This window comes from Bradyrhizobium sp. Pa8 (genome assembly GCF_052588265.1).
Window position 1 is genome coordinate 1,729,388 of record NZ_CP176767.1, and the last position, 57,671, is coordinate 1,787,058.

Annotated in this window: 42 protein-coding genes, 4 pseudogenes and 2 riboswitches (1 of these 48 cut by a window edge); of the genes and pseudogenes, 25 read left to right on the top strand and 21 right to left on the bottom strand. The window is 58.0% G+C overall.

The features are described from left to right. On the bottom strand, positions 1-1,162 hold the start of the coding sequence (gene metE, locus ACKWRH_RS07890; protein ID WP_445220031.1) for a 5-methyltetrahydropteroyltriglutamate--homocysteine S-methyltransferase. Its footprint begins 1,166 nt before the window's first position; only the first 1,162 of its 2,328 coding nucleotides appear in the window; the start codon lies at positions 1,160-1,162; its stop codon lies beyond the left edge, outside the window. A 104-nt stretch (positions 1,163-1,266) separates the two neighbouring features. Further along, a riboswitch (cobalamin riboswitch) is annotated at positions 1,267-1,491 on the bottom strand. A 142-nt stretch (positions 1,492-1,633) separates the two neighbouring features. Beyond that, positions 1,634-1,810, bottom strand: a complete 177-nt coding sequence (locus ACKWRH_RS07895; protein ID WP_445220032.1) for a hypothetical protein — start codon at positions 1,808-1,810, stop codon at positions 1,634-1,636. A 454-nt stretch (positions 1,811-2,264) separates the two neighbouring features. Here ACKWRH_RS07895 and ACKWRH_RS07900 point away from each other — a divergent pair, with 454 nt between their 5' ends. The 4 genes from ACKWRH_RS07900 (at position 2,265) to ACKWRH_RS07915 (ending at position 7,737) form a co-directional block, all read left to right on the top strand. Next, on the top strand, positions 2,265-3,194 hold the full coding sequence (locus tag ACKWRH_RS07900) for a TauD/TfdA dioxygenase family protein (protein WP_445220033.1): 930 nt from the start codon (positions 2,265-2,267) through the stop codon (positions 3,192-3,194). An 889-nt stretch (positions 3,195-4,083) separates the two neighbouring features. Further along, a complete protein-coding gene (locus ACKWRH_RS07905) occupies positions 4,084-5,832 on the top strand; it encodes a carbohydrate porin (RefSeq protein WP_445220034.1) in 1,749 nt (582 codons plus the stop codon). A 501-nt stretch (positions 5,833-6,333) separates the two neighbouring features. Then, on the top strand, positions 6,334-7,467 hold the full coding sequence (locus ACKWRH_RS07910) for a lyase family protein (RefSeq protein WP_445220035.1): 1,134 nt from the start codon (positions 6,334-6,336) through the stop codon (positions 7,465-7,467). 141 nt (positions 7,468-7,608) lie between these two features. Next, positions 7,609-7,737, top strand: coding sequence for a hypothetical protein (locus tag ACKWRH_RS07915; RefSeq protein WP_445220036.1), 129 nt, complete (start codon positions 7,609-7,611; stop codon positions 7,735-7,737). Between the two features lie 145 nt (positions 7,738-7,882). Here ACKWRH_RS07915 and ACKWRH_RS07920 read toward each other — a convergent pair whose 3' ends face one another. Then, complete coding sequence (locus ACKWRH_RS07920; RefSeq protein WP_445220037.1) at positions 7,883-9,037, bottom strand: ribonucleotide-diphosphate reductase subunit beta; 1,155 nt, start codon at positions 9,035-9,037, stop codon at positions 7,883-7,885. 10 nt (positions 9,038-9,047) lie between these two features. Beyond that, on the bottom strand, positions 9,048-11,951 hold the full coding sequence (locus tag ACKWRH_RS07925) for a ribonucleoside-diphosphate reductase subunit alpha (protein WP_445220038.1): 2,904 nt from the start codon (positions 11,949-11,951) through the stop codon (positions 9,048-9,050). Between the two features lie 120 nt (positions 11,952-12,071). After that, a riboswitch (cobalamin riboswitch) is annotated at positions 12,072-12,289 on the bottom strand. Between the two features lie 968 nt (positions 12,290-13,257). Between ACKWRH_RS07925 and ACKWRH_RS07930 the strand changes: the two genes are divergently transcribed. The 5 genes from ACKWRH_RS07930 (at position 13,258) to ACKWRH_RS07950 (ending at position 15,642) form a co-directional block, all read left to right on the top strand. Continuing rightward, entirely contained in the window at positions 13,258-13,506 is a 249-nt protein-coding gene (locus ACKWRH_RS07930) for a hypothetical protein (protein WP_445220039.1), read from the top strand. Then, positions 13,503-13,700, top strand: coding sequence for a hypothetical protein (locus tag ACKWRH_RS07935; RefSeq protein ID WP_445220040.1), 198 nt, complete (start codon positions 13,503-13,505; stop codon positions 13,698-13,700). Before ACKWRH_RS07930 ends, ACKWRH_RS07935 begins: the two co-directional genes overlap by 4 nt. Further along, positions 13,697-13,900, top strand: coding sequence for a hypothetical protein (locus tag ACKWRH_RS07940; RefSeq protein ID WP_445220041.1), 204 nt, complete (start codon positions 13,697-13,699; stop codon positions 13,898-13,900). The genes ACKWRH_RS07935 and ACKWRH_RS07940 overlap by 4 nt, the downstream gene beginning before the upstream one ends. 606 nt (positions 13,901-14,506) lie before the next feature. Continuing rightward, a complete protein-coding gene (locus ACKWRH_RS07945; protein ID WP_445222349.1) occupies positions 14,507-14,974 on the top strand; it encodes an MbcA/ParS/Xre antitoxin family protein in 468 nt (155 codons plus the stop codon). Then, positions 14,971-15,642 (top strand): RES family NAD+ phosphorylase, encoded by a 672-nt coding sequence (locus tag ACKWRH_RS07950; RefSeq protein WP_445220042.1) that lies wholly within the window; start codon positions 14,971-14,973, stop codon positions 15,640-15,642. Before ACKWRH_RS07945 ends, ACKWRH_RS07950 begins: the two co-directional genes overlap by 4 nt. A gap of 325 nt (positions 15,643-15,967) precedes the next feature. Here ACKWRH_RS07950 and ACKWRH_RS07955 read toward each other — a convergent pair. The 9 genes and pseudogenes from ACKWRH_RS07955 to ACKWRH_RS07995 form a co-directional block, all read right to left on the bottom strand. Then, positions 15,968-16,402 (bottom strand): annotated as a pseudogene (locus tag ACKWRH_RS07955) (S8 family serine peptidase); the annotation flags it as partial. 22 nt (positions 16,403-16,424) lie between these two features. Next, a complete protein-coding gene (locus ACKWRH_RS07960; protein ID WP_445222350.1) occupies positions 16,425-16,745 on the bottom strand; it encodes a S8 family serine peptidase in 321 nt (106 codons plus the stop codon). Between the two features lie 271 nt (positions 16,746-17,016). Beyond that, positions 17,017-18,258, bottom strand: coding sequence for a copper amine oxidase (locus tag ACKWRH_RS07965; RefSeq protein ID WP_445220043.1), 1,242 nt, complete (start codon positions 18,256-18,258; stop codon positions 17,017-17,019). Beyond that, the gene (locus ACKWRH_RS07970; RefSeq protein WP_445220044.1) at positions 18,255-18,965 is read right to left on the bottom strand and encodes a hypothetical protein; all 711 of its coding nucleotides are present in this window, start codon (positions 18,963-18,965) and stop codon (positions 18,255-18,257) included. Before ACKWRH_RS07970 ends, ACKWRH_RS07965 begins: the two co-directional genes overlap by 4 nt. 306 nt (positions 18,966-19,271) lie before the next feature. Beyond that, positions 19,272-20,271 (bottom strand): annotated as a pseudogene (locus ACKWRH_RS07975) (IS481 family transposase). Between the two features lie 249 nt (positions 20,272-20,520). Then, positions 20,521-20,643 (bottom strand): annotated as a pseudogene (locus ACKWRH_RS07980) (transposase domain-containing protein); the annotation flags it as partial. A gap of 688 nt (positions 20,644-21,331) precedes the next feature. Then, positions 21,332-21,725, bottom strand: a pseudogene (locus ACKWRH_RS07985) (type II toxin-antitoxin system HicB family antitoxin). 46 nt (positions 21,726-21,771) lie between these two features. Further along, positions 21,772-21,936 carry a type II toxin-antitoxin system HicA family toxin gene (locus ACKWRH_RS07990; RefSeq protein ID WP_445222351.1) on the bottom strand — a complete coding sequence of 55 codons (165 nt, stop codon included), beginning with the start codon at positions 21,934-21,936 and terminating at the stop codon, positions 21,772-21,774. 1,407 nt (positions 21,937-23,343) lie between these two features. Next, on the bottom strand, positions 23,344-23,637 hold the full coding sequence (locus ACKWRH_RS07995) for a hypothetical protein (RefSeq protein WP_445220045.1): 294 nt from the start codon (positions 23,635-23,637) through the stop codon (positions 23,344-23,346). A gap of 1,061 nt (positions 23,638-24,698) precedes the next feature. Between ACKWRH_RS07995 and ACKWRH_RS08000 the strand changes: the two genes are divergently transcribed. Beyond that, positions 24,699-25,271 carry a hypothetical protein gene (locus tag ACKWRH_RS08000; RefSeq protein WP_445220046.1) on the top strand — a complete coding sequence of 191 codons (573 nt, stop codon included), beginning with the start codon at positions 24,699-24,701 and terminating at the stop codon, positions 25,269-25,271. Between the two features lie 390 nt (positions 25,272-25,661). Here the strand turns inward: ACKWRH_RS08000 and ACKWRH_RS08005 are convergent, their stop codons facing one another. Next, positions 25,662-26,051 (bottom strand): hypothetical protein, encoded by a 390-nt coding sequence (locus ACKWRH_RS08005; RefSeq protein WP_445220047.1) that lies wholly within the window; start codon positions 26,049-26,051, stop codon positions 25,662-25,664. A 497-nt stretch (positions 26,052-26,548) separates the two neighbouring features. Here ACKWRH_RS08005 and ACKWRH_RS08010 point away from each other — a divergent pair, with 497 nt between their 5' ends. The 8 genes from ACKWRH_RS08010 (at position 26,549) to ACKWRH_RS08045 (ending at position 35,276) form a co-directional block, all read left to right on the top strand. Further along, entirely contained in the window at positions 26,549-27,934 is a 1,386-nt protein-coding gene (locus ACKWRH_RS08010; protein ID WP_445220048.1) for an ABC transporter substrate-binding protein, read from the top strand. A 57-nt stretch (positions 27,935-27,991) separates the two neighbouring features. After that, positions 27,992-28,954, top strand: coding sequence for a carbohydrate ABC transporter permease (locus ACKWRH_RS08015; RefSeq protein WP_445220049.1), 963 nt, complete (start codon positions 27,992-27,994; stop codon positions 28,952-28,954). 111 nt (positions 28,955-29,065) lie between these two features. Further along, positions 29,066-29,827 carry a carbohydrate ABC transporter permease gene (locus ACKWRH_RS08020; protein ID WP_445220050.1) on the top strand — a complete coding sequence of 254 codons (762 nt, stop codon included), beginning with the start codon at positions 29,066-29,068 and terminating at the stop codon, positions 29,825-29,827. After that, the gene (locus ACKWRH_RS08025; RefSeq protein WP_445220051.1) at positions 29,824-30,765 is read left to right on the top strand and encodes a ribokinase; all 942 of its coding nucleotides are present in this window, start codon (positions 29,824-29,826) and stop codon (positions 30,763-30,765) included. The genes ACKWRH_RS08020 and ACKWRH_RS08025 overlap by 4 nt, the downstream gene beginning before the upstream one ends. After that, positions 30,762-31,532 carry an SDR family NAD(P)-dependent oxidoreductase gene (locus ACKWRH_RS08030; protein WP_445220052.1) on the top strand — a complete coding sequence of 257 codons (771 nt, stop codon included), beginning with the start codon at positions 30,762-30,764 and terminating at the stop codon, positions 31,530-31,532. The genes ACKWRH_RS08025 and ACKWRH_RS08030 overlap by 4 nt, the downstream gene beginning before the upstream one ends. Next, on the top strand, positions 31,525-32,352 hold the full coding sequence (locus ACKWRH_RS08035) for an HAD-IIA family hydrolase (RefSeq protein WP_445220053.1): 828 nt from the start codon (positions 31,525-31,527) through the stop codon (positions 32,350-32,352). Before ACKWRH_RS08030 ends, ACKWRH_RS08035 begins: the two co-directional genes overlap by 8 nt. After that, entirely contained in the window at positions 32,352-33,464 is a 1,113-nt protein-coding gene (locus tag ACKWRH_RS08040; protein WP_445220054.1) for an ABC transporter ATP-binding protein, read from the top strand. Before ACKWRH_RS08035 ends, ACKWRH_RS08040 begins: the two co-directional genes overlap by 1 nt. 129 nt (positions 33,465-33,593) lie before the next feature. Then, positions 33,594-35,276 (top strand): phosphoenolpyruvate hydrolase family protein, encoded by a 1,683-nt coding sequence (locus ACKWRH_RS08045; protein ID WP_445220055.1) that lies wholly within the window; start codon positions 33,594-33,596, stop codon positions 35,274-35,276. 6 nt (positions 35,277-35,282) lie between these two features. Here ACKWRH_RS08045 and ACKWRH_RS08050 read toward each other — a convergent pair whose 3' ends face one another. The 6 genes from ACKWRH_RS08050 to ACKWRH_RS08075 form a co-directional block, all read right to left on the bottom strand. Next, complete coding sequence (locus ACKWRH_RS08050; RefSeq protein ID WP_445220056.1) at positions 35,283-35,897, bottom strand: hypothetical protein; 615 nt, start codon at positions 35,895-35,897, stop codon at positions 35,283-35,285. A 1,339-nt stretch (positions 35,898-37,236) separates the two neighbouring features. Continuing rightward, positions 37,237-38,142 (bottom strand): NAD(P)-dependent oxidoreductase, encoded by a 906-nt coding sequence (locus ACKWRH_RS08055; RefSeq protein WP_445220057.1) that lies wholly within the window; start codon positions 38,140-38,142, stop codon positions 37,237-37,239. Between the two features lie 4 nt (positions 38,143-38,146). After that, a complete protein-coding gene (locus tag ACKWRH_RS08060; RefSeq protein WP_445220058.1) occupies positions 38,147-38,827 on the bottom strand; it encodes an HAD family hydrolase in 681 nt (226 codons plus the stop codon). A 9-nt stretch (positions 38,828-38,836) separates the two neighbouring features. Further along, positions 38,837-40,423: a hypothetical protein gene (locus ACKWRH_RS08065; RefSeq protein ID WP_445220059.1), complete on the bottom strand. Its 1,587-nt coding sequence runs from the start codon at positions 40,421-40,423 to the stop codon at positions 38,837-38,839. 899 nt (positions 40,424-41,322) lie between these two features. Beyond that, entirely contained in the window at positions 41,323-41,679 is a 357-nt protein-coding gene (speD, locus tag ACKWRH_RS08070) for an adenosylmethionine decarboxylase (RefSeq protein WP_445222352.1), read from the bottom strand. 43 nt (positions 41,680-41,722) lie between these two features. Further along, positions 41,723-42,259 carry a hypothetical protein gene (locus tag ACKWRH_RS08075; RefSeq protein WP_445220060.1) on the bottom strand — a complete coding sequence of 179 codons (537 nt, stop codon included), beginning with the start codon at positions 42,257-42,259 and terminating at the stop codon, positions 41,723-41,725. 611 nt (positions 42,260-42,870) lie between these two features. On the opposite strand from ACKWRH_RS08075, the gene ACKWRH_RS08080 reads away from it, so the two are divergent. Together ACKWRH_RS08080 and ACKWRH_RS08085 are read left to right on the top strand one after the other, a co-directional pair. Continuing rightward, positions 42,871-49,341 (top strand): amino acid adenylation domain-containing protein, encoded by a 6,471-nt coding sequence (locus ACKWRH_RS08080; RefSeq protein WP_445220061.1) that lies wholly within the window; start codon positions 42,871-42,873, stop codon positions 49,339-49,341. Further along, positions 49,313-50,758 (top strand): MATE family efflux transporter, encoded by a 1,446-nt coding sequence (locus tag ACKWRH_RS08085; protein ID WP_445222353.1) that lies wholly within the window; start codon positions 49,313-49,315, stop codon positions 50,756-50,758. Before ACKWRH_RS08080 ends, ACKWRH_RS08085 begins: the two co-directional genes overlap by 29 nt. Here the strand turns inward: ACKWRH_RS08085 and ACKWRH_RS08090 are convergent. Then, positions 50,709-51,080 (bottom strand): ATP-binding protein, encoded by a 372-nt coding sequence (locus tag ACKWRH_RS08090; protein ID WP_445222354.1) that lies wholly within the window; start codon positions 51,078-51,080, stop codon positions 50,709-50,711. The genes ACKWRH_RS08085 and ACKWRH_RS08090 overlap by 50 nt on opposite strands. 52 nt (positions 51,081-51,132) lie before the next feature. Here ACKWRH_RS08090 and ACKWRH_RS08095 point away from each other — a divergent pair, with 52 nt between their 5' ends. The 5 genes from ACKWRH_RS08095 to ACKWRH_RS08115 all read left to right on the top strand — a co-directional run bounded on the left by ACKWRH_RS08095 (position 51,133) and on the right by ACKWRH_RS08115 (position 57,019). After that, complete coding sequence (locus ACKWRH_RS08095) at positions 51,133-51,495, top strand: Mu transposase domain-containing protein (RefSeq protein ID WP_445220062.1); 363 nt, start codon at positions 51,133-51,135, stop codon at positions 51,493-51,495. A 568-nt stretch (positions 51,496-52,063) separates the two neighbouring features. Further along, positions 52,064-53,221 (top strand): Tm-1-like ATP-binding domain-containing protein, encoded by a 1,158-nt coding sequence (locus ACKWRH_RS08100; RefSeq protein ID WP_445220063.1) that lies wholly within the window; start codon positions 52,064-52,066, stop codon positions 53,219-53,221. 5 nt (positions 53,222-53,226) lie between these two features. Continuing rightward, positions 53,227-54,057: a phosphoenolpyruvate hydrolase family protein gene (locus ACKWRH_RS08105; RefSeq protein ID WP_445220064.1), complete on the top strand. Its 831-nt coding sequence runs from the start codon at positions 53,227-53,229 to the stop codon at positions 54,055-54,057. Between the two features lie 32 nt (positions 54,058-54,089). After that, on the top strand, positions 54,090-55,868 hold the full coding sequence (locus ACKWRH_RS08110; RefSeq protein ID WP_445220065.1) for an FAD-dependent oxidoreductase: 1,779 nt from the start codon (positions 54,090-54,092) through the stop codon (positions 55,866-55,868). A gap of 308 nt (positions 55,869-56,176) precedes the next feature. After that, positions 56,177-57,019, top strand: a complete 843-nt coding sequence (locus ACKWRH_RS08115; protein WP_445220066.1) for a pyruvate kinase — start codon at positions 56,177-56,179, stop codon at positions 57,017-57,019. The last annotated feature ends 652 nt before the right edge of the window (positions 57,020-57,671 follow it).

Sequence of the window (57,671 nt, forward strand, 5' to 3'; positions counted from 1 at the left end):
TTTCGTCGCCCGCAAGCGCTTTCGCCAAGGCCGTGAGCTCGCCGATCTTCTGAACCGAGAAGGCAAGCCAGCTCTTTACGTCCGAATCGAGATCGGTCTCGAGCTCAAGGTCGATGGGGACATGCAAGAGCGAGCAAGAGGGCGCGAGCTGCACGCGATCCTTGCCGAATTTTGCAATGACGGGCTTGAACCGCTCCACAAGTGCCGACAGGTTGGAACGCCAAACATTGCGGCCATCGATCACACCGAGCGAAATCACGAGGTCCGCGCGGGCGCCGAATTCAATCTGGCTCAATTGTTGGGGAGCGCGGATAAGATCGACGTGCAGTCCGGCCACAGGCAGCGCCAGAGCGGTCGCCAGATTGTCGCCGATCGCCCCGAAATAAGTGGCAAGCATGACCTTGATGCCAGCTACCTCCTTGACGAGACGCTTATAGGCGCGTTGGAGCGCATTCCGCGTGGTCTCGTCGAGATCAAGCACCAAGCACGGCTCGTCAAGCTGGACCCACTCGGCTCCACGTTTCGCCAGTTCCTTGAGCACCTCGACATAGACCGGCACGAGATTATCGAGCAGCGAAATCGGATCGAACGCCAGATCGGCGCTCTTGCCGAGTTTCAGGAAGCTGACTGGTCCTACCAGAACCGGACGCGTTTGATAGCCAAGGGTTTTCGCCTCCTCATATTCCTCGATCGGCTTTCGGGAGGAGAGCCTGAAGGTCTGACCTTTGTGGAATTCGGGCACCATGTAGTGGTAGTTAGTATCGAACCACTTGGTCATCTCCTGCGCGGCAGAGCCGCGGGCATCATGGGCATGACTGCAACTCGCGTCATCATCCTCGCCTTGCGAGCCGCGCGCCATAGCGAAATAGGTCTTCAGCGAGACCGGACCGCCCTCCCAGCCATACGCCTCAGGAATGGCGCCAACCATGACGCTCGTGTCGAGAACCTGATCATAGAGTGAAAAGTCATTTGACGGGATGACGGTGACGCCAAGCGAATTCTGACGCGCCCAATTGGCGACACGAAGACCGGCCGTAGTTTCAAGAAGCTGCTGGTCGCTGATCTTGCCGACCCAAAAGTCTTCGAGTGCCTGCTTGAGTTCGCGGCGTGGCCCGATACGTGGCATGCCGAGGGTTGCGACAGGAAGGGAGAGAAGAGACATAGCTTTAACCCCATTGTGGTGGGGGCAAAGGCCATGGCGGACGCAGGCAGGAGGGCCACGAAAGCGCCTGCTGCTTGGCGTACCACCGGGACACCCCGCCCGTGGACGATTATGTTGTCGGGGCAGGTCTCCTGGCTCGCGGGTCATCGCCTACATCCGGCCTTCCCGAAGCCTCTGCTTCAGTGACACGTGTGGATGCAGGCTCGCCGCTTACAGTTGCGGGGGCAGCGCCGGCATTACTTCAATCCGAAAGGATCGAGAGCGCACCGGCTTCCCCTCTTAGCTCCAGATCAAGCGAGACCTGGAGAACCTCGACGCCTTCGATTATCTGTAACCGAACGGTTACGTCAACCTCTGAGGATCAGCTTTTCTGCGGCATGCCGGCAGGTACGATGGTCTCAACAATGGAGATCATCGGCCTCTCTGGCTTTGTGCGCTTGCATCAGATCGACGAGCTTGGCCGCAACACCGTCACGTTGCGCCGTAATGCGTTTCATAGGCCATACCATCCGGAGCGCCGGGCGGCGGCCACATGATCATCGCGTAGCCGATTTGTCGGATTTCGACGCTGTGAAGACCGCCACACCGATCGAATAGCTCGACCAAGGATGCAACATCGATCTCGGCCAGCGTCCCCTTGAGGGCCATTGTTGTCGATAGGCCTCGCGCCTTGAATGGAAGTGGAGAGCGCTTGGGACCTTCCATCGCCTGGGGTTACCACTGCGGCTCTTTAGCGCGGCAATTCAATCAGAATCGATCTCACGGACCCTCTCTCATTTCTTTTATCCAACACGGCGCTGAACGGAGCTGCAATTTCTGCATCAATCGCCCAGCGAAGCGTATGCTTTGTGTCGCGATCAACTACCAATGTTAGCAATTGATCGAGCTGATGGATCCGGTCAATCATAGATTAAAGCCCGTCGCGCAGGGTCAGACCTCACCTGTCCGAGATCCCGAAGAACGCACAAGGGGGTGGTTCGTCGCTGTCACCACGGATCTTGACGGATTTGGTTATGCGGTCCGCAACTTGGCGTTCCACAGGTTCTATCGCAGCTGAATAGCTCGGCCTGGGGATCAAACCGCAAATTTGGAGAGTGCCGCTATGAGTGCAACGATCGTGTCGGACAGCGTCATTCCTCGCGCCGACGTCATCAAACGCGCAGCGCGCATCGGCGCAGAAATTAGAAACATCAACCTGTGCGGTGATTTGCCGGACCAGACGATCGCCGCCATCAATGAGCTGCTGCTCGAGCACAAGGTTGTCTTCTTTCGCGACCAGGGTCATCTCGACGACGCCGAGCAGGAGCGCTTTGCTCTTCGTTTCGGAAGTCTGGCGCCTCATCCGATGCTCGGTGCCATTAAGGGGACGGCGTCGATCATCGAGCTTGATTCGGCTCGCGCCGGTAGCCGGGCCGACCTGTGGCACACCGATGGAACCTTCATCGATGCCTACCCCAAGATCGCGGTGCTCCGAGGCATCGTGATGCCAACGTTCGGTGGCGATACGGTCTGGTCAAATACCGTCACGGCCTACCTCGACCTGGCACCGCCGCTGCAACGGCTTGCGGACAAGCTCTGGGCCGTCCACAGCAACGCCTTCGACTATGCAATACTGCCCCGCGCCAGCGAGCTCGACAAGAAGCACTTGGACGAAGTCTTCACGAAAACGATCTATCAGACGGAGCATCCCGTCGTGCGCGTCCATCCCGAGACCGGCGAACGCACGCTGGTGCTCGGCGCCCTGGTGCAACGATTCGTTGGTCTCCCGAAATACGACGGCCAGAAGCTGTTTGATCTGTTTCAGTCTCATATCACCGCGCCCGAAAACACCGTGCGCTGGAGCTGGCAGGAAGGTGATGTAGCGATCTGGGACAATCGCGCCACGCAACATTACGCCGTGAATGATTACGGCGACCAGCATCGCGTCGTTCGTCGCGCCACCGTCGCAGGCGAGGTACCCGTCAGCATCGATGGTCAGAACAGCGTAACGCGCATAAAAGCGACCAAGGAGCCTGTCGCGAAGGTCGCTTAGCGGGTTCACAGGAAGGATTGACCGCAATACGTGCAGTACAGACTCTGCCTTCGTTCGCCCGATCACTTCATGCAGCATTTGGCAGCCTAGTTCGCCGCCTCATTCAATGATGTCATTGAACGCCGTGCTGCCAGCTCTCAAATCACAAGCAGCTTCGATTCCAGAGAGGCTGTACTGGGTTGAGCAGCTGCGTAGCATTGCAAATGAACGAACCGCTAGAGGCGGAGCTAGCTTTTCGTTGCGGCTGCATAGGGGCGCGCGTCTCTCGTTCACGTTTTCTTGCGCCCGACTACTTCCTTCTGGGCTCTGGATCGGCTTGCTTGCCCATGCGCGCACTAGCCTCGGCTCTTGCCGAGCCTCTGCCGAGCCTCTGCCGGGGCTACTGAATCAGCATGTATTCGTCTCGGACAAGTTCGAAACGCCGCCCAGTCCATCGCAATATCCAGCAGATTGCCGCAAGGTGCATTCGATCATCTGCACGAATTCCTACATTCAGCAAGGCTGGCTTGCCGCTTTGAAGGTGTTTCCACTGTACTCGCGTCCTTGCCTTTGAGAAGCGCGCTATCAGCGAAGAAGCTCTGTTCTTCCAGCAGTCAATCCACTCCAAGTCGTCGTGAGCGACGATGTCAAGAGCACGCTTTGCGCGTCTCAGTGTCTGCAAGCCCATGTCCCGAATTAATTCTTGAATAAATCGGTGGTGCGGGATGCCCGGAGAAACAGGCGCCAATTTGAGTATGCGGTCCGTTGGAGTTCGATGACACGAATCGATACGCAACGCCTTGCGCTCGGTCACCTACCAACCTTGGCAATTGATGGAGATGGCGGGCATATGGCAATCGTGGGTCAACGAAAATTGGTGCCTCTCACGTTACGGAAGTCGGGATGCAAGATGGATCTGGCCGACCAACGGGCCGGATGGATCTGCTGTCTCGTCATCTGCAGCAATGAGGTCTCCTCATACTGCGTTCTCTCACGTCAAATGGAAGTCGATAGTGAAGTTTCTTGCGCGTCGTCGATCGCCGCTCGGACTTCAAATGTCTCGGGGCTGCGGGCCCGTCAATTGCTTTGTCTTGCAGTTAGCGCGCTGAAAACGAAGCTTCATGAAGGCGACACGCAGAGATGGTTTGCTGTGGCACTGTCCCTCGCGGCGAGTCCCGTCGGGGGCGCGGCGCCGGCACAAGCTGCCAACGTGCCTAGCCCCAAAAGCGGCACTTCGAGTGAGGTTGCTCAAGGAAGAATTCAAAAGAAGAACCATCCGGCTATTAGATCCAGCTTCTGGTCCCAACGAGTAGCGCGTCCCATCGATGGCTCGGCGCTCGCACAGGCTATGAATTCAATTGCGCCAAAATCCGACAGTGCGGATGCTATTGCAAGGAAAAAAACTCAAAAGAATGTCGATCGGTTTGCAAAGTTCGAGCACCTCCGCGAAAAAGGCATGTGGCTCAATATTCCCGGACCGGCCGATACGATAGATCAGGATCAAGGCGGCGTTAGATCTGCGCTGGCGGACGTCGGGATTGGCTATGTTGGCGGGACGGTGAACGCCTTCGTAGTCAATCAACTGCCAAATGCAGCGAGGAGCACCATCCGCGACCAACTATATTCTGGTCAGAACCCGACATTTAATACGCTGAACTTCATGATCGTGACGTACGATCTCAGTCGCTTTGGGATTCCCGATGGTCAGATCATCGTGGGAGCCCAGCAGCAATATTGGACATGGAAGCCCGGAGGGCCAGATAGATTTGGGATCAATACGATTGCCTACTATCAGACGTTTTTTGGCGGCAAACTCGAACTCAAAATGGGCTATCTCAGAAACATAAATGAATTCGTGGGTACCATAGTCGGAGGGAACGCAGCAGTAAATGTCTTTGGAGCTTCGTCGAATATCCTATACCAAGCAGGCATGAGCAACAACGCCGCGCCGACGCCGGCTCTCAATCTGAAGTACAATTTCGATGATCGCTTCTACAATAGGATGTCAATACAGCGTTCACTCAGTCCAGACGGTCAGTTTGCGCACATTAACGAAAATCCGACCGGGTTAGACTGGGGTACGACCAACGCGGGCGTTCTTTTTCTCGACGAAACTGGCTATAAGAACAAAGCTGCTCCAGGCTTGCCAGAGACGTGGTTGCGGGCAGGTGCCGGTTTCAACAATAGCAGCTTCACCGACTTGCAGCATCCGACGCAGCCGAGAGCCGGCGCAAATAGCATCTATTACGTGGCAGCGGACAGGCAACTCTGGCAGTCTGATGTCCAAGACTCGGCAGCTCGTGGTATCTATGCAGGATTCTCTGCGATGTACGCGCCGCCCGATTTAAACAGAGTGAGTCAGTATTACGAGCTCCGTCTTTACGCCAAGGGGCTGTTTGACAGCCGTCCACGTGATCAGATTGCTATTGTTGCCACCAACACCGCGTGGAGCAACGTTGTAGTGGATGCTGCTGTGGCCAAGGGCCATCTTGTGCATCGCGACAGCACGGCGATTTCGGCAACATACACGGCGCATCTGGCGCCCGGGATATATTCAAGCTTAGGACTGACATACATCAATAACCCGACAAGCATCACCTACACACCCAGAACGGGACATGCGCTGAACTTGTTGGTGTCCACCTCGATATTCTTCTAGGCCTCGGAAAAAACGCGGTTTGGCCAATGTGGATCTTGGAACGCTTTCGGCCATACTAGCAGGTTAAAGGGAACATCGCAGCCAACCCGCGTGACGCCACCGCAGAGAGGCCAAGCTGTGTCGAGACAGGATGGTAAGGTTCTGCATCAGTCTTCGGGTGGTCTTGGTCTCATGCAGTTTGGCATCAGGCGCAATTTGCATCAGACGGCATGCGCCATTTGCCCAGATCTGTTCTATCTCGTTTGATCCTTCTATAGGGTATCAAGATTGGCAATGTGTTGGCAAAGCTCGCGGTATCTTGGATCAGGACATCGGCTCGCGCCGCTAGAAGCCGAAAACGGTGCTCACCAGGGCAGCTCTACGATTTGACCTTGCAACTCGCGGCCGTGCGCAAATTGCGGCTGAAGTTGCTAGAGATGGCGTCTCGCTCATTGTCCGACGCCGGCGACGTTCCGTTGGGGATATCGATGGGCACCCGTAGAAACAGGAAAAAGTTGCTGCATGGGCCAAATGCGAACCGAAGAAGACGTTCTTGGTGAGAGGGAACTGCCCGCGGACGCGCTCTACGGCATCAATACTCTTCGGGCTTTGGAGAATTTTCCAATAACCGGGCGCACGATCGCGACGCTGCCTGAGTTTGTCCCCGCACTGGCGATGATAAAAGAAGCAGCGGCGCTTGCCAACAAAGAGATCGGCGCGCTTTCAGCGCAGAAAGCGGAAGCCATCGTTGAGGCGTCCCAAGAGATCCGCACCGGAAAGCACGATACCCACCTGATTGTCGACCTACTCGAAGGCTCGGGTGGCACATCGTCCAATATGAATCTCAATGAGGTGATCGCAAATTTGGCCGCGCGGCTGACCGGAAAGCCAATCGGCGACTACGCCTTTGTCCATCCAAATGATCACGTCAATCTCGGTCAATCCGCCAATGACGTGATTCCGACGGCCATGAAGCTTGCGGTCTTTCGGGTATCGGAGGGGACTTCGCTCGCCTTGACGCAACTGGCCGCCGCGTTCTCGGAGAAGAAGAAGGAGCATTCGCAAACTCTGCGGCTTGGTCGGACATGTTTGCAGGATGCCGTTCCAATGCTGTTTGGTCAGACATTCGGGGGATACGAGGCGGTCATAGAACGCCATGCCAAGCATGTCGAGGAGTTGCGGCGGCAACTCCTGGTCGTTCCACTTGGCGGAACTGCGGTTGGTACCGGATTAAATTCGAGGCCGGGCTACAAGCAGGCGGTTTTCCGCCACTTGTCAGCGCTGGTAGGCAACGAGATCAAACCAGCAACCGATCCATTCGACGGAATGCAGAACCTAGACGCGTGTGCCCGGTTGTCGGCTGAAATCCGAAATTCTGCAAGTTCGCTCTGGAAGATCGCCAACGACCTCGTTGTGCTCTCGTCAGGTCCCGTCGGCGCTGTCGGAGAAGTTACGTTGCCAGCGATCCAGGCTGGATCTTCGATTATGCCGGGCAAGATAAATCCTGTTGTTCCAATGGCCGTCTGCCAAGCAGCGTTTGCCATCGCCGGGAACGATGCAGCCATAGCAATAGCCTGCCAGCAAGGACTGCTGGAGATCAATTGCTATGGGATGCTGGTCTGCGATCGCCTGATCGATTCCATCACTCTCCTCTAGCGTTCCGCGACGATCTTGCGCGAACGATGTGTGCGCTCGCTTATAGTGAATGAGGAGCGGTGTCGGCAGAATCTGCTTGCGTCGTCTGCGCTAGCAACAGCGCTGGTACCCGAGTTCGGGCACGCAAGTGTCGCCGCGATCGTGCGGACAGCGCTCAATGAACATCGATCGTTTGTCGAGATCGCCATCGATCGTGGATTGCTGGGGCAGGAAGACGCGCACTCACTCATGCGCCGCGCTGCCGTTGTCTCGACGCGCACAGCGGAGTAAGGCAGATCTGCCAAAGGGACAAATCGCGAAGAAGAGGGACCGGATCGAGGAAGTCCGCAACGCTTTTACTTTCGCAGCGGCGCGCATCAAGCGCCGAACGACCTCGCAAACCGTCGCGACGCTCTCGGGGGCGATCGAGCTCCGGTCATTCCCAAGTCAAGGCACCTCCATTCTGGTATTCGATGACGCGGGTCTCGAAGAAGTTCTTCTCCTTCTTCAGGTCCATCGCCTCCGACATCCACGGGAACGGGTTCTCGACTTCGGCGAAGATAGGCGCGAGCCCGATCTGCGCACAGCGGCGGTTGGCGATGAAGTGCATGTACTGCTCGCAGAGCGCCGCATTCAGCCCGAGGAAGCCGCGTGGCATCGTATCGCGTCCGTAGGCGGCCTCCAGCTCGGCTGCGTCGCGGATCATGCCACGAACCTCGTCCTGGAACGCCGCCGTCCACAGATGCGGGTTCTCGATCTTGATCTGGTTGATCACGTCGATGCCGAAGTTGAGATGAATGCTCTCGTCGCGCAGGATGTATTGATACTGCTCGGCGATACCGACCATCTTGTTGCGGCGGCCAAGCGACAGGATTTGCGCGAAGCCGGTGTAGAACCACATCCCCTCGAACACGACATAGAAGGCGACGAGATCGCGCAGGAAGGCGCGGTCGCTATCCGGCGTCCCCGTCTGGAACGACGGATCGTCCAGGTGCTGCGTGTGCTTGAGCGCCCAGGCCGCCTTGTCCGTGATCGACGGCACCTCGCGGTACATGTTGAACAGCTCGCCCTCGTCGAGGCCGAGGCTTTCCACGATATACTGAAAGGTGTGGGTGTGAACCGCCTCCTCGAAGGCCTGCCGAAGGAGGTACTGCCGGCACTCCGGATTGGTGAGGTGACGGTAGATCGCCAGCACGATGTTGTTGGCGACGAGCGATTCAGAGGCTGCGAAGAAGCCGAGATTGCGCTTGATCGCGCGCCGCTCGTCCTCCGTCAGCCCGTCCCGCGACTTCCATAGCGCGATGTCGGCCTGCATCGAAACTTCGGTCGGCATCCAGTGATTGTTGCAGCCTGAGAGATACTTCTCCCAGGCCCATTTGTACTTCAGCGGAAGCAGCTGGTTGACGTCGGCGCGGCAGTTGATCATCCGCTTCTCGTCGACGGAGACGCGGCCGCCGGCGCGATCGATCGCACCTAAGCCGGTCGGGTCGGCCGGCTCGAGCTTGAGTTGGGTCTGCGGACGCAGTGCGGTGGCGAGACTTGAGACGGCAGGAGCGGCCGCTGTGGTTTCGGTATCGGACCAGTCGAGCATCGTCATCTCCTCACTGGCACGCTTCGCATTCGGGATCGTCGATCCGGCAGGCCTTGATGCCGTCGAGGTCCGGCACCGCAGAGGTCGGTATCATGATCGGCGCGTGCGACACCGCCACAGACGCCGACACCGCATTGAGCTTTCCGTCGGTGCCCTTCAACGTCGATTTCTCGACATGCGTGGCGCTGCGCGAGCGCAAATAGTAGGTCGTCTTCAAGCCGCGCCGCCAGGCCAGCCGGTAGAGCGCATCGAGCTTCTTGCCGGAGGGATTGGCGATGTAGAGGTTGAGCGACTGCGACTGGTCGATCCATTTCTGCCGGCGCGCGGCTGCCTCGATCAGCCAGGCGCTGTCGATCTCGAAGGCGGTGGCGTAGAGGTCCTTGAGGTCGTCCGGGACGCGGTCGATCTGACCGACACTGCCGTCGAAATATTTGAGGTCGGAGACCATCACCTCGTCCCACAGCCCCTTAGCCTTGAGGTCGCGGACCAGGAACTCGTTCACGACCGTGAAGTCGCCAGACATGTTCGATTTGACGAACAGGTTCTGATAGTTCGGCTCGATCGACTGCGAGACGCCGCAGATGTTGGAGATCGTCGCGGTCGGCGCGATCGCCATGACGTTCGAGTTGCGCATGCCGCTTGCTGTGACCTTCTTGCGAAGGCGGTCCCAATCGAACGTCGCCGAACGATCGAGATCGAGCCCGCCGCGAGAATCTACGAGAAGCTGGATGGAGTCGATCGGCAGGACGCCCTTCGACCACAGCGAGCCTTCGTAGCTCGGATAACGCCCGCGTTCCGCGGCGAGGTCGGACGACGCTTCGATCGCGTGGAACGAGATCGCTTCCATGCTGACGTCTGCAAAGGCCACGGCTGCATCCGACGCGATCGGGATGCGCTGGACCTGAAGCGCTTCCTGAAAGCCCATCAGCCCGAGGCCGACCGGCCGGTGGCGCATGTTGGACCGGCGCGCTTCGGGGATAGTGTAGAAATTGATGTCGATGACGTTGTCGAGCATCCGCACCGCCGTCGTCACCGTCCGCTTCAGCTTGGCCTGATCGAGGCCGTGAGGCCCGACATGGCTGAGCATGTTGACAGAGCCGAGGTTGCAGACCGCGACCTCGTCGGCCGAAGTGTTCAGCGTGATCTCAGTACAGAGGTTCGACGAGTGGATCACGCCGACGTGGCGCTGCGGCGAGCGCAGATTGCAGGGGTCCTTGAAGGCGATCCAGGGATGGCCGGTCTCGAACAGCATGGTCAGCATGCGGCGCCAGAGATCGGTCGCGCGCACCGTCTTGAAGACGCGCATGGCGCCGGCCTTCGCCCTTGCTTCATAGGCCTCGTAAACTGTCTTGAAGGCCTCGCCGTAGAGATCGTGCAGGTCGGGTGTCTCGTCCGGCGAGAACAGCGTCCACTCGCCGTCACTGTCGACGCGCTGCATGAAGAGGTCCGGCACCCAGTTGGCGGTGTTCATGTCGTGGGTGCGGCGGCGGTCGTCGCCGGTGTTCTTGCGCAGGTCGAGGAATTCCTCGATGTCGACGTGCCAGGTCTCGAGATAGGCGCACACCGCGCCCTTGCGCTTGCCGCCCTGGTTGACGGCAATCGCGGTGTCGTTGGCGACTTTCAGGAACGGGATGATGCCCTGGCTTTCGCCGTTGGTGCCCTTGATGTGCGCGCCGAGGCCGCGAACGGGGGTCCAGTCGTTGCCGAGGCCGCCGGAATATTTGGCGAGCAGCGCGTTGTCCTTGATCGACTTGAAGATGCCGTCGAGATCATCAGATACGGTGGTCAGGAAGCAAGACGACAATTGCGGGCGGAGCGTGCCCGAATTGAACAATGTCGGCGTCGAAGCCATGAAATCGAACGATGACAGCAGATCGTAGAATTCGATTGCTTGGGCTTCGCGGTCAATCTCGCGCACCGCCAGACCCATCGCCACGCGCATGAAGAAGGCTTGCGGCAGCTCGATCCGTTTGCCGCGGACGTGCAGGAAGTAGCGATCGTACAGCGTCTGGAGGCCGAGGAATTGGAAGTTCAGGTCGCGCTCGGGCTTGAGCGCCGCGGCGATCCGACCGAGGTCGAAGCGGGCCAGTTCGGGATCGAGCAGTTCGGCGGCGATGCCGGTCTTCACGTAGGCCGGGAAATAGTCGACGTACCGCGTCGCCATGTCGGCCTGCGAGGCGGATGTCGGCACGCTGTGGACGTAGGACAGCACTTCGCCGCGCAGCTTGTCGAGCAACAGGCGGGCGCTGACATAGGCGTAGTTCGGCTCCTGCTCGACCAGCGTGCGCGCGGCCATGATCGACGCCAGCGCCATCTCGTCCTGGCTGATGCCATCGTAGAGATTGCGGGTGGTCTCGGCGAGTACGGGCGCGGCCGAGACGCTATCGAGGCTGGTGCAGGCTTCGCCGATGATCAGCGCAAGCCGCTCGGTGTCGAGCCCGACGCGCGAACCGTCGGCCAACGTGACATGCAGGGCCGGCGCGGCGGCAGGCGCCGGCAGCGCGGCCGCCTCCTCGGCGCGCTGGCGCGACCGTTCCTCACGATAGAGCACGTAGGCGCGGGCGACCTTGTGGTGCTCGCTCCTCATCAAGGCGAGCTCGACTTGGTCCTGCACGTCCTCGATATGGAAGGTGCGTCCCTCGCCCGCGCGCCGCATCAGCGCCGCGACGACTTCGGCCGTGAGCTGCTCGACGCTTTCATGGACGCGGCGCGAGGCGACGGCGCTCGTGCCTTCCACGGCCAGGAAGGCCTTGGTCATGGCAACCGCGATCTTGGCGGAATCGAACGGCGAGACTTTTCCGTTGCGACGGATGATCTGCATGGCCGGCTCGCTGGAAGCAGCCGCAAGTGACTGTGAACGCAACTGGATGATCGGTGCGGAAGAACCTTCCGCGTCGTGCAGGTTCAGTGACATCAATAGGCCCCGTGATGCGCGTTGTTTCTTGAACGGGGCGTTGAGGAAGGACGCTGCAGAATCGCCGGCAGACAAATGCCGACGGCGCATGCAAGCGACCGCCGGGACACCCCGCCCGTGGACGTTCAGATCGTCACGGCAGGTCTCCTGGCTCGCAGGTCATCGCTTTCTTCCCGTCTTCCCGGCGCGTGAGACACCAGTGACGCTTGTTCGGAAGCAGCTCGCTGCTGACAGTTGCGGGGGCAGCGCCGGAATTCCGCGCTTTCGCGCGGTTCACCGGCTTCCCTCTTAGCCACCAAATCTTGCGATCCGGCGGAACCGTGACACCCATATGTGGTGATATTCCGGGGCGGCTGTCAACGGCTGATTTGCCGGCACCGTTCGCTTGTGGATTGCCTCTGACATCTCCGGATGTAAATTCGGGCATAATTTGCCCGCATGGCGCGTATGTTCTCCCGCAAATCATGGTAAACGCCGCCGCAGTTGATGGCATCCCCTTGTGCTGCCGCGGTTTGAAGCGGCGATCGAGCTCCTGAGCGTTGCAATCTACGTCGAACCGTTCGTTCGTGGCGCCTTGGGACAGGGCGGATCCGGATCGCCCGCGCATCCAGTTGTGTTGCGTTCGCTACTGTGCACGGGCATCTCCCGATCCTAATGACGGTGCGAAGACACTAGTCGATAGACGTGCAAGACCAAAGTCGGGAGAAAGCACCACGCCACGCCGATCTACGAGACGAGCTGGCGCACACGGACCACGAGCTACATGGCGCAAGCGCACGAGGGATCGCAGCGGTCATCGAAGGTCCGGGCCCGTCACATGCGCCAGGGGCCGAGCTCGTGGAGCTCGAGCTCGATCCCGAGCTTCTCGGCTAGGAGCTTGATATCGTCGCCGGCCTCGAACCCGTTCTTGAACACCTCGCGCTCCTCGTTGACTCCGGAAAATCCCACCGGCGCAGAAGCGGAGGCGCTACATCGTCCTGGTCCGACGAGGACAACCGAAGCACGCGGCTGATTCGATCGTTGGAACTTTGAGGTCTGGCAAGCCTAAGGTCTGGGGACGACGACGTATCGGGGGTTCGAAGCCCTCCCTCTCCGCCACTTGATCGAGACCTCGGGAATCCCCGGCAATGTAGGGGCCATTTTCACAAGCCTGATGAAGCTCTGTGTAGCACCCTTGTGGAGCACCCAGCATACACCGTTCCCGCACCCGTCACACAGCCGAATCCTTGCCCCTTTTTCCTTGTGCCCAATCCTTGACCGAGTTTTTCCGTTTGGGACTACCCGTCCAATGCGCCACGGGGCGCGCATGATCAATCCGTTGTTGCTCGGCTTCGCAGACCGGGAGCACCGGACGGAGATCGCGCGGAGCTTGCGCGAAAACCGCATCCTCTTGGAGCGGGCCAATGCTGAAGCGGAGGACGGGCAGGTCGGCGCCGGCAATCATGCGCGGCACCTGATGCGGGAGGTGGCTGCCCTTGAGGCGACGATGGCCGTCCATGACGACGCCCAGCTCGATCTTCCGGCGCTGCTCGCCGAGGCCGAGGCCGCGCCATGAGCCTCGCCACCGACCATGGGCCGGTTCGGCGCTTCCGGTCCGGCAACCGCCTCTCGGGCACGGACATCACCGCGATCGAGGCCGACCTGCGGCAGTGGTCCAAACCGAAGATCACCTGGAGCGCGGTGGTCTCGCGGGTCGAGGCGCTGATCGGGAGGCGGTTCAGCCGCCAGGCGCTAGAGTCCATCCGGTGATTTACCGGGCCTATGTCCAAGCTAAGAAGCGGCTGCGCGACGGCCTCCCTCCGGCCAAGCGCAAGCCGCTAGCGGAGCGGATCACCGCGTTGCAGGACGAGAACCGGAAGCTGCGCCAGGAGAACGAGGCGTTGCTCGAGAAGTTCGTGACCTGGCAGCTCAACGCCCCGAATCCTACGGGCTGCGCTCGGACCAGATGAATGCGCCACTGCCGACGGCGCGGCTGCCCAGCGACTTCAGAGACCGCGAGCTGACGCGGAGGGAGGAGCGGCGCGTCAGGCTCCTCGCCGACCGTGACCGCCGGCAGGCCCGCAAACTCCCCAGCCGATAGATCACCAATTTCGACGACAAAGCCCCGGATGCCGGCCGGTATCTGGGGCTTTGTCGTGCCACGGGGTTTGGTCCGCGTTACCTTACACTTTTGGCAAAAGGGCTGCGGTGAGCACTAGTTGCATAGTGCTCTTCGGTTCTGTCAACTAGCAAGGAAGTGATTGATCCGCTTTGCTTTTTTTGACGCTTTCTGTCGAAGGTGTAAGGTCGGGCTTTGTTAAGCACGGTCTGCGGTCCACGGCCCTGTTTCGCGGTTCCATTTTTTCTCGTGTCGTCGCTGCGGGATTTGGCGCCGCAAGACATGCTCAACGCAGGTACCAAGGTGCGGCACCCCGCGCCGCGAGGAGAAAATCGCAAATGCTGCTTGAATGTTGTCCAGATTTGGATTATGTCCATATCTGACATAGGAGTGGGCCGTGTTAGCCGATCGTAAGCCGCACCCAGCTAAGACGGGAACCGCGCCGCAGCGGCTGGATATTTCGCGCTTTGCGCCGGCCAATCGAAGGCGGCTCAGTCCCCCCGGGCTGCGGACCTTCCTCGCGATCGCGGATCTGTGGAGATTAACCGAAGAGCAACGTCTCCTAGTGCTCGGGTATCCGTCGCGATCCACATATCACAACTGGTGCAAGCAGGCGCGCGAGCATGGCACCTTCACCCTCGACGTGGATGTTCTCTCGCGCATCTCTGCGGTTCTCGGCATCCATCAAGCTCTCGGAATTCTCTTTCCGACGGAGCGGCTCGGCGTTGAGTGGTTGCGGACCGCGCATAACGCTGTCGTCTTCGGCGGGCGACCGCCGCTCGATCTCGTCACCAGCGGATCCCAGGATGGGTTGCTCACGGTGCGCCGTTTCCTCGACGGCGCGCGCGGCGGACTCTACATGCAGCCGAACACGATTGACGAGGCGTTCGCACCGTACGACGACACGGAAATCGTGTTCCGGTGACGGATACTTTCGCGGCCTCGCCGCAGCCCGCCCATCGCCTGATTCCGTCGCAATTTCCTCCCATCGGGCTGTTCGATACCGTCGCGACCGCCGCCGATCTTGCGGCGGTGATGGAACTGGTCGGTTGGACCAATGATCGGCTTGTTGCCGATCGCGTCGACCGGTTGCCGCAGAGCGAGTGGGTTTATGGGGTGCCTAATGCCAGCATCGTTATGGCGGCTTTTCTCCACGTCGCTCCCGGCGGGATGCGATTCAACGGCCCCGAGCTTGGTGCGTGGTACGCGGCCGACGATATCCGGACTGCAACTGCCGAGGTCGGTCACCACCTGCGGCGCGAGACGGTCGCCCGAGATGTCGCCACGATGACCCGGACCTACCGGGCCTATGCCGCTACATTATTGGGCGACTATCTCGACATCAGAGGCCAGCAGGCCACGCGCCCTGACGTTTATGCGAGCGATCGCTATGATGCCTCGCAGAAGCTTGGCGAGGAGGTTCGCGCGTCAGGTGGAGCGGGACTGCTGTACGATAGCCTGCGACGGCGGACCGGCAGTAACGTCGTTGCGCATCGGCCGCGCAACATCACAGACATCGTACAGACAGATCATTTTGAGATTACGGTGCTGGCAACATCGCGCATGATCGACGTTCGCAAACTATCGGTGTGATCGATGATTGATGACGGAGCATTAAAACGAACATAGTACTCACTGAATTTGTAAGGTGTGTAGAAAGCAGCTAGCACAATGCGCAAAAATGCTCTCCCACGGAGGGGAGCGTCAGGGGAGCGGACAGAAGAGCTATCGGAGAGCACTCGTATCTGTACATTTAGACACTGAGCTGTGAACGGGGGGTGTTCTTGGCTCCGCCGTGGGCCGGGGCAATCGTCGCCTCGCCATCAGGTACGACGCTTACGGGTGGTCGTTGCGGTGCCTATTGCGCCATATGTCTTCGGTGATTCTCCAAGCCTTGAGGCTATGCTGCTATTCGCAATCATATTCCGAATGGAAAGACAGCCTTCTCGCAATCTACTAGCCCCGCGCCGTACTCGTCGTCGTTTCCGACTACTCCGAGGTCCTCGGCAGTGCGCTTCAATTGATCTCGAATCTGGCCAGGACTCCACGCCGGATGTTGCTGTTTTAGCAACGCCCCGGCGGCAGCTATATGGGGACAAGCCATACTGGTGCCGCTCATTGCGCCGGTCGAACCTCCTACAGTTGTGGATAGAATCCTTTCGCCGGGGGCCACGAGTTCGACCTGAGTGAGAGGTCCCAAAGTACTGCCAAATGACGACCAGGGAGAACGCACCTTCGTTTGACCTATCGAACCGACCGCTACAAAGCTCGGGCATCTCGCTGGGTTGCCAACCCAGGGTTTTGCGGTCAAAGCTGAGTTGCCTGCTGCCGCAACCAGTAGCGATCCTGCTGCGGTGGCCTGGGCACCCGCAGCCTCAAGAGCGGCGTTCCACGGAGCTCCTACCGAATCTACCGTGCTCGAGGCTTAGGTTGCAGACCTCCATTCCGCGTGCGGCTGCCCAACCGATACCCGCTATAACCCAGCTGGTCGATCCATTTCCATTGCCATCCAACACTTTGACCGCATAGACCTCGGCGTCAGGCGCGGAGCCGGTGGCGCCGAGGAGTTTTCGGCCCGCGATGATGCCGGCGACGTGTGTGCCATGACCATCATCATCATTTGACGTTCCCTGAGTTATGGCTAACCCGCCCGCTGCGCGACCAACCGCTTCGCTCGCTCTGGCATGATTCCAAATTCCTCAATCGCCTGTCGATTGCCTCGGCCGCGCTGTCCGCCGTGACGCGCCCAATGTGCTGGCCCCGCTTGCGGATCTCTATGACCCGCCATCAAGTCGCTACGGTGAAGGGCCGGCGCGAACGGCGTTCGTAACGCTCGATGCGATGCTTGCGGCTCTCTGCACCGGTGGAGTTTCTAATCGCTCGGTCACGCCCCGGCTAGGTTCAAAAAAACCAACAAGTGACAGGTGAGGAACCACCTCCTGCAGTAGCTGCAGGCTCTTTTACGCTTCAACCTGGATCAACTACCAGAGGCACCGGGCATAGCTCAAGGCTAAGCTCCGGGTGGAATGGTCTGTGGTAGAGCGGCGAACAGTCAAAAAGATTATGCGGCACTAGCATGAACCCCGTCCACATGACATGGGCCGTTCCAATCCAACGGTGGCCCCGGCCGTAGATGCCGTCTTCGTCGCGCGGGTGATGATGGAGCGAACCCTTGTACCAAACTACGATGTCCCTATTCATTACTGTCGGCTGACCTGCAACATAAGTAGGTAGGTTCTTAGCCGCGAATTGCGTAGGGTTGTATGGCGTTACCCAGAATTCGTTCCGCGTAAACGCCTCGAAATGCCGCGTAAGCCCTCCTCCCGTCACGAGCGGTACAAGCTGGTACGAAGAGAGATGGCCCTGCTCATTGCTGAACGCGGGGTTGCTAATCTCGACGGAGTCGTGAGTACGCGGTGACCAAGGGAAGCCTTCCGCCACCGTGATGGGGATCGCTGTGTCGTTCGCGGTGCCGGCGGGGTTAAATGGACTTTCGATATGCTGCAGCCGCGCTGCGTTGTTAGTGACGCCGTTGAGATCGATGTCGATTCGCCATATCGCATTGTGCGCATGGGGCGTAAGCTCTGCTCCCGGTAAATTCTGCCCGGTCGCTCCCATCCGTGCGGTGATGACGCCATCATCGCGGAAGGTGTATTCCTGAATGTAGCGGTAGTTTGCGGCGTTGATTGCGCCCCACAGCACGAGCTCCTCCCCGCGTCGCACTCCACCAAAGTCCTTCCACATTAGGCCGCGGTCGCGCACTTCCTTGCAAACGTGCGGGCTGATTGGCGCGCCGCCAACAGCGGCAGGGCAGTCCGCGGCACTGACGTCGGTGAGTCTGAAATTGAAGCCGCTCAAATCATAGTACCGCGGGCTCCCAGGATGATACGGCACGAAATACTCAGACACCCGCATATCCCAAAGAACACGGATGAAGGGACCAGTCGCTGACTTACGGAAATAGACCGGACCAATCACGAGGCCGTTCGGATTGGCGATGCTGTTGTTGCCTGCGACCTCACGCCAACAGATCCACCACGTCGTCTGCACTGGCCCAGCTGTCGGGAAGTTCTGAGTGATCGCATTGGGGCAGAATGCGGCGAAGATCGGTGGCACAGTCGGAACCGGTTGTGCGCTCCCTGTACCGATCGAGACCACTAACGAAGCAGCAGCGAGGACCAAGAGTCGCAAACGAAGTATGTTGATCATCGATGCTGCCCTCCGTCACCACCATGTATCTCGACCGTGCGTCTGGTTAGATTGACGTGCACGCGGAACGGGAGATAACCGTCCTCCGTTCGAAAGATGAGATCAACGCAGCGATCGGTACTGCAGACATCGCGCGGGTCTGCGCTGCGTACAGGAAGTGCTTGCGCAGCGAATGGAACGCGCGCTTCGCTTCCCGACTCGAGAATCTGGAAACGGTCTAAGTTATCGCCGGCGAGACGACGCACGTTAGGGTTGGCGACGGCGAGGGCCAAAGCCTCATCAGCGTCATTACTGGAGAAGGGAACGTCAGAAGTGGGGATGCTTTCGACCGCTAAAATACGGTTATCCGGCAACTCGAATAAAACGCGGGCCGCTTGCTGCGACTTGGGATTGATCACCACTATTGTGATTCGCCGCGTCGGTGGCGTAGTTGTCCTTCCCTCCAAAAAGGCTTGGGCCTCAGACTTATCCAGTTCGTCGGCAGCCGCAATGATGCGCGGTTTCGCCTCGCTCACTATGGCGCGGACGCGCGGATCAGAAACAATCGTCCTCTCGATTGAGAGCTGTTCCTCGGTCGTCATCGCGACCGACTGGTGCGCTCCGAGCATGGTCGCGGGCGGGCCTGGAGGCGGAGCCTGGGCCAGCACGATTTCGGCGTAAGACAATGCCGCGAGAAGCACGTTCCCAAGTACGCAGCGAGGGACCATGGGTCTGTCCCCTTCAGGGCCACTTGCGCCGCGAGAGGAGGTCGCATCGACTCACCGCAATGGTGGCCTGCAAGCAATAAGGGTGTAAAAATGATCATAGCACGCCTAAGCTGATACGGCAAGCTGGATTGAGGGCACAGGTTGTCTGATGACTGGACGTTCTGTACGCGTCCAAAGAAATTGTCGCCACCCTTGCCTCCGCGCCCCGGCGAGCCGGGATTTGACTGCAATTGTAAAAGAAGGGACTTGAGCTGACAGTGGGAGCTTTGTCGCGGCAGGTGTCCGACAAAGATTTCATGTCCGACCTCACGCAGCCGGCAACAATTTCTCTCTCGACAGAGCACTTGCGTCAAGCAAGGTTTGCATCGGCGTTTTGCCGTAGCAACAGCGCCCCTGATGCGGACGCACCTCATTGTAGGCAGCGATCCACTCATCGAGATCGCTCTGCAACGCAGTGATGGTCGGATAGATCTTCTTGCGGAACGCGACGCGATAGAACTCCTCGAGCACGGTGCGGTGGAAGCGCTCGACAATGCCGTTGGTCTGTGGGCTCTTGGTCTTGGTGCGGGTGTGATCGATGTCCTCGACGGCGAGGTAGAGCTCGTATTCGTGATGCTCCGGATTGCCGCAATACTCGGTGCCGCGGTCGGTCAGGATCCGGTTCAGCGGGATGCCCCGCGTATCGAAGAACGGCACCACGCGGTCATTCAACAGTTCGGCCGCCGTGATCGGCGTCTTGCGATCATACAGCTTGGCGAACGCCACCTTGCTGTAGGTGAAAAATGAAGGTCTGCTGATAGATCCGCCCGACCCCCTTCATGTTGCCGACATAGAAGGTGTCCTGCGCACCACAATAGCCGGGGGACTCGCTCTCGAACTCGCCGTGCGCCTCCTTCTCGGACTTGGCCTTTTCCAACGCAACGAACTGGGCCTCGGTCAGCACCAGGCCGTCCTGGGCCATCGTGGCCTCCAGCGCCGTCAGCCGCTTCTTGACGTTGGCGAGGTCGTGACGCAGCCACACCGCCCGCACGCCGAACGGGGAGATCGACAGGCCGCGGCTCCTGAGCTCATTGCTGACCCGCACCTGGCCCCAGGCCGGCTGCTCGATCGCCAGCTCAACGACGGCCGTCTCGACCTCCGGCGCGACACGGTTCTTCAGGATCGGTTTCTTGCGGCTGATCTCAATCAGCGCCAGCTCGCCGCCCTTGTCGTACAGTTCCTTGAACCGGTAGAAGCTGTCGCGGCTATAGCCCATCATCCGGCAAGCTTGGCTGACGTTGCCGAGCTGCTTGGCCAATTCCAGCATTCCGACTTTCGCGCGAATGACTTTCTGTTCCTGGGTCACCCTTGCGGGATCGGGGTACGTTGTCGGGATGGCTTCAGACGTGACCGTTGCCAGCCACGCCTGCATCCCTAGGCTACTGAACGGCAGGTTTTGTCATTTGCTCATGTGGACCTCCACAAGCTATGCAAAACAATCACTTGAGCGACTTTCAGGTCGCACCCTCCAGACCGGGATGCCGAGGTTCTTAAGCGTCGTTCTCAGGCCACGGGCTTGAGCGCGGTAGGCCCAGGGCAGTAGCTGGTCGATGTCGCGGTTTGGATGCCCGTTGACGATCCTCGTCAGGACGTCGGTGACGTAGGCAAGCGGGTCGATCTCGTTGAGCTTGTCCACCTCGCGGCCCTGAAAGCGATCTGCAGTATCTCGTCGACGAGGACCAGTTGACCGTCAAATCCGGTCGCCGGCGTCGTGGTTCGGAATGTCGAAACCGAAAGGGACGATGACGAGAAGGGATTTAGCGACAAGGACGCGCGCACCATCCTGGCCGCGACGCTCCAGAAGGGCTGCCGCGCGACCCCATTAGGTCTCTGGATGCAGAATTTGTGGATGCTCTTCCACTATTCACTGAACTTTCGAGAAATCTCAGAGCCTTCGCTCGACTCACGTTGGAATGTTCGGGCTTTCAGATTCAATTCCCGCAGATTACGGATGCGGCCTTGATTTCACCAACAGCATAGGACTTGCCCGAGAAGTCCTCTAAGCGCCGGGGTAAGCCCTGAAGCGAGGCCCACTCCCTGGCGCGCGAGTTCAGCCGCCACAGCTTGCGGCGCTCGATGCGTGGATCGCGAGCAGAAGGTGCCGTTCTCACCCGGCCGGAGGCGGTTCGATGGCTTGTTGGGCTGGGCAATGAACTCGGGCAAGATGTTTGCGTCGAGCTAGCGCATCGCTACTTGGTGGAGACCGCACCCGGTTTGTGGATTGCGATCGGCCGGAAAGGGCACGCGGCAGGAAAGCGTTCAGCTGGAACGAACCGCGCATGTAGGGCCTCGGAGTCGGGTGCAGCTCCAACTAGCCGGATGCAGCTTTAGTCAGGCAGGATCGCTTTCTTTGCGGCTTGCGCAAGAAAACCGGATCGAGTGAAGCCGTGCTGTTCAGCATAGTGGTCGATCTCACTCAGAACGTCGGCGGGAAGAGTGACGTTGACGCTTACACTCTTCCTCTTCCGCAGGCGCTGGAATGAGCACGGCAACGCTGTCTCTGTTCTCGGCGTTCGCCATGATCTCCTCGAGAGAGGAGGGCTCAGGTACGGCTTCGCCGTCCTCCGCCAGTCCCTGCAGATGAAGAGCCAAGGCTTCAGCGGCCATAGCGCGCGCATCGTCCAGATTCGTACCAGCGGTGATCACGCCGGGAAGATCAGGAAACGAAACGCCGTAGTCGCTGTCCGCGTCCTTATGGATCAGGGCAATGTAGTGTCGCATGAAAGCTCCCCTCCTTGGGTGGGCCGATGGCCCTCTCTATGCGTGGTCATTTCAACTTCAAATCGGCTTGCTTCTCGATGCTCTTGAGCGTTCCGATCGGGACATCCCTCTTAGGGTGCGGGACCGTGACGCGGCCCGTCTTAGTTGGATGCTTGAACTGAACGTGGCTACCCTTCTGGGCGACCTGTTGCCAACCATCAGCCTTAGTCAGACCCCGTGCCGCGCGCGTAGCAAGCTGTGGCCGGCGATAATGCCAAATTTTCGAAACCTAGCGGTACAGTGAAAGCGCTGGATATATGTATCAACGTCGGGCGGCTCCAGAACGAGAGCCCCAAGCTGTTGGGATCCACCAGCTCAGCTGACAGGGCGGCTGCACCATATCGATTTCATCGATCGCGTCGGCCGGCCCTCCTAACTGGATCGGCTCGGTGCTGTTCGCGATCGCGACGGCAGTTCCTCTTCTGGTAGATCTCATGTCACCGTTTTCAAGGCCGCACTTCTGTGCTCGGGGTTGTCGGTGTAGAGGATGACACTGCCGTTGCGAGTGGAGGGCTAATACGATGGTCCCGGTGGATGACGAAGAATTCTGCCCTAGTCGGGATTGTGGCGTTTGAAATTGTGTGGAAGCGAGGCCCGGCAACAGAGGCGAATCCGAACCGGGCCTCGCGACCGCCGCTCCCCTCGGAGAAAGAGAACGACGAGGCGAAGGATGTCGCTTGGCAGGCCGACATTCCACATTGCGGGCGGCCCGTTATACGCGCTTCTTGACGCGGGATTACTGCGGACCCATCCGTCAGCGGGCAGATTTCCTGCGTGGCATATGCCTGCGCCGTAGAACAGAGCCGCCCCTTCGTCAGGGCGCAGCTCCAAATTCCCTGATGCTTAGTGGTCAATGCTGCGGTTCTTGACCTTGATCTAGTCGCAGGTACACCTTGAGCCTTGTCAATTCTATCGGCGCTAGGATCCGGAATCCGGTCATGGGCGAGATGATTATAATCATGGCGGCAACGGGGATTATCTGGGTTGGCGCAATCGTGGCCCTGTTCGAGACCAAGGCCGCGCTGGAGCGCAGACGCCTCAAAAGGTAAGGATGCGTCAATCTGGCTATGCAGTTTGTGCCGATTGAAGGAGTCTTCCGGCGACCTAAGGCAGAAGGACAAGCGTGTAATAGGTCCAGACAAGGCACAGCATGAGCAGCGTCGCACCCCTAGTGCACGATGGGATGGAATTCAGACTTGACAGCTATCGAAATAAGCTTCCGTCGCGGTCGGCCGCCGATACTCCCACAGACCGTCGGCGAGAATGCGTCTCATTACGTGGTCCGGACAACGAGCCTCCGTACCGTCCTTAAGCCTCAGGACAGTGAAGGGCAGGACAGAGTAATCTTCCCACTCCGATCGGCGCCTGCGCAAAAATCCAAACATCAAAAGCCCCTGCGATTGGGAAAAAAGAGCAATTAAAGATCGGCTGGCGGCGCTGTCAATCTCGTCGAGATGGTAACGCGCGGCAGGCGCGGCAAACAGTTGCGGCGCCGGGATTTCGGACGGTGAACATTCCGAACTAGCTGCAGGGCGAGCCCGGCCAGTTTGGCCTGTGGATAGCGGCCGTGTATCTTTTGCTAATTGGCGGTGCCGCCGCTCTTGGCCTTGGACGACTGCTTCACCGCCGGCTTGGCCGGCGCGGCCGACTTCTTCGACGCATCATCGCCGCGGGCAGTTCCCCACGGATCGACCGGCTTCTCGTCCGGAACATTGTTGAGGGAGCGTTGATGGGCGCGCTCGGCCCGATCCTCGTCCACCTTCTGCGTCGCCGTCTTCTCCTTGGGCTGTTCGCCATACTGCTGAACATGGTCCTGCGCCAGTGCGGGGCCGGCGATCAGGGCAAACATGACGGCGACGGCGATTTTGCGCATCGAGAAACTCCCGGTTCTGCGATGAGCATAACATCGCGCCGATTGCGGCATCAACGCAGCGGGGCGTGAGCCGGGTATGACGATGATCGGACGATGCGCACGCCGCCATCAAAAGCGGCACCCAACACGACGTCCATCCTTTCGATTCCTAGCGGCGCGGACGGCCTGCGAACCACCGCCGGTCGTGGCTGAGGAAAGAGGCTGGCAACTGAGGCCTTGCATTTCCTCTCTCGGGAACGGCTCCTGGGTCTTGCGGCCAAGAAAGCTGTCGGGCTTACTCACCTGAAGTAGCGCTCGCGATCTCGCGATGGTTTCACGGACCTGTTCCCCGATCTTCACCAGATAGGGGGGTGCTCTTGCGAAATGTGAGGAGTGCCGGTTTCCGGCATGGCGCGCCTCCCTTGCATATGCAGGCGGGAGCGCGATCGGTCTCTCAGCCACCGACGCCTACGGACAGAGCCTTGGCCAGTGATGTGGGTAGGCTACTCCTGATCGCTTTTGGTCACAACAGACACCGTTCCCGGCGCTGGAAATCCGCTTGATTTTCCTCCGCACCCACCCGCAATCTAAGTAGGCAGATGCGCGTTCGTAGTTCTGGCAAGGGATTGAGACCCATGCCCGAGAAACCACGCCAGCCTTTCAGGAGTGGTGCGGCACCCAATCCAGACGTCGTTGGCTCGACGAAGATGCGCGTCTTACTTCGATCGAGGATATTCAACCCGTCGCTGCCACGACAGCGGTCTTCCAAATACCGGTACGGTGGCGGCCGGCGGATGAAGCTAGCGTCTCGCCCGACTTCTCCGAACTCTCCAACCGAGGCCGGCCGGGTTCTAGAGGCCCCCCTGATCTCGGCAATAAGCGAGCAGATGAAGTCCGTCGTGGCTCCTTCGGACCACCAGCTTGCCTTTGAGGTGGTGGTAGACCGGATCGACGGAGGAATCTTGCGTCGAGGCCGAGTGAGGTCTTCGCTCGGTCGTCAACAGTGGGTCAGTGCTGCTGCGTCCGCTGACGGACAGGAATTGAAGGGATCTGGGGCCCCAGGACTTCGTCTTGTCGGATCCGTGGCGTCCGACAAGCTGCGTTCGGCCCTGCTCGATTGGACGCAGGCAACCGCGGGCGCATCGTCGACCATGCGTACGCCGGTCTTTTGGCTGCCGCCTACGGTCTCGTCGTGGGGACGGAACATCCCATTCGTGAACCTCGCTCGGGATCTTTCGAGAGCCAATCAAATCGATGACGGAACAGTGTTACTCGCGAGGTCGGGAAACGCCTACGATAGGAAGAGGTGGAATAAGCTTTACGGTCATGCCAATCGTCAGCCTGTGCTGTTCGATCGTTGCTTGGCCGTACCGGCCAGAGAGCTTCCGTTCGCTCTCGAGGTCATCCTGAAGCCCGGAAGCTGGGTGGCGGTCCTGATACATGCGCCTGATCTTGCCTCCAGCTATCCGTTTCCGTTCGGGTATGTAACGGCGGACCCGAAGATAGTCGACAGCTACAAGCGGAGCATAGCGGAACTTGCTGCCAAAGCTGACAGCACAGAAGCGGTTCTCTGGACGAAGCCAGATGAAGACGCCCACCGTGCACTCAGCTCCATCGACGCCGCGCTCGACATCAATATCGCCGCCCCCGATTGACGATTGTTTGCAAGCCGTCATTGGTCCATTCAGGACCCCGTCGAGTCTGCCATGATGTTGTCCCGATCGATATCCCGATCGGCGGCGAAGTCGTAGAGCCGACGGATGCGACGTTCGTTCGAATGCGGTAGCGAGCACTCTGGATGCCGCGTTCGATGAGGCGTCGCGATTGAAGATGCTTATGAAGTCGTGACCGGGCAGGTCGGCGATCTTGAAGAGCGCGTCTTGGGCGGCGTCTCCGCAACCGCTCCGAGGCGAGATGGCTTAGCAAAAATACGACGCAGAAAGTTCGTTGACAATGAGAGCGTTCCGGCGTCGTGGCGCATGGGGAGACGCCTTAAATCGATTATTCTTGAGCGATGAATCGCCCGTGTTTCGCCAGCGCGGGTATCAATACGCTGTCAGCGTAACGACAGCCGGTCGACAAGACCGGTTTTTGGCCTGGCCTTTCTCGCGGACGTGACCTTCGCCGGCGTCAAGGCGAACCAACATCGGTGCATACCCCGGCTGCCGCGCCTGCGCGCACGGAAACGTCGTCCGCAGGCTCGAAAGAATGGCCATGCCGGCCTCGTCCAGCTCTTCGTCGCCTTCCTCGCCGGAAAAGATGAGAGATCGGTTCTTGTCCAACGCGTCCACGATGATTTCTGTCAATGCGGATCGGTCAAGCACGATACCCTTGTAAGCGATGGCAATTGGCTTCGGGCTGCCTGCGGTGATGCAGCAGTCGCCATTGGCATCGCGATCAGCAGTCTCAAACGCTGTGAGGAATTTGACGAACAAGCTCTACGCGGCGTGGCTCGATCGGGGCTGCACCCGATCAGATCATTCTGGACGCGCCACGCAAAATCGATGAGCAAAGGGAAGCAGCTTCGTCTCCACATGCACAAGAACGACCTAAAGCGGCCGGCGACTTCATCATCGGCGATATGCCGGTCGAAACGAATATCGCTCACGACCATGAACGCGATTTAAGTTTTCTGCCGGCTTCTCTGGCCGAGCAGCGCAGGTGCGCGACGGGCTGAGGATCTTCCCTCCCTCCTTCTCCGGGCGTTTTGTTAGGGACACGGGTCGACATTGAGTCCGCTTGGGCTTTCTTAGTCGGGCTGTGAGCGCAAGGCGTATTCATGCGTCATTTTCAGATTACCCAATTTTACCCAACTTCCGTTTTGAAAGGCCGCTTACGGCGAAAGAATGGCGGCTAGCTTTCGCGCTAATGCGGCCTTTCGGAAGGGGAAAGGCGCGTAGTTCGCGGGCCAAAGAGCCCATCGGAGGGAAACATGCCAAGGAAGCTCGCCGCTTTTCGCGGCTGTTCGGCCAATATTGCCAGAAAAGCTCTGATCTGCGCCGCGCTTTGGGCCGGAACGGCCATAGCGGTTATTCAAGCCCATGCGGACGACATCAACTGGCGGCAGTTCGAGGGTACGTCGATCGTCTGGGCATATGATATTCATCCGTATGCGGACGCGGTCGCAGCTCAGTTGCCGGAGTTCGAGAAGCTAACGGGCATCAAGGTGACGCCGGAACTTTATCCCGACGACGCCTATTGGAACAAGCTGACGATTCAACTCAGCACAAAATCGCCGAGCTGGGACGTCGTGGGCACGGGCATTCAACCTGCTTGGGATCTCGCTCCGGGCCGGTTACTCGAGCCGCTCGATCGTTATCTGAACGATCCGAAACTCACGGCAGCAGGCTACGATTACAAGGATTTCTTCCCTGCACTGCGGGATGCGCTGGCCTGGAAGGTCAACGAAGGGCAGATCGAGCCGGGACGCGGCCAGGTGTGGGCCATCCCGCATGGCTTTGAGAACATCCAGCTGTTTTACCGCAAGGACATACTCGACAAGTACGCCATCAAGGTGCCGACGACTCCGCCGGAGATGTCCGCCGCCTGCGAAAAGCTGAAGGCTGCGGACGGCGCGATCACACCTTTGGGTGTGCGCGGCGTGCGGTTTTGGAGCAGCATCCACACGGCTGCAATCTCGATTGCCAGGTCCTACGGCGTGCATGATTTCATGGTCAAGGACGGCAAGCTGGAGACAGGGCTGGACTCGCCCGAGTCGATCGCGTTCCACAATGACTATGTGGACATGATCAAGAAGTGTGCCGCGCCGTCCTTTGCCAATGACAACTGGTATCAGGTGGTCGATGGCATCAATTCAGGGCGCACAGCGATGGCGATCGATTCCAATATGTTCGGTTTTTGGAATGACGTGGCCGGCAAGCCCGCCTCGGGCAAAATCGCATTCGCGGCCCCTTTGCACGCTCCGAACAGCAAGACCTTCGAATCCAACATCTGGATCTGGTCTCTTGCGATGAACGCTGCGTCCCAGAAGAAAGGGGCGGCCTGGTTGTTCATCCAGTGGGCAACATCAAAGCAGGTCGATCTGAACGGTGCTATTGCAGGCAAGCTCGTCAACTCACCACGCGCCTCCACATGGAACGAGAAGGCCTGGCTCGAATACGCGGCAAAGCCTGAGTTCAACAACTTTGTCGACACGTTCAAGACTGTGCAGGAGAGGGCGCAACTCGCCTTTACAGCCCGCGTCGGTTTTGCCGAAGCGATGAATGCTTGGGCCGTGGCCATGCAGAAGATGGTCAATGGAGCTGACGTCAAGGCGACATTGGCTGACCTCGCCTCCGAGATCCGTTCGTCTATGTGAGCAAGAGGGGGCGGCAGGCGCAACTGCCGCTCTCTTTCATATTAGAGATATAATGAGATGGATCTTCGGGGATTCGACGGAATCGCGACGCTGCAGTCATCGACTGGTCAACTTGACTCGTCAAAAGATGAACTGGTCAAGAACGCCGAGGAGCGGCGTCTTGACTGGTGGAGTATTGCCGCGATCGCTCCGGCGATCATCATATTGCTCGGGTTTCTTTTCCTGTTCTTCTATGGCGTGTTTCAGTCGTTGACTGACCTCAAACTCGGTCGGCCGCTGGTCCACTTCGTCGGCCTCAACAATTATGCGACGCTGATCAAGACAGATGATTTCTGGATTAGCATTCGCGCGACTTTGGTCTATGCCGGATCAGCCGTAGTTGCAGAGGCTGCATTCGGTCTCGCACTTGCCAAGCTGTTCGCAACTGAAGTCTTTCTTGCGCGTGTGATGCGGCCCGTCATTCTGTTACCGCTCGTCCTGCCTCCGATGAGCGTTGCGCTCATGTGGACAACGATGATGGACCCGCAGAACGGGATCATGAACTACTTGCTGTCCCTTGCCGGGATCGGCCGATTTGCATGGATTTCAGATCCGAACACCGCGATGGTGTCGCTGGTTCTCATCGACGTGTGGACCCATACGCCGTTCTTTGCGCTGATCATCTTCGCTGGCCTTCAGGGTATCAATGATGAGGTGAGGGAGGCGGCCAGGGTCAATGGCGCGAAGGGATGGGCAACCTTCCTGCACATCGAAATGCCGCTGATTGCTCCCTACATCCTGATTGCCGCGGTGTTTCGGTTGATCGAGTCCCTCAATCAGTTCGATATCATCTTTGGAACGACGCAAGGCGGGCCTGGAAATAGCACCTCCGTCCTTTCCGTGCGAGGATACATTACCGCCTTCCAAAATCTCGCCTTCGGGCGCGGGGCAGCCCTTATGGTCGTCAACTGGATGATCGTGCTGGTCGGCACGTTCGCCATGGTCAAACTGTGGCGCTTCGTGCGGCAGCGCGTCAGCTGAAGAGGCGGCGTTATGCGCTTTAATTGTTCGACCCCCGCAAACTTGGTTCTCAATATGCTCGTCGGCATTTGCGCATGTGTCCTGGCCTTTCCCCTTGTTTGGATTGTGATGATGTCGCTGAAGCAGCAGGCAGAGGTCATGACCTGGCCGCCGACGTTTGTCTTCTCGCCGACACTGGAGAATTTTCGAGTCCTGTTTGATGTCGCCCAGGCCGGAGCTAGCAGTTATGGCACGATCAAAGTCGATTTTCTGACGCCGATCATGAACAGCGTCGCCATCGCACTCGGCTCCGTCGTCGTTTCTTTGGTCGTGGGAGTGCCTGCCGGCTACGTCCTCGCGCGGCGGGACGTGCCACTCAAGGAAGACATTGCTTTCTTCATTTTGGGCTTCCGCTTCGCACCGGTCCTCTTGGTGGTCATCCCGCTCTTCAGCGTCTTTCAGACGATTGGATTATATGACACCTATATCGGCATGATCTGGGTCTACCAGGTCGTCACATTGCCGATGATCGTTTGGCTGAGCCGCTCCTACATCGAAGACATCCCGAAGGACATCGAGGAGGCGGCCGCCATGGATGGCGCCAAGCCGGTTCGGATCGTGTTGCACATCGTGCTGCCGCTCTTGAAGCCAGGCCTGATCGGCGCCTCGCTGCTCATCTTCCTGCTCGCCTGGCACAATTTCGCCCTCGGTCTGATCCTTGCCTCGACCAAGGCGCCGGTGACGGTCGCGCTTCTCAAGCTGCTCAATCCCGGCGTGCAATTCTACCCGGTCATGGCCGCAGGGTTGGTCGTGACGATGATCATTCCTGTCATTCTGATCGTCATCGGCCAAGGTCACCTCGAACGTGGCCTTACCTTTGGTGCCGTAAAATGAGCCCCAGGCCATTGATGTTCTTCGGAACGACCAATCTCGATCTCTGTTTCAACGTCGAGCGACTTCCGACGCCAGGTGAAAGCCTGATGGGTGCGTTAACTCGCCATCCAGGAGGAAAGGGCGCCAATCAGGCCGTTGCAGCCGCCCGGCTAGGACTGCGGCCACATTTCTACACCCGGCTTGGGGGCGATGATGCCGGTCACTTGCTGTTGAACTCGCTGCGTGAGGCCGGTGTTTGCGCGGACGCAGTCACGATTTGTCCTGGAGAAGTTTCGGGTTCGGCGCTCGTAATGGTCGGTGACGACGGCTCCAATATGATTGTCATAGACCCTGGTGCCAATCTTAGCGTGACACCGGAAATGGTCGAGGGTGCGGCCGAATTCATAGAGCGTGACGCAATCGTCGTCGCCGAAATGGGCATGCCGATCCCGGCGCTCAACCGGCTCTTCGAGATCAAGGGCAAGAAGAGCTTCGAGCTCATTTTCAACCCGGCGCCGGTGAGACCGGGGCTTTCATCGGCGGCGTGGAAGAGCATCGATTTCGTCACACCGAACCAGACGGAGGCGTTTGAGCTGACGGGCATCGAGGTCAACGACTTCGACAGTGCAGCTCACGCGGCCTTGAAGCTCCTTGATCTCGGGCCAAGTGCCGCGCTGATCACTCTCGGGGCGCGAGGAGCTTATTATGCCGACGCAAAGCGCTCTTTTGCTCTCCGGGCCTTCCCCGTCAAGGCCGTTGATACGACGGCGGCAGGCGACGCTTTTAACGGAGCGTTCGCCGCATCACTGGCCCAGCGGTTGCCGTTGCGGGAAGCGGTGAGAAAGGCGCTGGCAGTGGCCGCATTGTGTGTGACGCGGCGCGGCGCTCAAAGCGCCATGCCGAGCGCAGAGGCGGTTGACGAGTTTCTAAAGTCTCAAGCGATCTTGGAGTTGGAATGACCGAACAGTTCTCAGTTTCAGACAGAACGGTGCTCGTGACGGGGGCCGGGGGCGGCATCGGGTCTGCCATTGTGAATGCGTTTCGGGCAGGAAAGGCGAACGTCCTTGCTACCGATGCCAACCTGGAAAATCTCGAGGACACGCTGGCAAGCTTGCCCTATGGCAATGGCGTTTTCCCCATGGCGATGGATGTCGTGCGCGAGGAAGACGTCGCCAGGGTTCTCGACGAAGTCGCTAAGCGGTTTGGCCGACTCGACGTGCTTGTCAACAATGCCGGGATCAAATCTGCCCAGCCGCTCCTAAACGGCAACGCGGAGACAATCGAACGTACCATTCAGATCAACTCGGTCGCTGTCTTGCGCTGCGCAAAACTAGCGATCGAACGTTTCATGAAGAAGCAGGGGGGCCGCATCGTCAACGTCGGGTCTTCACTGTCCTCGCAGGGAGCAGTGTTCAACTACCAGGCCGGCGGCGCCGACTATTGCTTGTCGAAGGCAATCGTTCACGACCTCACCAAGCTTCTTGCCTTTGAATGCGCGCCCCTCAAGATCAATGTGAACGCGATCGCACCCGGGATCATCGATACACCGATGCATGGCCGCCCGCGGGAGGAAACCGAAGCCCGGCATAGCGGCCGGATTCCCCTGGGACGGGTGGGAGTGCCGGAGGATATTGCAGGACTAGCCGTCTTCCTCGCAAGTCCCGCATCTTCCTACATGACTGGGCAGATCGTGCATGTGAACGGTGGGATGCTGATGAATGGCTAACATAGGCTCTCACGCCAATTGGCCGCCAATCGAAGGGATTATTTCGGATCTCGACGGCGTCGTCTATCGCGGGAACGCTGCGATTGTCGATGCGGTCCAGGCATTTGAACGTTGGCAGGCGGCAGGATTGCCGTTCTGCTTCGTGACAAACAATTCGACGCACACCCCGGAAGATGTGGTCCGCAAACTGAAGAGTTTTGGGCTTGTCATCGCGCCGAAAGACGTTGTCACGAGCGCCATCACCGCCGCCGAGCTCATCCGCGCGAAGCACCCAGAACTCACGCGCGTCTTTGTCATCGGCGCGCCATCTCTTGTGAAAGCTATGGTAGACGTGGGGCTCGACGTGACCGACCGAAAGCGCGAAGCTGTGGTCATGGGGCTCGACCGTCAGATCACTCATGAGAAACTGCGAATTGCGGTCGAGGCGATTTTGAACGGAGCTGCCTTCATCGGCACCAACCCCGATCTCCTCCTGCCGACTGCTGGTGGATTCGAGCCGGGAGCGGGAGCAACCATCACCGCCGTAGCTGCTGCCACACAAGTCAAACCTCTAATCGTAGGTAAGCCCGAGCCGCACATGATCGAGACCGCACTTGCGCGTCTGGAAACGGCGCGCGACTCCACATTGTTGATTGGCGACCAGATTCAGACCGATATTCAGGCCGGGAAACAAGCCAGCCTGCTGACCGTGTTGGTCTCGACCGGAGTGCCGCCCCGAGAGGATCCATCACTGGTGCCGCCCGATTTCATCGTGTCCAGTCTAACAGAGATCCAGAGTACGCCGGCGCTGGTTGGACACCCGCGACAGAGGAGCGCGTGATGGCCGATGTTCGCTTGGAAGGGGTGAATAAAGCGTATGGGACTATCCAGATCCTGCGTAATATCGACCTGACCGTCGATCACGGCGAGTTTGTCGTCTTCGTTGGGCCATCCGGGTCGGGCAAGTCGACGCTGCTGCGAATGATCGGGGGTCTCGAGCGCATCAGCGGCGGGCGGCTCTTGATCGATAATGAGGTCGTCAACGACGTTGATGCGGCCGATCGTAACCTCGGCATGGTGTTTCAGAGCTATGCGCTCTATCCGCACATGACCGTGCGAGAGAACCTCGCCTTTCCTCTGCGTATGACCAAAGTAGCGAAAGACGAGATCGGTAGCAGGGTCGCTGAGACCGCGTCGCTGTTGCAGATCGATCATCTGTTGGACCGTAAACCTCGACAAATCTCAGGCGGGCAACGGCAGCGCGTGGCGATTGGGCGTGCTATTGTGCGCGAGCCCAAAGTGTTCCTGTTTGACGAGCCCCTATCGAACCTCGATACGGAATTGCGGGTCCAGATGCGGGTTCAGATTTCCAAGCTTCATAGGCAGCTTGGAAACACCATGATCTATGTAACGCACGACCAGGTCGAGGCCATGACGATGGCCGACAAGATCGTCGTGCTTAAGGATGGCAATATCGAGCAAGTTGGGACCCCCCATGACCTCTATCACAATCCGGCGTCGCGGTTTGTGGCGGGGTTCATTGGTTCGCCCAAGATGAATTTCCTCGACGGCCACATCGAGGCAGCGCATATGGGAGGCATGGACGTCAAGCTCGACGCGGGCGCGACGGTCTTCGTCCCCGTCCAGCCGGATCAATTGCTCGTCGGCAAGCCAATCACGCTCGGGATTCGCCCCGATGATTTCTCTCCGTCCACGGCGGAGAAGAAGGAGATCGCGATCGAACTTGACGTCGATTTTGTCGAGCATCTTGGCAGCGTCACCTACATCTATGGCAACGCTGGAAGGGAATCGCTGGTTGCAAAGGCGCCGAGGCCTGAGCCGCCCAAGAGGTCTGGCAAGGTTCGTCTTGTGGCTTCGGCGGCGGACTGCCACCTGTTCATGTCGAACGGAAAGGCGCTGCGACGGTTGCACGCGCCGGCGAATTGGAGCTAGCTTTCAGCCTGTCCTGCAGGAGGCGGCGCCGGTATGCACACGCGGACGGACCGGGTAAAGGGGGGCGGTATCAGGCAGTTCTTCCGGAACTCCCGTTCGTTTGTGCTTGGGGCGGGAATCGGATCGGGTATGACCGCAAGAGCGGCCGAACGCGCGGGCGCAGATTTCGTGCTTGCGCTCAATGCCGGCCGTTTTCGCGCGATGGGAGGCTCTTCGCCGGCCTCAATCCTTCCAATCCGAAACACCAACGAATTCGTGGCCGGCTTTGGCCGGACCGAGATCCTGCCTAGCACGAAATTGCCGGTATTTTTCGGGGCCTGCACCTTCGATCCGCAGCTCGATATCGACCGGTTTCTCGACCGAATCATCGGGTGGGGCTTCTCCGGGGTCACCAACTTCCCGTCAGTCATCCACATCGACGACTACAGGAGATCATTGCTTGAAAAGTCCGGTCTTGGCTACGCGCGAGAAATCGAGCTCCTGGTCAAAGCTGCCAAGCGTGGCCTGATTACCATCGCCTACACCCGCACCCAATCCGAAGCAAGACGCATGGTCGAAGCAGGAGCTGAGGCCATCTGCATCAACTTCAATCTCAACCGCGAGATCGAAAGCGGATCCCACCCATCAATCAGCCTGTCGGAGCTTGCCGCGCGCACGAGCGCCGTTGCGCGCGTGGCTCAATCCATCGACAAGAGCGTGATCTGCCTGCTCGGCGGTGGACCTATTACGAAGCCTGTCGAACTCTTGGATATCTGCCGCGAAACGGGTATCCAAGGCTTCATTGGTGGCTCTTCGCTCGACCGCGTTCCATTGGAAATGTCGGTCCTAGAGGTCACCTCGGGCTTCAAGACCGTTCACTTACTACGCGAGAAGGTCGATCTCCTTGAGCGCCAGCTCCAGTTGAGCGGCTTCAGGCACGGCATCATTGCGCAGTCCTCAATCATGAAGCGCGTCCTCGAGACCGCAAGGCGTTTGGCTGGAAATCCCAATCCTGTGCTTGTCTGGGGAGAGGCCGGATCAGGGAAGCGACGAATAGCAAGCCTCATTCATGCCTTCAGCGACCGGAAACACACGAAGGCGACGCTGTTTCATTGCCGGCAGGGTCCGGCAATCGATACGGTCGGTGCGCTGTTCGGCGCCGAAGGTGCCGAGAACAGGAGACGCCAACTGTCGCTCCTGGAAGCCGCAAGCGACTCTACGCTCTTGCTGATGCATGTCAATCAGCTGCCGCGCGACGGACAAGAGCGTCTTGCTGACTATCTCGAGACAGGCAGTTTCACGCCGCTAAACGGCGTATCCGTTGTAAGGTCAAACGCCCAGATCATCGCAACCGCAACAGTGGCTCGCGGAGCCGGCTTGGAAAGTGTTCTATGTCCCCGCCTTCTTGCCTTCCTTGTTGGACTCGACATAGAGCTACCCCCTTTGCCAAATCGGCTGGAGGACCTTCCGCAGCTCATTCAGCATTTTACTGTCGAGGCCAAGGGGGATTCGAACGCGCAAACCCTGATAATAGAAAAGTCTGCGTTCTTGGCGCTTGCGGGCCATCATTGGCCCGGCAATCTTCGAGAATTGCGCCAAATCGTCAATCGGCTTGTGACGTTAAAAGACACGCATATAGTCGGTGACGTCCTCAAGCCGCTTTTGAACGCGGTGTCACCACCCCCCAGGCCCACAGCGGCATTTTCCGAGCGCGAGTGGATCATCGAAGGCTTGAAACGAAACAGGCTTCATCGTGGAAAGACTGCTCGTTCTCTGGGGCTTTCAAGAAAGACCCTTTACAACAAGATCAAGAAGCTGCGGATCCTGGAATAGCTACCCTCACTTTTTGCGAACAGGCCGCTTCGAAGCCATCGCATTCAAAAGCGAGAACTTTGGTATCGACGATTCCCGTTGGCCAAGACTTACCAACTCCATCTCGTTGCAAATCCGCAGCCGAAGGGCCTCTTCCGGCAAATACACGATACCTTCCAGATGCGAAGCAAGTCGCTTCTCGGCCATCGTGATTTCAGAATCCGTGGTAGCAGCGAATAAGATCTTAAATCCCAGGCTTGCGAACCATTCCATACGCCGAAGTTCAAGCTCCAGTCCGGTATTTACCGGCGTGCCAGCCCTAGGCCGCTCAATGATGGCTGCGGGTGGGAAATTTACGATGCCGGAAATTCCCGCGTCTTTCAATAAGTCGGCAAAATCCTCCCAGCAGGTGAAGGGATCAATCATAACCATTGCCGCATAGACATGAACGGATGTTTTCTTGCGGAGCCTGTGGAGCTCTCGCAAAAGACAGTCGTTCCAATCGATGACAGGCAAGGTTGCCATTACGAGCATGGAGCCCGCTGGAAGGCTCCGCAAGGAAGGCGCGTAGATCTCCAGGGGCGCATCTTCAAGTGCAGCTGATAAGTGTGTGGCAAGCTTGCAGACGATTGTGGCCTTCACCGCTTCTACTCAATCTTACCCATTCGGACGTTTAGCCAATCTTATTCGTTGCTTTAGCCCAGTCTAGAGTACCTGTTGTTAAGAATGATCCAGGAGGAAGTCGTGTCTCACCATTGCACGGATGGCTAAGGGGTGGTCCGAGATAGTAACTCGTCCGAGCTTGCACCACGCGTAAATATCTCGATTTGCACGCGATTGGGTCGTCATGGCGTTCTCGTCGGTTGAATCCTCGCAAGCTAAGGCCGAAATCGTCCTCTGCATGCTATCGCCGCCACCGCCCGGGATCCCGCCTGCCGTTGATGCGAAAGGGGTCATGGGCTTCATCGCAGGCGGGATCACGACGGCTCGAATCGCACGCACACGCTACGCCCGTTCCGATCCTCGGCTCTTACTCGGAACAAGAGGGTGGCGCGGTGCATGTGCCTATCGTGGGGCCTAGCGTCGTCTCCGCTTCCGGCTAAGTGGAGATGACGCATCGCGGAATTGGGAGCGCACCAGAGGAAGGCTGGTGCGATCAGGCAACTTGACCGTGGTGAACTCAAGCGGCGGATGCGTTGCAACCAACTCTCCGATTTGTCGCCTGGTAACGATGGCCTTTGGATCCGCTGGCAGGCCGGCTCGTCTGCTTTCTCCCTAGACTTAACCGCTGTTAGAGAAATCTCGCAGCGGTTTTTTTTTGGAGGCCACAAGCCGTCTCAATCAGGCGCTAACGAATTCGCCGATTCTGGGCGGTTCGGTAGTTCACGGCCAAGGCCACGGGAAATACCACTCTGTTCCAGGCGCCCGAAACGCGAGGCGTCCAGCGGATTTCCGAAGAGATCATGTCCAATCAAGAATCGGTAGCGCAATGATGATCTATGCTTGTGCCTTAGCGGAGCCGACCTGCAAACCAGCAAACGGCGACGTCAGGTATTGTCGGATCAGGGCTGCCCCGGCAAACGGAACGAGGAATAATCACAAGCGCATTCGGCCTCATACTGAGGCTCGAAAAACAAGCTGGCGACCTCATCAACTTGGAAGGCGCGCCGTAGCGATGTCGCGCGCCGATATTTGGCCGAGAGTTTGAGGGGCATGCCCGAGGCCCCTCTCTTCGGGGTCCACGCCAGTCCGTGCGGTCAGCATCGGCCTGGGCATTAAAAGAGACGAAAGCTGTCAGGAACGAGCCAAAAACGACGATCGGTCTGAGAGTGCTGAAGAATAGGAGAGTGTTTTCGATTCTGGGCGACCTCAACAAGAAGAGAATATCGAGCCGCTGAATGATGATCGAGCAAGCCAAGTTCGCGCGCGACCCCGTACTTTTGAACGGCGCATTCGTGCTTCAGACTTCGTGCTGAAGAGTTTATAGGCGGGACAAATGAGGTAGTGTCAGTTCGCCTTTGCCTGCGGCAACTGAGACACTTAACTTGTGCGCGGCGGCTGCCAGGACCGGCACCGAAACTGCACTCTCACCTGCTAAGCGCACAGCGCACTCGATATCCTTTGCCGAATTCGCAATTGATACTGCCAGGACATCGGGTTTCTCGCCCAGCAAAAAGGCCGCGAAAGCTTGGAATATTCCGCTATTTGTGGAGCCGCGACTGACTAAAGAGCGAAGCGTTACGAGATCGATGTCAAGACTGTGCGCAAATTGGCAAACCTCAGCGGCCACCGCCGCTATGCCCATAGTCATGCTGTTATAAACAAGCTTGATCTTGTGACCTTGTCCGACATCCCCGACATGAAGAACGGTCTCACAAAATGCAGCAAGAATGCCTTCAGCGACAGGAAAAAGCTTTTCACTGGATCCAACCATCGCGTTCAGAAGGCCAAACTCTGCTTGTTCTGGGCTCCGTGTTACTGGAGCATCTATGAAGCTTATGCCACGTTCTTGAGCTTGGTCAGCCAGTGCGACCGTCGAAGCAGGATAAGATGTCGTGCAGTCAATTATCAAACCTCCTCGGGACATATGGACGAACAGCCCATTTTGCCCGAGGCACACTGCCTCCACCTCGCGGCTTGAAGGCAAGGATAGTACGACCGCAGTTACATGCTTCGCCAGCGCCGTGATCGAAGGATGTTCATGGGCACCCGCGCTAATCAAGCGATCCGCACCGAAACGATTTTTGTTGGCCTTGATATGTAACTCCATTTGGTGGCGCAATAGGCTGATACCCATGCCGGTACCCATGCGCCCTAATCCGATAAGGCCGATTTTCTGTTGCGCAGCTCTGGAAGCGACGTTGAATGATGGGTCTTCGGCAATCATGAGTTCATGCATTCCGAAAAAAGCCGTGTCCTTGTAAGATCGGCAACAGCTCGTGATGGTTGTTAATCGTGTAGTCTGGATGCGCCGCCCGCAAGCGCGTCTCCGAAACAAATCCTCCGGTAATGGATACGCTTATGAGTCCAAGATTGCGCGCGATTTCTGTTTCGACCGGCATATCTCCGATGATGAAGGTTGACGCCGGCTTCATGCCGTTGTCCTGCATGTATAGCCGAAGCCGCTCTCCTTTGCTCATCGATTTGTATTGCGTGGTACGGTTCTCAAAGGCGAGTACGCCGCTGATGTAATCATTGATTCCAAGTCGTCCCAATTGGGAACGCAGCGGGGCGACTATATGGTTGCTCACGATGATGGACGAAGCTGCTTCTCGGTGCGCTAGCTCCAACACTCTGCGGGCGCCCTCGCGCAAATCGGCTTTGCCCGCAAGTTGTTCGTAGGTGTCGTGAAAGATCGCGCTCCCGTCGCGATCTACAGTTGCAACATCGTCTTCCGACATTCCGAGGCTGCGATAAAGAAGAGATAGGGGGACGTCGCAATGTTCGCGAAAGGTTTTTATGTCGATCGTTGCGTGTCCAAAACGGTTCAGAATGACGTTTGTAGTTTGAAGCACTGCGTACGCATCATCGAGCAGTGTTCCATTCCAATCAAACACGAGAACGGGCCTCATGATCTGACCTCAGGCTGGGATTGATTCCAAATAGGGAAGATCGGCTACTAGTTGACGCAAATCTCTGTTCGCGCGCTTCTGTCCGGCAGGGGTTGGCATCTCGAACGTAAACGGTGACAAATCGAAGCCGTCCTGCCCGCAAGGCAGCAGCGATACTAGAAGTGGGAACGGCAAATACGTTACCGTGGCTGCGTTGATGGATGTCGCGATACTGCTTTCGATGATTTTGAGAGCTGGTGGCTCCATCTGGTGAAAGCGAAGGGTTTGCGCGCGCTGCTCGGGCGTCAATCGTTTCCATGTCCGCCAGAATACTAGCTCGTCTAGTGTGTCAATTCTTATGCCGTAGTAGTTCGGAGCCACTATAGGCGGCGAACAGATCGCCCAATGTACGGCTGTGGCCCCAGCGGCGAGCAGCATGCTCGTGACAGCCTGACTGGTATCGCCGCGGATGAGGGCCTCGTCGACAATTATTACCGTGCGTTTCGCGACGCCAGTGCTCGACACGCGGTATTTTTCGGCAATGCGAGACTTGCGATCGCTGGCTGTGCCAATGAGAGTTCGCTGAGAAAATTGCGTTGCGACGACTTCCCGACGCCGGGCGAGCACGCCGTAATCGTTGAGAGATGCAAACAGTCCGTCAGCGTACGGTCCTCCGGTATGTGGCATCGAGGAAACGATTGAGGGCGTAGAGGACCGTTCTGCTTGCAGTCGCTGCGCAACAAGGCGACCAAGAGCGAACCCGATGTTGTAACGGGTTTGGAAATGTGATTGGCCTTCGATCGATGTGTTCGGATTTCCCAAGTAGAGAGGTTCGTAAGCACAGAGTTTGGCTTTGTATCGTCCGTTACTCACGGAGCGATCAACGCAACGTCCCGTTTTTCCGTCAACATATAGGATGTGGCCAGGCAAAAGTTGTTTTGTCTTTCCGTGTAGACCGGCAAACGCACAATTTTCCGAAGCAAAGAGCAAGAACCCGTCGTCCGTTTGCATGGTTTCCAAGGGTCGCAAACCACATCGATTGCGGTATGCAACCAGATTTCCGTCTCCATCCAGGAAAAGCGCGCTGATCGCGCCATCGATACGATCGTCAATGTCGCGAAAGATGTTTTCGTAATTTACGGGCAGACCGTGTCGCCAATAGTCTCTTTCACAGCAGTTTTCAATCCACTCGAGCAAGAGCTCAGCATCTGTGTTGTCGCCTAACCGACGACCTTGGGTAATTAACTCTCCCCTGAGTTCACGCGGATTGACCAAAGCGCCATCCAAAGAAATTACCAGATGGCGGCTGCCCGCATTATTACGAATTGGCTGAAGGTCGCCGTCGGCGCTGCTTCCGCGGTGTCGGCTACAGATATGAGCGATTGCAACATGGGGCCGAAAATTGGAGTCCTGTTCATCGTGCTCAATGCGCACTGATTCGCATGATGATTGAAGCACCCTTGGATATCGAACACCTTCCTTGGGCATGAAAGCTGCAACGCTGACCCCCGCCTGTCCACGAAGTGCAAGTTTTGGTACCATGTGCTTAAGCCGATCATAAACCGTCGCCCGCGAATTGCTTGAGGGGGATAGAAAAGCCGCAGCAACACCGGACATGCTAATAGCCCCTGTTGTTGAACACCGATGTCCCGGGTTCATCACAGGCGAATGTATTTATCCGCCACGGCGTGATGACGTGGTCCCGCCTCTCTGTAAGCAAGCGCCGGACCAGCCCTTAGATGACTGGGCTCGCTCCGCCAAAGCGACGGAATTTAAGGAAGGTAACAGTTTCGTCTGCCAGATCTCGCGTCGATCGATTCCCGACACGTTGTCGAAAGCGCGACAGGTTTGTACGAGGAGAGCCATGCTCCGACCGCTGATCGTCGACTTGTATGAGCCTGCGGAGATCTTCGCGCTCAAGCTTGCGTGCGAGTCACTTTGCGCACATGAGGAGCACGACAATTACGGGGATCGAGCAGCTGCTTCATGTCACTCGTTTTACGGACGAGCAGGAGCAGGTGGTACGATCGGGGACCCGCGTTGCTGACATCGGAACGCGATCTTATCGCTGCGCCCTTGTTGGCGGGAAAGGTGCCGGATGCGGTGGAAACCGTCCGACAAGTGCGGAGAAAACGACAGTGTGGCGTCGGGGTAAGCTCTGAAAAAGGGGACGAACTGAAACCTTTCATTGCGATCCAGAGAGTTCAACTCCGTCCCGGCCAAGGCTAGTCGGCAAATCCGGCGACCCTTGCTAGGCTGGCGGCAACGTCATTGTGGAAGCCTTGGCAGGAAGTGCCGAAACCGCGCAGTAGCTTGTAGCTCGTTGCGTTCACTTGAGAGGCAATTCGGCGCAAACTCCACGGCGTCGTCGGCTATGACGCGGGCGTCGATCGCGGCTTCGGAGGCGACCGGGGTGTCCGCGGGCGATTGGCTGGATCGTGCGATATGCCGCCTCCCGATTCCCGCCATCACCAACTTTCAGCGATAGCTCGCGGTCGGAAACATGACCTGCTATTTCAAGGAGATTGATCGTCTGCTTCAACCCGTTGGCTGATCGGCACACCTCTCCGAAAGCGGCGAGCGTCAGACCGTTCGGGCTGGAAGGCCTCAACTAGAACCGGTAGCGCGCTCGCAGGATCGCTGTTGCCGCATACAAAAACATCAGCGGCCGCGTACGACTTCTCAGGCCAAGTGTGTAAGGTAATGTGCGATTCAGCCAACAATGCTATTGCGGAGACGCCGTGGCCCGGACAAAATTTGTGAACATGAATGTGGAGTAGTGTCGCGCCCGCCGCACGGATAGCTTTTCGAATTGCGTTCTCCGCAAGGGCCGAATCGTCGAGGTTCTTCGCTCCCCATAGCTCGATTAGCATATGCGTCGCACCGGTGGACTGAGTCGGTGGGGCGTCCTCGCTATCAATAGTCACTACAAAATCTCCATTGACTTATCGGCCAATAAGCCGAGCTATTCGGGATCTGGACGACGAGGTGATCAGGCGCTTGGTTTGCGAGCTCTTGGATGATCTCAATGCCGTCGTTGAATCCGACACCTGCAACCTTCGGCAACTGATTTGTGCCTTTGAGCCGCCGCCGGGTCCTTGATGCGGCGGTCACCAAGGTGAACACCATCGTCTTGGCGGCGGCTGACGTAGCCAGCTCATGGCTCTGCGCGCCAAATGCGTGACCGTCGCTGCCGGCTCCGGTGACAAAGACGTTTGGACTCGTCTTGCAGTTTGCACTCAGCGCTATGTCGGAGGCGACGAGGCAGGTATTTGTGCCGTTGGTGACGGCGCCGTTGGCATCGAGTAAGGCCAAGCATTCAGCTATTCCGTTGCCGGTTGTAGCCGATCCGGCTGCCTGCCAGGAACATAGGAACGACGCAGCCATAGCGTGACGAAACGTAGGGATTACTGAAGAAGTGTTGCCCGTCACCACCGCCGGCGTGCCCGTCAATCTATCCTCCGGACCAATACCACGGGGCTGGAGCCAGCGCGCCTGCTTGCTCAGGGGCCGCCGAATTGGGTGCACCGCTCGCGACAAGCGCAGTCGTTGTCGCTCTCTGAAAATAAACGCGAGATCGCATCCAACACTCCGCGGCTCCTTCTCGATCCATCAACCGAGTACTTTCTGTCATCGGTGATGGCGGCGTCGCGAACGAAGCAAGGATCATGCCGCTTGGAGATGGAGATGGCCCAGTTACGTCACACCGCGTGCATGTAGCGATTAGTTCACAATGGTCTTAAATCTGACAATCGCGCTGTAGCCTTCAACACATACTGCGCAGTACGAACGAGTCTGGGCCGATTGGTGGAGCCATGCATACCTTCGCGAGTCAACTACAAGATCCGGTAGATGCGAATGCCAACTTGAGGCCTTAGCGTCCGGCCGTGTTCTCCTGCCGATCATCAGGAAACAGTAGTGAACGTAAGGACGAAAAGCTAAGAAACGAGAAAAACGGCACAGTATGACTCGCAGCATCAGGGGGGCTACGCAACGCAGGTCTCGATCAGAATCCTCACTGTTCTAATGAAGTACTGGAGCAGGCGGTGGATGGCGGGACGCGTATGCCTATCGAAGATCAATCAGGCAAAAATCAGCTTGTAGAGCGTCAACCGCTCGATGCGATCGCGCTGATCGATCGCCTTGCAAGATCGGATCCGGAGAGGGTTGCGCTGACATGCGGCGCAGACGAACTCAGCTACAAGGCGCTGCGAACAAGATCGGATGCCCTCGCAAGGAGGTTGCGAGAGCAGGGCGCTCACGGCGCGGTCGTCGGCTATTGGGGCGAGCGAAACCTCGACTGGGCAACGGCGGTCGTCGCAATACTGAAGGCTGGATCAACGTACCTGCCGCTCGATCCATCGTTACCGGTGGCTCGTACATCATTCATGATTGAGCAGAGTCGCTGCGCTTTGATTGTTGGGCCAGATCAGCTGGAGTCGCTCAGTCCATTCCAGGCGAGCAGCAAGGGCACCACGCAATTCATAGCGATAGAGGCGGCACTGCGCGAGAGCCAAGCTTCGTCTGTTCTGGCATCATCGAGCGGGGATGGACACGCCTACATTCTGTTTACGTCTGGTTCGACGGGCCAGCCTAAAGGCGCAATGATCGAGCGCGCAGCCCTAAACAATCATTTGGTGGCAAAGATTGATGCTTTAACCCTCACTTGGAGGGATTGCGTTGCGCAGACGGCATCGCACTGTTTTGACATCTCGCTGTGGCAACTTCTGGCAGGACTTTGCGTCGGAGGCTGTATTGCGATCATTGATGACGCGACACTGAAATCGCCAGTATCACTCCTCCGAGCAATTCAAGGACGCGGGTTGACCGTCGTTCAATTCGTTCCATCGATGCTTGCAGTATTTGTTGAGTATCTGCAGTCCCTTCCGGCGGCTCAGCGAGCTTTGGACGGCTTGCGGATTATTTCTACGGTCGGAGAACCTCTAACGCCCGGACTAGCGCGGGCGTGGCTTGCCTTATATCCCCGTGTCCCCATTCTCAACCACTACGGGCCGACCGAGTGCGCGGACGGCGTTACGCATCATCTGACCTCCGCACCGCCTGCGCTGTCTGACACTTATGTGCCGATCGGCAGACCGATCTCCAACCTGGAGGTTTATGTCGCGGACGGGCCGCGCCTGTGCAACACGGGAGAGGTCGGCGAAATCTGCGTTAGCGGCGTTGGTGTCGCTGCCGGTTACGTCAATGACGATGCACGCACCAAGGAGGCCTTTGGGCCAAATCCGTTCTCAAATGACCCGTCGTTCCAGCGCCTATACAGGACAGGTGATCTCGGGCGAGTTCGTTCCGACGGCCTCTTGGAGTGTCTCGGTCGACGGGACCGTCAGGTCAAAATACGCGGGCACAGAATTGAGCTGGGTGAAATCGAGGCCCGACTCTCCGCTCATGAATTGGTTCGTGGCGCCGTCGTTGTCGCCTCCGTCTGCGCAGGCGTAAAGCTTACTGCGAGAGACATAACCAGGGCTGAGGAGGGAAATGGATCGAAACGACTCATCGCGTATGTGTCAGCTCCAGCTCAACTAGGGGAGGGCGAGCTCCAGAACTTTCTTGCCGAAGCGCTGCCCACCTACATGCTCCCAGAAAGGATCATCCATGTCGGCGGTATTCCGCTGACCCGAAACGGAAAGGTCGATTTTGGAGCGTTGCCGGATCCGACCAATGTTCGGCCCCTATTGCCGACGCCATTCGAGGAGCCGCAAACTGAGCTCGAAGCCCAGCTGGGTCAAATTTGGTCCGGCATTCTGCGTATTGAGAGCATTGGCGTAAATGACCAGTTCATAAGCCTCGGCGGAGACTCGCTTCGGGCAATGCTCATATTGGGCCAGTTGCAGACCCTGTTCGGAGTGCGACCGGATTTCAGGCTGATCATGAATGGAACGATCCGATCTCTTGCGGCTTCGATCTCTGCCCGAGTTGAATCCAAACCGTACACAGCCCTAAGGTCCGGCAAGCTTACGCGATCGCCTCTGACGCGAGTTCAGGAGCACCTATGGTTTCTCTCGCAGCTCGATCCGTCTGCCAAAAACTACATCATTCAAGGCGGCCTGCGAATAAGGGGCAGTATCGATCTGGCCGCGTTCAATCGCGCCTGGATCGATGTTGTTCGCTCCCATCAGGCGCTTTCGGCACGCTTCATCGACGAGGACGGTCCGGTTCAGCTTTTCAATGACCAACCCGTAAGTCTTGAACTGGCTGATGCATCTCAGCTCACGGCGCGGGAAGCTGAGGAGCTAATTGCAGAGTTGCGGCAAACAGAGCTGAACGGCAGCTTTGATCTTAGCCAAGGCCATCTGTTTCGCGCGCGCATGATCCGTTTCGGACCTGACAACCATCTCGTACTGATCACCGCTCACGAAATCATCATCGATGCCTGGTCGATCTCCGTTCTGCTCAGGGACCTTCGACAAAGGTACGTAGATGCCGCAGCGTTCGTGCCAGATAACCGCGCCTCACTCTCGACCTACGCGGTCTGGGAAACACAACACGCTACGCCAGAGGCGCTGGTCAACCAACGTAATTATTGGCGTCGGCAGATTGGTGATGATCCGCCGGTGCTTTCGCTTGGAACGGGACGAGCGCGGCCGCGGACAAATTCCTACCGCGGTGCCTCGCATGCGGTGCTGCTTGGCAGCGAGCTCTCCAATCAGGTACGGGAGTTTGCGCGCCGACATAGGTGCACCACGTCAACAACACTCCTCGCGTGCTTCAAGCTGCTGCTGCGGATGTATAGCGGTCAGGACGATATTATCGTTGGCATACCGCACGTCGTACGGGATCAACCTGGCAGCGCCGAGATTGTTGGCTTTTTCCTGAATATGCTGCCAATCCGGACCGCGATCGATGTCAGCCAGTCGTTTGCGGTTCATACCCTGCGCATCCAGGACCTAGTCAGTGATGCCATCGCACATTCGGGATATCCATTTGGCTGGATGGTGAGGGATACCCGTCTGTATCGCGAAGCGGGACGATCACCGATCTTCCAAGTTATGTTCAACATGTACTCCGAGGCCGCGGAGCCACCTGGCCAACATGAGTTGGATTTGACATTCCGTGAATATGAGACCGGCTATGTAAAATTTGATCTGACACTATACGCACAAGATCAGGGTGATGAAATTGCGCTCCAGCTCGCGTATGCGGAAGACATATTCTCCGGCGATCTGATCGTCCGCATGGCCGACAATCTGCGCTGTCTAATTGCAGCCTGCATTGAGCAGTCGCTTGCGCCCATTAAAGATCTGAGCTTCCTCAGCGCGTCAGACGTTGCTATGTTGGACTCGCTAGATGGCTCGGCGCAGCCATATGAGACTGAATGCCCTCTTGTCGAGGCGTTCGAGCAAATCAGCGTCTCGAATGCGAGTCAGGTCGCATATTTTGGTGATTTTGGCGAGATCACATTCGGCCAACTGCGTGAGCGCGTAACAGCTATCAGGTCGCTGCTGCGGGCTTCGGACGTGGGGGCGGGCGATATGATCGCCATGCTGGTCGACCGGTCGCCTGACGTGGCCGCTGTTATTCTTGCGGCACGAGCCTTGCAGTCCATTGTTGTTCCTATATCACCGGATTATCCGCGTGATCGAATCGAACATATCCTGCGAGATAGTCAGGCAAAGCTTTTGGTTCACGCAGATACCGTTGAGCTTGGTTTTGACATGCCGTCGGTCTGTCTATTGACGCTACAAGGGGAAGGGGCCATCGCATCCACGCACGATTTTGAGTGCAGAGACAAACCATCAAATCAGGAGATTGCAAGCCTTATATACACGTCGTCCTCAACCGGGAAGCCCAAAGGGGTTCTTATACCGGAATCGGCAATTCTCAATCGACTGAACTGGATGTGGCGACGCTTTCCCTTCGACAGTACCGACGTTCTGGTTGTTCAGAAGTCAGCATCACTTGTTGCGTCCGCTTGGGAGTACTTTGGGGGGCTTCTTAAGGGTGTGCCCGCTCTGATCCTAACTCAAGAGCAGTTGCTGGACCCAGATCTGTTGTTATGCGCGTTGGTAGGACATCGCGTGACACGCTTATTTGCCTCGCCGCCTCTCCTGTCCGGCGTCATTGCGTCCCAAGAACGGTACCGGCGACGGACCGCCTTGCGGCTGGTCACAAGCAGCGCCGAACCGATGCCTTCCTCGCTCCCCGTTCGCTGGCGTGCGAACTTCCCGGACGTGCCGTTGTGGAACTTCTATGGTGCTACGGAATGTGCATCCAATGCCGCAGTCTACGAAACATCGAATTCCTGCAATGACTCGTCGCTCGTCCCCGTTGGGCGCCCGATCGATAACGTCAAACTCTACGTGCTCGATGCCCAGTTAAATAGAGTCCCTGTCGGAGCCGCCGGCGAACTCTGCATCGCCGGACGCTGCGTGAGCGCCGGGTACTGGTGGGATCAAGATCGGACCAACTGTTGTTTCGTACCGAATCCGTACGATGGTGGCCAATACGGCGTTCTTTATCGAAGCGGTGATATCGCACGCATCCCAACAAGCGGCCTTCTCGAGATTTGCGGCCGATCGGACAACCAGATCAAAGTACGAGGCTTTCGCATCGAGCTGGAGGAGGTCGAAGCGGCTCTTGAATCTCATCCGGCAATCACAAAGGCCGCGGTCGTAGCAGAAGGCATTGATAACCATCGTCGCCTGACCGCTAGCGTGGTTCCGGCTCGCGACAGTCTAAGCTCCAAAGATATTGTCACCCACCTGTGCCACACATTGCCGTCCTACATGATTCCCGCCGCCTTCCGTTTGGTTGACAATATCCCTCTTACGGCGAGCGGTAAGATAGATCGTTCTCGCCTGTCATCCGTTCCTTACCGCGAGGTCGGGCCAGTTCCATCTGCTGAGCCCCGCACGAGCAAGGAGCGTATTCTTGCTAGGATCTGGCAGGATCTATTAGGCGCCAAGTGCGTCGGGCTCGATACGAGTTTCTTTGAGATCGGCGGTAACTCTCTTCTCAGCGTGCGCTGCGTCACGCTGGCGCGCGAAGCCGGGCTGAATTTCACTGTCCGCCAACTCTATCGAACACCGACCATCAGGGAATTGGCTGCACATGAGGCGACTGTTACATTCCATACCGTTCCTTCCGCGGATGGCTCATTGCCCACTACTCCTGCAATATCATCTTGGAACCGTCTTGCCGGCTTCGATGAGCATTTCAACATCGGAGATCTGTTCTTCTTGCCCGGCGGCGTACTGAACATCCAAATGTTGAAGAGCGCCCTTGCCCATGTCACAGATAGGCACGAAGGCCTCAGACTCCGTATTGCTCGAACTGCCGATGGTCTATGTCTGACAATCGTGCCTTCCGTGGCCGAACGCCTTGTGGAAGAGATCGATCTCGTCGGAATGACGCGCCTACAGCAACGTCAGGCAATCGAGAGCATCTCAGCAAGACGTCAGCATATGTTTCGGTTTGACGGCCGGACGGCTCTTGTTAACGTCACGACGTTCCGCACATCGGAAAGCGGCGATTACTATCTTCTGATCCTGATGCATCATTTTGTTGCGGACGGGATAGGCTATCGACTGTTCTTGGAAGCGTTGGATGCGGCCTACAACGCTCTTGCCTCAGGCCGTGCAGTAAGCGGTCCCGCGAACGTACAAGCGCTCTTTCTATGGTTGAAGCGCCTTGAGCACTACGCGAACAGCGAAGCGTTGGCTGAGCTCGAATACTGGGAGAGGATTGACTACCATCAGTTCAATTTTTGCGTCAGCGACACTTCACGAGGCCGCGCGAGCTTTTCGAAAGTGACCGCGAGACAGCTTCACTATGCGCGTGTTGAAGGTCGCATGGATGAAGTGAACTGCCGATCCCTTTGGGAAGATCAGGCGAAATACCATCTTGAGATTGACAAAGAAGCGACAGCTGATCTCTTCAATATTGCACCCAGATTGGCGCATTGTCAGGATGTTGATGTGTTTCTTGCCGCTATATCTGGCGCCTTTGGAAGCGTTTTCGGCAACTACTCGCTCTGGATTGATAGCCTTACCTCAATCCGAGGTCAGCTATTTGACGATCTCGATCCATCTCAAATCATCGGCCATATCAGCGAGCTTGTTCCCCTTCCCTTGAGGCTGACTGGAACGGAGCACCGTCCCGATCGTGCCCGTTCAATATACCGCCAGCGTAATGCGCTGCCGCGTATGGGAATGGGGTTTCGGGTCCTGAAATTCTTAAACCGAAGTCCAGCGGTGCGGCGCCGGATCGATCGCGTGCCCTTACCCCGAATTGGAGTGAACTACCGAGCGGGTGTACAGCGCCATTTTCCACGCCGTCTCCTAGCCAAGAAACCTTCTCCACTTTGGATCGGCGAAGACATGGATGACGCGTCCGTGGACCACCTCTTCTGGTTCGATGTCGGATATCAAGCCGGCCATCTACAGATTGAAACGAGATATAATCCAGCCGAGGTCGGTCATGAGGCGACCCGTAATCTTTGCAAGGTGTTGCAGCGGGAGCTGTTGCAGACGATCGACGAATTTGGAAGTGCTTGCGGCACTTACATCGATGAATGAGCCATATGCGGAATTCGCCGTCGAGCGCGATCGCGATGTGATGCAAAGGAGAAAGCTGCACATCGATCTATCGGACCCAAATCTCTCGCGCCTTATCCTGCGGCTCGCCGTTCCGTCAGTTGTTGGCTTATCGATCAACGCGTTGCAGCAGGTCGTAAATGCGATCTTTGTTGGCGCGCTTGGTGCGCAAGCGATCGCAGCTGTCAGCATGACCTGGCCGATCGTGGTTTTGCTCACAGCAGTCGGACAGGGGATCGGCGTTGGAACAGCGTCGTTCATATCTCATCGTCTTGGTACTGGTGAGTACCTGGAAGCGAGTCGAGGTGCAAGTACCGCGCTCGCGCTCGCTGCTCCGATCGGCATCACTATTACTGTTGCTCTGCTTCTAAGCCTGCGAGGTGTCTTCGTAACGCTCGGGGCACCTCCGACTATCATGTCCGTGGCGCTCGACTACGCGGCGACGCTTTTGCTCGGGGGCACTTTAATGCTTCTAAACATCGTCAACGGCTTCATCGTCAGAGCCGAAGGCAACACACGATTCAGCATGTGGACAATGATCGCGGCCTTCACTCTGAATGCAGTGCTTGATCCCGTGTTCATATTCTTAATGGATCTCGGTGTGCGGGGCGCAGCACTCGCAACGCTGGTATCTCAGATCGCCGCTATTGGCCTCTATATCGCATATTTTACGCAGCGTCGCGGGATAGTCCTCATCAGAATATCTCGCATCTCGTTCCAAGCAGATTGCATCAAACAACTCCTATTCATAGGGGCACCGGCGACCACGACCAGCATTCTATCTGCTATTGCCGACATGCTATTGTACAGAGCTGCCGCGCCATTCGGCGACGAGGCCATCGCGGCCGTGGGAATAGCTGTGCGGATCTTGACGGTCGGCGCACTGCCCATCACCGGCTTCTGTATAGGTTCTCAAGCTGTCTTGGGTTTTGGTTGGGGCGCGCGCGACTTTGTCCGTGTACTAAAGGCTACGAAGTTTATGCTCTCTATAGGTCTGGCTCTCTCCGTTGCGTATTCTGCAGCGGTCGTGAGCTTTGCCCGGCCCTTGATCGGCCTGTTCAGTGATAGCGATAACGTCACGGAAATTGCCATCTCGACCTGCATCGTCTTCCATCTCTTTTTTGGACTTTTTGGTATTCAGAGTATCGTGACCACGATGCTTCAGTCGTTCGGCAAGGCACGCCTCAGTGCGGTTGTGTCCTTCGCTAGGCAGGGTTATCTCTTCATACCAGCCGTACTGCTATTTCCGGTCATATCGGGTTTCAACGGACTGTTGGCAAGTCAAGCAATCGCTGAGTTGGGCGCTGGAATGATCGCGCTGTGTGTGTTGTTTCACCAGTTCGCTGAGCTCAGACGAGCGCTCCCCGATGAAAACCGAGACTACAGCCCGCAAAGCTGACCGGCCGCTCAGGCTCGAACTGGCCGCAGGCTATCAAGTATGGCATCAGCGTCCATTTGGCAATTGGAAGCTGGCTGGTGACGTGTGTTGACCGACTGCCGTAGCCGTCTTCGAAGATTTCGAGCAGATAATGACGGGCATTGGCGTCGATGGCTTGGCGGCCCCAATCGTCTAAAATGTGGAAATCGACGGCGGCGATGCTCTTCATCCGCGAGGCGCGTCGGCCATCGTCCCGGGCAACGTCCAGTTCTTCGATCAACCGCGGCAGCCGGGTGTAAAGTACAGCTTGGTTGGTCCCTGGAGGCCTTCTGGCCGCGTGCACAACCAAGCCAGCTTTTCCCGATGCGGGTCTGGCCAAGCTCAATGACGGACGGGTGCTGCGTCAGTATGGCCGCACTTGGCGCCGGCTGTTCGAGGAAGGTGGTGCGCCAAATCATAAGCCGTTCCTCGGCGAGCCGTGGGTCCATGCCGAACGGCGCCGATGCTGGGTTGGGCTCGACTATCACGTCGAGATCGAGCGGCACTATTACTCGGTGCCCTATCGCTTCGCCCCTCGAGAGGCGGAGGCGCAGATCTGTGTGCGAACTTGCGATCGGTCTGCCAGCGCATGCTTGGCACAAAATCCGAGGCGAGAGGATGCTGCAGAACGGTTCTCATCGCGGTTAGCCGAGTGCGCGTCCGTCCGGCGCCTCGAGATGCCTGGCTTGCTGAGAGCCGGCCCGAGGAATGGCTGCTGATCGCGTAAGGCGAAGAAGCGTCGCACAAATATTGGCTCGACCCTTATGGGGCGGAGCATTGAATTCCCGCAACCGGTCAACATCGCCAAACTTCGCTGGCGCATACCGTGCGACTACCACGAACTCAAACAGGAGGTCGGTCTTGGCCAGGTCGAGGGGCGAGGTTGGCGTGGCTTTCACCTCACGCAACACGGTGCATCGCCGCGTACGGATTCCAGAGGCAAGGGGGGCATCCTAATGCAGATACCGCACAAGCTCCGAAAAGTCGGTCGTTCCAGTCACTGACAGACAACGTTGACCTGACGAGCATGAAACCTTTTGAAAGGTTACGAAAAGCCGATCTCCAGGGACGCACCTATGGGAGCAGCTCCGCAAGCACTTTTACCAACATCTACCCAATCTTACCCAAATGCCCCCTTCCCCAATCTTATACCCGGTTTCAGCCCGGTCTAAGACCACCTGGTGTTTAGAACAGTCGGGGAGGAAGATCGTGTCTCACCATTGCACGGACGGCCAAGGGTCGGTCCGGGATGGTAATCGGTCCGAACCTGAGGGAGCGGTCGCGATTGTGGCCACGCTGGATACCAAGGGCCGCGAAGCGTTTTACCTTGCAGATATCATCGAGAAACGCGGCCGCACGGCGGTGGTAATCGACGTCGGCACCTCCGGGATGGCTGCTGGGACGAAACAACGCGATCGTGACGGGGCTCGTGTCGCCTCGCCCGCCGAGCTCTTAAAGGAGATAGCCGCAGCAACGCGCGCAAGGGTTCGTGATCTCCTGGCAACAGGCACTATCGGCGCGATTGTGGGAGTTGCCGGTGGCAAGGGGAGCGCAGTTTTCGGCGAGATCGTGTCTGATCTGCCTTATGGCTTTCCTAAGCTACTCGTGAGCAGCGCAAGGCCAGCGCTACTCGCCGAATTGGCTGTCCTTAACGACATCATTCTCTATCCGACGATCGTCGATCTCTTTGGGGTCAACGCCTTTACTGAACGGGTATTGGAGAATGCAGGGCGGGCTATTGCGGCCATGCACTTTGCGCCCACGAAGCATGAGCGGAAGAAGAAGATCGTGGCGATCACGGCCTTTGGCGTGACGACGCCTGCGGCAAATCAGTGCGTGGCGCGTCTCGCCGAGGCTGGCGTGGATGCGATTGTGTTTCCTGCCAACGGGGCGGGTGGCCGCAAAATGGAGGAGTTGATCGCGGCCGGCGAATTCGACGCTGTGATCGATCTGACCACAACGGAGCTGGCTGATGAAATTCTTGGGGGCACCGCGAGCGCCGGTCCGGATCGCCTCAAGGCAGCATCTCACCAATCGATCCCGCAAGTGATCGCGCCTGGTGCGGTTGACATGGTCAATTTTGGCCCGCCCTCCAGCGTTCCTGACCAATTTCGCGGCCGTCAGCTCTACTCCCACACACCCTATACGACGCTTATGCGCACGACTCCTTCCGAGAACGCGAGTATCGGCCGACTTACGGCTGAGCGGCTGTCGCTGGCAGAGGGACCTGTAATTGTCCTTTGGCCAGCGAAAGGCGTTTCAGATTATGACCGCGAGGGTTGCATTTTTTGCAATCCCGACGCTGACAGGGCTTGGCTCGAAGGGGTGAAGGATAATCTCGCGCCGAATACTATGGTTTGCGAACTGAACTGCCACATCAACGATCCCGAATTTGCCGAGACTGCCACGACGTGGATCGTCGAAAAGTTGGGGCAGGGAGTCTGAATGCGATGCTGATGTTTAAGCGAACCGAAATCCTTTCCAGGGTCAGGCAGCAGATCGATCAGGGAAAAGCGGTCCTTGCCGCCGGAAGCAGCTGCGGCCTAGTTGCGAAATGTGCTGTTTTGGGCGGCGCGGACATGCTGGTGGTCTATAGTACCGGGCTGTCGCGCCTTATGGGGCTTCCCACGAGCCGGATCGGCGATTCAAATGCGCGTACCCTCAACCTTGCAGCAGAAATCCGCAACGTCGTTTCTTCGGTACCTGTCATAGGCGGCGTTGAAGCGTGGGATCCTCTTCGGCTCGATCTTGTTGCCCTTCTGGACAAGTTCTGGGCGGCCGGCTTCTCCGGCGTTATCAACTATCCGACTATCTCCACTATGGGCGAGAAATGGCGCGACCGCCGCGGACGCGTTGGGCTCGGCTTCGAGCGCGAGTTCGAAATGATCGCAACTGCCCGCAAGAGGAATATCTTCTCGCTCGCCTATGTCGCCAGCCCGGAAGACGCCAAAGCCATGGCCAGCGCGGGAGCCGATTGCATCGTCCCGCACGTCGGCGCAACCCGCGGCGGGCTCGTTGGTCATGATGAAGGCCAGTCAATACAAGAGGCGATCAGGCGCATCAACGACATCAACGCGGCGGCGAGGAGCATCCGATCGGACGTCATCCTCCTTTGCCATGGCGGGGCAATTGCAGAGCCGCAGGATACGGCCGAGGTCTATCGGTCGACGCAGTGTGTCGGCTTCGTTGGCGCATCCTCCATCGAAAGAATCCCAATTGAACAGGCAGTGAAGACGGCGGCACAAGAGTTCAAAGCCGTGTCGCTTCCACGAAATCACTGACATTCATCGGAAAATCTTGGAGTGAGGTTGGAATGGACAAGCCGACCCATCAATCACGCGCCCATAGGACGGTAGTATTCCCGCGAGGGAGTAAGTCCGATCATGATTGGGAAACTGATGTCCTCGTGATCGGCAGCGGTGCAGCCGGACTGTCGGCCGCCCTCTACGCGGCAAAGGCCGGACTGCGCGTCACGGTGTGTGAAAAGTCTCCGCGGCTTGGCGGGACGACGGCGCTGTCGAACGGTATGATCTGGATTCCCTGTTCACCCCAGGCTCGGTTCGCAAACATTGATGACTCGCTTGCGAAAGCGAGGATGTACCTACAGCATGAACTTGGCAACTACTATCGGGCTGACTTCGTTGAGGCCTATCTTGAGGACGGCCCAACAGCGCTTTCAGCACTTGAGAACGGGACAGAAGTCAAGTTTACGCTGGCGTCTGTGCCCGATTATCACTCGAGCCAGGCCGGCGGAGTTGACAAGGGCCGTGCACTGAGCCCCGCACCCTATGACGGACGGCTTCTCGGCACCGATTTCGACCTAATAGGCGATCCTATTCGTGTTGTACTCGGGGGAATGATGATCTCCTCCGGAGAGGTGAGAAGCTTCTTAAACCCTTTTCAGTCTTTTGCTTCGCTTAAGCATGTCTTGCGTCGGGTCAGCCGCTACGCGCGGGATCGGCTGAGTTACAGGCGTGGCACTGAACTCAGCGGAGGCAACGCCTTCATCGCGCGCTTGCTCGTGAGCCTACGCAAGTATGGCGTAGAAGTTTGGCCAGCGTCTCCTCTCATAGAACTCATCAAGGAGGAGGGGCGCGTTCCGGGGGCACTCGTCAAGCTGATCGATTCTGACATTAGCGTGCGCGCTTCGCATGGGATCATCCTCGCAACGGGCGGCTTTGCGTGCAACGCGCGCTTAAGAGCAGAGCTTAGCGGCCCCCATCAGCATAACGACACGCTGGCCCATCCCGATGCCAACGGCGACGGCATCGCCCTTGCGGCTAGGCTCGGAGCCGCGATTGACAACGATGTTGCCTCTGCCGGATTCTGGACCCCAGTGTCGATCCTGAAGAGCTCCAGCCGCTCGCAACTCGTCCCGTACGGCTGGTTAGACCGCGGCCGCCCCGGTGTCATTGCGGTGGGGCCAAATGCTAGACGTTTCGTCAACGAATCCAATTCGTACCATGATATTTGCATCGCGATGTTCAAGAACGGATATCCGGTCGACAAGCGGTTCTACTTCATCTGCGATCAGGACTTCGTCCGCCTGAGAGGCATGGGACAGTTGTTGCCTTGGCCCTGGACGTTAAGCATCGGGAGATACGCGCGCCTCGGCTACATCAAGCAGGGCCGAACAATTCCGGAGCTGGCAAGGCAGTTGGGGCTAGACCCCGCCGAGCTTCAACGAACGATCGGGGAGCACAACGCGCACGCTGCGGAAGGACGCGATCCGCTCTTCAAGCGTGGTGAATCCGCTTTCAATCGCACGTTGGGCGATCCGGCCGTAGGAACAAAAAATCCGAATCTCGGACCGATCAGAAAAGGCCCGTTTATTGCGCTGCCGATTGTTCCGGCAACGCTTGGCACAGCGGCTGGATTGGCAACTGACACATGTGGACAGGTCCTGGATGGAAGTGGAAGTCCAATCTTAGGTCTTTATGCTTGCGGCAATGACATGACCTCGCCAATGCGCGGAATTTATCCCGGAGCGGGCATCACCATCGGCCCCGCGATCGTGTTCGCCTACCGTGCCGTCAACCGTATTCTGGCATCAGCTCAGCATGAGCAAAAAGCAGCAGCTTCAGGAGCTTGACCATCGATATAGCTGTGTTCAGCGCGCATGGCGGCAAAGGGCGGGAAGGACGTGAACCAGGCTGCATCGAAAATCAAAGGCTGTTTTGGGGATCTCTCTGGACGTCGCCGTCGCGTTTCACGCAGAACTCATCTCTAACCTAGAGAGTTCACGATGCGTCGTTCGCGCTACGCCAAAATAGTCGCAACGGTCGGTCCGGCGACCGCCAGCCCCGATAAGATCCGAGCTCTCTACTTTTCGGGCGCGGATGCTTTCCGGTTAACTTCAGTCATGGATGTCATGATGACCATGCGCTTGTATATGCTTTGATGCGCGCGCTTGAGCGGGAATTCGGTCGGCCGATCGGAGTGCTACAAGATCTGCGAGGGCTGAAGATCCGCATCGGCTTCGTTGAATCGGGGAAGTTGATGTTGGATACCGGCGAAACGGTTCGCTTTGCTCGAAGGAGCCGGCGGCGGAAAACAGTCGATCCCTCTACCTCATCCGGAAATATTCGCAGCCGCGGATCCCGGCCAGGACTTCTCATTGACGATGGCCGCGTGCGCCCGAGCGTCAAAAAGCCAGGGGACGGCGAGATGGTCGCACGCATCGTTGTTGGCGGCATGATCCGTGATCACAAGGGTATAAACCTGCCGGAGGACGCTGTTCGACGTCTCTCCTCTGACAAAGAAAGATCTCGCCTTCGGCCTTCAGCTAGATTGGGTCGCTCTATATCTTTCGTTCAAAAGCCTTCTGACCTTATCGAGGCACCGGCCCTGATTGGTGATGCAGCAGGCCTGATAGACAAGATCGAGACGCCTATGGCGCTCGATCGCACCGACGATATCATTCACTTGTCAGACGCCATCATGGTCGCGCGCGGTGATTTCGGCGTCGAAATTCCGTCTGAAGAGGTGCGAGGCCGGCAAAAAGAGCTCATCCGCGCCCTGTCGGCCTGCTGCGAAGCCTGTGATCGCCGCAACCAAGATGCTGGACTCAATGGTCGCTGCGCCGATGCCGACGCGCGCGTAGGCCTCAGATGTTGCAACCGCGCTCTGCGATGGAGCCGACGCAGTGATGCTGTCTGCCGAATCGGCAAGTGGAGGCTATCCGGGCGAGGAGTCGCCATGATGGACCGCGTGTCTTTCGTCGCTAACGCGTCAGATGCGTAGCAGCGACATGCGGCCGGATCGCATGGCAAGAATGTCGGCTTTGGCATTCTTCCGATCGCAGTCGACGAGCAAATTCGGCATGGCAGATTGGCGACCGATTATCGGAGTGATTTGCGATTTTCGTCGGGGATTCGTTGGTCCACTCGCGGTAGTCGCCCTGGCCGGCATCGATTCGTGGCGCCGACCACTCTCATATGTGCTCCAGGCTGCGACGTGGGGGCATTCCGTCGGCGCCCCTTTCATTCGAGGCAGGCGATGAGCAACAGGCCTCGATTCCAACCCGGCCATCAATCAGGTGAGCCGGACAATGGTCGAATGTGCACTTGCGACACCTGCGCCAGAGTGAACCCGCGGGACAATCTTTCAACGGAGGCGAACAATTTCGTGTTGGCTCCGTCCCCCACTACCTCTACCTGAGCGGCTTAGCTTCCACACTCGCGGCTCGCCGGTTCGTACCGCCGGGGCTGTACCCTTTTTGATCTCGTGTATCAAAAATGAATACACGCCCGAGTTTCACGGCCTGTTCTGCTCCTCAGCATAGGGTTAGAGAGATTGATGCTAGGACGCGCACCATTTTGGCTAAGTCCTGCCCCCCTCAGCGCGTGTCGTCAATCGTGATAAGTGAGTTCTTGGCCTCGCTTTGAACTCTCAA

Bases quoted from the DNA above. Each gene is read 5' to 3' on its own strand.
- ACKWRH_RS07895 (WP_445220032.1), bottom strand. From the start codon at position 1,810: ATGGCCCTCAAGGGGACGCTGGCCGAGATCGATGTTGCATCCTTGGTC.
- ACKWRH_RS07900 (WP_445220033.1), top strand. From the start codon at position 2,265: ATGAGTGCAACGATCGTGTCGGACAGCGTCATTCCTCGCGCCGACGTC.
- ACKWRH_RS07905 (WP_445220034.1), top strand. From the start codon at position 4,084: ATGGATCTGGCCGACCAACGGGCCGGATGGATCTGCTGTCTCGTCATC.
- ACKWRH_RS07910 (WP_445220035.1), top strand. From the start codon at position 6,334: ATGGGCCAAATGCGAACCGAAGAAGACGTTCTTGGTGAGAGGGAACTG.
- ACKWRH_RS07920 (WP_445220037.1), bottom strand. From the start codon at position 9,037: ATGCTCGACTGGTCCGATACCGAAACCACAGCGGCCGCTCCTGCCGTC.
- ACKWRH_RS07925 (WP_445220038.1), bottom strand. From the start codon at position 11,951: ATGTCACTGAACCTGCACGACGCGGAAGGTTCTTCCGCACCGATCATC.
- ACKWRH_RS07930 (WP_445220039.1), top strand. From the start codon at position 13,258: ATGATCAATCCGTTGTTGCTCGGCTTCGCAGACCGGGAGCACCGGACG.
- ACKWRH_RS07935 (WP_445220040.1), top strand. From the start codon at position 13,503: ATGAGCCTCGCCACCGACCATGGGCCGGTTCGGCGCTTCCGGTCCGGC.
- ACKWRH_RS07965 (WP_445220043.1), bottom strand. From the start codon at position 18,258: ATGATCAACATACTTCGTTTGCGACTCTTGGTCCTCGCTGCTGCTTCG.
- ACKWRH_RS07970 (WP_445220044.1), bottom strand. From the start codon at position 18,965: ATGGTCCCTCGCTGCGTACTTGGGAACGTGCTTCTCGCGGCATTGTCT.
- ACKWRH_RS07995 (WP_445220045.1), bottom strand. From the start codon at position 23,637: ATGCGCAAAATCGCCGTCGCCGTCATGTTTGCCCTGATCGCCGGCCCC.
- ACKWRH_RS08010 (WP_445220048.1), top strand. From the start codon at position 26,549: ATGCCAAGGAAGCTCGCCGCTTTTCGCGGCTGTTCGGCCAATATTGCC.
- ACKWRH_RS08015 (WP_445220049.1), top strand. From the start codon at position 27,992: ATGGATCTTCGGGGATTCGACGGAATCGCGACGCTGCAGTCATCGACT.
- ACKWRH_RS08020 (WP_445220050.1), top strand. From the start codon at position 29,066: ATGTCGCTGAAGCAGCAGGCAGAGGTCATGACCTGGCCGCCGACGTTT.
- ACKWRH_RS08025 (WP_445220051.1), top strand. From the start codon at position 29,824: ATGAGCCCCAGGCCATTGATGTTCTTCGGAACGACCAATCTCGATCTC.
- ACKWRH_RS08030 (WP_445220052.1), top strand. From the start codon at position 30,762: ATGACCGAACAGTTCTCAGTTTCAGACAGAACGGTGCTCGTGACGGGG.
- ACKWRH_RS08035 (WP_445220053.1), top strand. From the start codon at position 31,525: ATGGCTAACATAGGCTCTCACGCCAATTGGCCGCCAATCGAAGGGATT.
- ACKWRH_RS08040 (WP_445220054.1), top strand. From the start codon at position 32,352: ATGGCCGATGTTCGCTTGGAAGGGGTGAATAAAGCGTATGGGACTATC.
- ACKWRH_RS08045 (WP_445220055.1), top strand. From the start codon at position 33,594: ATGACCGCAAGAGCGGCCGAACGCGCGGGCGCAGATTTCGTGCTTGCG.
- ACKWRH_RS08055 (WP_445220057.1), bottom strand. From the start codon at position 38,142: ATGATTGCCGAAGACCCATCATTCAACGTCGCTTCCAGAGCTGCGCAA.
- ACKWRH_RS08060 (WP_445220058.1), bottom strand. From the start codon at position 38,827: ATGAGGCCCGTTCTCGTGTTTGATTGGAATGGAACACTGCTCGATGAT.
- ACKWRH_RS08065 (WP_445220059.1), bottom strand. From the start codon at position 40,423: ATGTCCGGTGTTGCTGCGGCTTTTCTATCCCCCTCAAGCAATTCGCGG.
- speD (WP_445222352.1), bottom strand. From the start codon at position 41,679: ATGCTAATCGAGCTATGGGGAGCGAAGAACCTCGACGATTCGGCCCTT.
- ACKWRH_RS08080 (WP_445220061.1), top strand. From the start codon at position 42,871: ATGCCTATCGAAGATCAATCAGGCAAAAATCAGCTTGTAGAGCGTCAA.
- ACKWRH_RS08105 (WP_445220064.1), top strand. From the start codon at position 53,227: ATGCTGATGTTTAAGCGAACCGAAATCCTTTCCAGGGTCAGGCAGCAG.
- ACKWRH_RS08110 (WP_445220065.1), top strand. From the start codon at position 54,090: ATGGACAAGCCGACCCATCAATCACGCGCCCATAGGACGGTAGTATTC.
- ACKWRH_RS08115 (WP_445220066.1), top strand. From the start codon at position 56,177: ATGCGCGCGCTTGAGCGGGAATTCGGTCGGCCGATCGGAGTGCTACAA.